This window comes from Mycobacterium sp. DL440, assembly GCF_011745145.1.
Classification (GTDB): domain Bacteria; phylum Actinomycetota; class Actinomycetes; order Mycobacteriales; family Mycobacteriaceae; genus Mycobacterium.
In genome coordinates, this window is the sequence record NZ_CP050191.1 from 396,468 (window position 1) to 454,138 (window position 57,671).

58 protein-coding genes (2 of these 58 cut by a window edge) are annotated in these 57,671 nt (G+C 64.4%); 41 read left to right on the top strand and 17 right to left on the bottom strand.

From position 1 onward, the window contains the following. On the bottom strand, nt 1-380 hold the start of the coding sequence (locus HBE63_RS01965) for a PLP-dependent aminotransferase family protein (RefSeq protein ID WP_166902813.1). It extends 1,063 nt beyond the left edge of the window; 380 of the gene's 1,443 nt are visible here — the first part of the coding sequence; it begins with the start codon at nt 378-380; its stop codon lies beyond the left edge, outside the window. Between the two features lie 29 nt (nt 381-409). Between HBE63_RS01965 and HBE63_RS01970 the strand changes: the two genes are divergently transcribed. Next, nucleotides 410-841, top strand: a complete 432-nt coding sequence (locus HBE63_RS01970; RefSeq protein WP_166902815.1) for a hypothetical protein — start codon at nt 410-412, stop codon at nt 839-841. Between the two features lie 118 nt (nt 842-959). Continuing rightward, complete coding sequence (locus tag HBE63_RS01975; protein WP_243858448.1) at nt 960-1,679, top strand: DUF3298 domain-containing protein; 720 nt, start codon at nt 960-962, stop codon at nt 1,677-1,679. On the opposite strand, the gene HBE63_RS01980 is transcribed toward HBE63_RS01975, so the two are convergent. Genes HBE63_RS01980 through HBE63_RS02035 form a run of 12 tightly spaced genes read right to left on the bottom strand, consistent with a single transcriptional unit; the run spans nt 1,669 to nt 14,497 of the window. Further along, on the bottom strand, nt 1,669-3,126 hold the full coding sequence (locus HBE63_RS01980) for a carotenoid oxygenase family protein (RefSeq protein ID WP_166902817.1): 1,458 nt from the start codon (nt 3,124-3,126) through the stop codon (nt 1,669-1,671). The genes HBE63_RS01975 and HBE63_RS01980 overlap by 11 nt on opposite strands. Nucleotides 3,127-3,146: 20 nt before the next feature. Then, nucleotides 3,147-3,821, bottom strand: a complete 675-nt coding sequence (locus tag HBE63_RS01985) for a hypothetical protein (RefSeq protein ID WP_166902819.1) — start codon at nt 3,819-3,821, stop codon at nt 3,147-3,149. Continuing rightward, a complete protein-coding gene (locus HBE63_RS01990) occupies nt 3,818-4,438 on the bottom strand; it encodes a DUF3329 domain-containing protein (protein ID WP_243858450.1) in 621 nt (206 codons plus the stop codon). Before HBE63_RS01990 ends, HBE63_RS01985 begins: the two co-directional genes overlap by 4 nt. A gap of 15 nt (nt 4,439-4,453) precedes the next feature. Next, the gene (locus HBE63_RS01995) at nt 4,454-5,743 is read right to left on the bottom strand and encodes an MlaD family protein (RefSeq protein ID WP_166902823.1); all 1,290 of its coding nucleotides are present in this window, start codon (nt 5,741-5,743) and stop codon (nt 4,454-4,456) included. Beyond that, nucleotides 5,740-6,861, bottom strand: coding sequence for an MlaD family protein (locus tag HBE63_RS02000; protein WP_166902825.1), 1,122 nt, complete (start codon nt 6,859-6,861; stop codon nt 5,740-5,742). The genes HBE63_RS01995 and HBE63_RS02000 overlap by 4 nt, the downstream gene beginning before the upstream one ends. Then, nucleotides 6,858-7,964 carry an MlaD family protein gene (locus HBE63_RS02005; protein WP_166902827.1) on the bottom strand — a complete coding sequence of 369 codons (1,107 nt, stop codon included), beginning with the start codon at nt 7,962-7,964 and terminating at the stop codon, nt 6,858-6,860. Before HBE63_RS02005 ends, HBE63_RS02000 begins: the two co-directional genes overlap by 4 nt. Continuing rightward, nucleotides 7,961-9,007, bottom strand: coding sequence for an MCE family protein (locus tag HBE63_RS02010; protein WP_166902829.1), 1,047 nt, complete (start codon nt 9,005-9,007; stop codon nt 7,961-7,963). The genes HBE63_RS02005 and HBE63_RS02010 overlap by 4 nt, the downstream gene beginning before the upstream one ends. An 8-nt stretch (nt 9,008-9,015) precedes the next feature. Then, nucleotides 9,016-10,074 (bottom strand): MCE family protein, encoded by a 1,059-nt coding sequence (locus tag HBE63_RS02015; RefSeq protein ID WP_166902831.1) that lies wholly within the window; start codon nt 10,072-10,074, stop codon nt 9,016-9,018. Next, nucleotides 10,071-11,393 (bottom strand): MlaD family protein, encoded by a 1,323-nt coding sequence (locus HBE63_RS02020; protein ID WP_166902833.1) that lies wholly within the window; start codon nt 11,391-11,393, stop codon nt 10,071-10,073. The genes HBE63_RS02015 and HBE63_RS02020 overlap by 4 nt, the downstream gene beginning before the upstream one ends. Next, nucleotides 11,393-12,247 carry an ABC transporter permease gene (locus HBE63_RS02025; protein WP_371814891.1) on the bottom strand — a complete coding sequence of 285 codons (855 nt, stop codon included), beginning with the start codon at nt 12,245-12,247 and terminating at the stop codon, nt 11,393-11,395. The genes HBE63_RS02020 and HBE63_RS02025 overlap by 1 nt, the downstream gene beginning before the upstream one ends. A 1-nt stretch (nt 12,248) precedes the next feature. Beyond that, nucleotides 12,249-13,118 carry an ABC transporter permease gene (locus HBE63_RS02030; protein ID WP_166909255.1) on the bottom strand — a complete coding sequence of 290 codons (870 nt, stop codon included), beginning with the start codon at nt 13,116-13,118 and terminating at the stop codon, nt 12,249-12,251. After that, complete coding sequence (locus tag HBE63_RS02035; protein ID WP_166902835.1) at nt 13,115-14,497, bottom strand: cytochrome P450; 1,383 nt, start codon at nt 14,495-14,497, stop codon at nt 13,115-13,117. The genes HBE63_RS02030 and HBE63_RS02035 overlap by 4 nt, the downstream gene beginning before the upstream one ends. Before the next feature lie 19 nt (nt 14,498-14,516). Here HBE63_RS02035 and HBE63_RS02040 point away from each other — a divergent pair, with 19 nt between their 5' ends. The 14 genes from HBE63_RS02040 (at nt 14,517) to HBE63_RS02105 (ending at nt 28,433) form a co-directional block, all read left to right on the top strand. Beyond that, on the top strand, nt 14,517-15,323 hold the full coding sequence (locus HBE63_RS02040; RefSeq protein WP_166902837.1) for an SDR family NAD(P)-dependent oxidoreductase: 807 nt from the start codon (nt 14,517-14,519) through the stop codon (nt 15,321-15,323). Continuing rightward, nucleotides 15,320-16,729 (top strand): SRPBCC family protein, encoded by a 1,410-nt coding sequence (locus tag HBE63_RS02045; protein WP_208301282.1) that lies wholly within the window; start codon nt 15,320-15,322, stop codon nt 16,727-16,729. The genes HBE63_RS02040 and HBE63_RS02045 overlap by 4 nt, the downstream gene beginning before the upstream one ends. Then, complete coding sequence (locus HBE63_RS02050; RefSeq protein ID WP_243858452.1) at nt 16,719-17,411, top strand: TetR/AcrR family transcriptional regulator; 693 nt, start codon at nt 16,719-16,721, stop codon at nt 17,409-17,411. Before HBE63_RS02045 ends, HBE63_RS02050 begins: the two co-directional genes overlap by 11 nt. Nucleotides 17,412-17,414: 3 nt before the next feature. Then, complete coding sequence (locus tag HBE63_RS02055) at nt 17,415-18,797, top strand: aldehyde dehydrogenase family protein (protein ID WP_166902839.1); 1,383 nt, start codon at nt 17,415-17,417, stop codon at nt 18,795-18,797. Nucleotides 18,798-18,839: 42 nt separating this feature from the next. After that, entirely contained in the window at nt 18,840-20,297 is a 1,458-nt protein-coding gene (locus HBE63_RS02060; protein WP_166902841.1) for a carotenoid oxygenase family protein, read from the top strand. Between the two features lie 155 nt (nt 20,298-20,452). Beyond that, on the top strand, nt 20,453-21,418 hold the full coding sequence (locus HBE63_RS02065) for a thiamine pyrophosphate-dependent dehydrogenase E1 component subunit alpha (RefSeq protein WP_166902843.1): 966 nt from the start codon (nt 20,453-20,455) through the stop codon (nt 21,416-21,418). 4 nt (nt 21,419-21,422) lie between these two features. Then, complete coding sequence (locus tag HBE63_RS02070; protein ID WP_166902845.1) at nt 21,423-22,472, top strand: alpha-ketoacid dehydrogenase subunit beta; 1,050 nt, start codon at nt 21,423-21,425, stop codon at nt 22,470-22,472. Between the two features lie 5 nt (nt 22,473-22,477). After that, complete coding sequence (locus HBE63_RS02075; RefSeq protein WP_166902847.1) at nt 22,478-23,998, top strand: AMP-binding protein; 1,521 nt, start codon at nt 22,478-22,480, stop codon at nt 23,996-23,998. Beyond that, nucleotides 23,998-25,065 (top strand): acyl-CoA dehydrogenase family protein, encoded by a 1,068-nt coding sequence (locus tag HBE63_RS31245; protein ID WP_243858454.1) that lies wholly within the window; start codon nt 23,998-24,000, stop codon nt 25,063-25,065. Before HBE63_RS02075 ends, HBE63_RS31245 begins: the two co-directional genes overlap by 1 nt. Next, complete coding sequence (locus HBE63_RS02085; protein ID WP_243858457.1) at nt 25,058-26,203, top strand: acyl-CoA dehydrogenase family protein; 1,146 nt, start codon at nt 25,058-25,060, stop codon at nt 26,201-26,203. The genes HBE63_RS31245 and HBE63_RS02085 overlap by 8 nt, the downstream gene beginning before the upstream one ends. Nucleotide 26,204: 1 nt before the next feature. Further along, a complete protein-coding gene (locus tag HBE63_RS02090; protein WP_166902851.1) occupies nt 26,205-26,561 on the top strand; it encodes a 2Fe-2S iron-sulfur cluster-binding protein in 357 nt (118 codons plus the stop codon). After that, nucleotides 26,554-26,985 carry a Zn-ribbon domain-containing OB-fold protein gene (locus HBE63_RS02095; protein WP_243858458.1) on the top strand — a complete coding sequence of 144 codons (432 nt, stop codon included), beginning with the start codon at nt 26,554-26,556 and terminating at the stop codon, nt 26,983-26,985. Before HBE63_RS02090 ends, HBE63_RS02095 begins: the two co-directional genes overlap by 8 nt. Beyond that, on the top strand, nt 26,982-28,127 hold the full coding sequence (locus tag HBE63_RS02100) for a thiolase family protein (protein WP_166902853.1): 1,146 nt from the start codon (nt 26,982-26,984) through the stop codon (nt 28,125-28,127). Before HBE63_RS02095 ends, HBE63_RS02100 begins: the two co-directional genes overlap by 4 nt. 69 nt (nt 28,128-28,196) lie before the next feature. Beyond that, entirely contained in the window at nt 28,197-28,433 is a 237-nt protein-coding gene (locus tag HBE63_RS02105) for a lipoyl domain-containing protein (RefSeq protein WP_166902854.1), read from the top strand. Here HBE63_RS02105 and HBE63_RS02110 read toward each other — a convergent pair. Further along, nucleotides 28,423-29,463 carry an LLM class F420-dependent oxidoreductase gene (locus HBE63_RS02110; RefSeq protein WP_166902856.1) on the bottom strand — a complete coding sequence of 347 codons (1,041 nt, stop codon included), beginning with the start codon at nt 29,461-29,463 and terminating at the stop codon, nt 28,423-28,425. The genes HBE63_RS02105 and HBE63_RS02110 overlap by 11 nt on opposite strands. Nucleotides 29,464-29,946: 483 nt before the next feature. Between HBE63_RS02110 and HBE63_RS02115 the strand changes: the two genes are divergently transcribed. The 13 genes from HBE63_RS02115 (at nt 29,947) to HBE63_RS02175 (ending at nt 44,863) form a co-directional block, all read left to right on the top strand. Next, a complete protein-coding gene (locus tag HBE63_RS02115; protein WP_166902858.1) occupies nt 29,947-30,789 on the top strand; it encodes an SDR family oxidoreductase in 843 nt (280 codons plus the stop codon). A gap of 492 nt (nt 30,790-31,281) precedes the next feature. Next, on the top strand, nt 31,282-32,148 hold the full coding sequence (locus HBE63_RS02120) for an NAD(P)-dependent oxidoreductase (RefSeq protein ID WP_166902860.1): 867 nt from the start codon (nt 31,282-31,284) through the stop codon (nt 32,146-32,148). 50 nt (nt 32,149-32,198) lie between these two features. Next, nucleotides 32,199-32,771 (top strand): hypothetical protein, encoded by a 573-nt coding sequence (locus HBE63_RS02125; RefSeq protein WP_166902862.1) that lies wholly within the window; start codon nt 32,199-32,201, stop codon nt 32,769-32,771. A gap of 31 nt (nt 32,772-32,802) precedes the next feature. Then, complete coding sequence (locus tag HBE63_RS02130) at nt 32,803-34,458, top strand: acyl-CoA synthetase (protein ID WP_166902865.1); 1,656 nt, start codon at nt 32,803-32,805, stop codon at nt 34,456-34,458. Between the two features lie 186 nt (nt 34,459-34,644). Beyond that, complete coding sequence (locus HBE63_RS02135) at nt 34,645-35,856, top strand: cytochrome P450 (RefSeq protein WP_166902867.1); 1,212 nt, start codon at nt 34,645-34,647, stop codon at nt 35,854-35,856. A gap of 20 nt (nt 35,857-35,876) precedes the next feature. After that, nucleotides 35,877-36,443 (top strand): hypothetical protein, encoded by a 567-nt coding sequence (locus tag HBE63_RS02140; protein WP_243858459.1) that lies wholly within the window; start codon nt 35,877-35,879, stop codon nt 36,441-36,443. A 244-nt stretch (nt 36,444-36,687) separates the two neighbouring features. Further along, entirely contained in the window at nt 36,688-37,929 is a 1,242-nt protein-coding gene (locus HBE63_RS02145; protein WP_371814895.1) for an MCE family protein, read from the top strand. After that, nucleotides 37,926-38,951: an MCE family protein gene (locus tag HBE63_RS02150; RefSeq protein WP_166902869.1), complete on the top strand. Its 1,026-nt coding sequence runs from the start codon at nt 37,926-37,928 to the stop codon at nt 38,949-38,951. The genes HBE63_RS02145 and HBE63_RS02150 overlap by 4 nt, the downstream gene beginning before the upstream one ends. Continuing rightward, a complete protein-coding gene (locus HBE63_RS02155; RefSeq protein WP_166902871.1) occupies nt 38,951-40,033 on the top strand; it encodes an MCE family protein in 1,083 nt (360 codons plus the stop codon). Before HBE63_RS02150 ends, HBE63_RS02155 begins: the two co-directional genes overlap by 1 nt. Nucleotides 40,034-40,044: 11 nt before the next feature. After that, on the top strand, nt 40,045-41,424 hold the full coding sequence (locus HBE63_RS02160; protein ID WP_166909269.1) for an MCE family protein: 1,380 nt from the start codon (nt 40,045-40,047) through the stop codon (nt 41,422-41,424). Between the two features lie 32 nt (nt 41,425-41,456). After that, nucleotides 41,457-42,713 (top strand): MCE family protein, encoded by a 1,257-nt coding sequence (locus HBE63_RS02165; RefSeq protein ID WP_243858460.1) that lies wholly within the window; start codon nt 41,457-41,459, stop codon nt 42,711-42,713. Beyond that, nucleotides 42,713-44,224, top strand: coding sequence for an MCE family protein (locus tag HBE63_RS02170; protein WP_166902875.1), 1,512 nt, complete (start codon nt 42,713-42,715; stop codon nt 44,222-44,224). The genes HBE63_RS02165 and HBE63_RS02170 overlap by 1 nt, the downstream gene beginning before the upstream one ends. 24 nt (nt 44,225-44,248) lie before the next feature. Further along, on the top strand, nt 44,249-44,863 hold the full coding sequence (locus HBE63_RS02175) for a TetR family transcriptional regulator (RefSeq protein WP_166902877.1): 615 nt from the start codon (nt 44,249-44,251) through the stop codon (nt 44,861-44,863). Between the two features lie 10 nt (nt 44,864-44,873). Here HBE63_RS02175 and HBE63_RS02180 read toward each other — a convergent pair whose 3' ends face one another. After that, nucleotides 44,874-46,010: a phosphotransferase gene (locus HBE63_RS02180; protein WP_371815074.1), complete on the bottom strand. Its 1,137-nt coding sequence runs from the start codon at nt 46,008-46,010 to the stop codon at nt 44,874-44,876. 247 nt (nt 46,011-46,257) lie between these two features. Here HBE63_RS02180 and HBE63_RS02185 point away from each other — a divergent pair, with 247 nt between their 5' ends. Genes HBE63_RS02185 through HBE63_RS02230 form a run of 10 tightly spaced genes read left to right on the top strand, consistent with a single transcriptional unit; the run spans nt 46,258 to nt 55,315 of the window. Beyond that, the gene (locus HBE63_RS02185; protein WP_166902881.1) at nt 46,258-47,478 is read left to right on the top strand and encodes a cytochrome P450; all 1,221 of its coding nucleotides are present in this window, start codon (nt 46,258-46,260) and stop codon (nt 47,476-47,478) included. Nucleotides 47,479-47,497: 19 nt separating this feature from the next. Further along, nucleotides 47,498-48,337 carry an SDR family oxidoreductase gene (locus tag HBE63_RS02190; RefSeq protein WP_166902883.1) on the top strand — a complete coding sequence of 280 codons (840 nt, stop codon included), beginning with the start codon at nt 47,498-47,500 and terminating at the stop codon, nt 48,335-48,337. Between the two features lie 11 nt (nt 48,338-48,348). After that, nucleotides 48,349-49,203, top strand: a complete 855-nt coding sequence (locus tag HBE63_RS02195; RefSeq protein ID WP_166902885.1) for a mycofactocin-coupled SDR family oxidoreductase — start codon at nt 48,349-48,351, stop codon at nt 49,201-49,203. Between the two features lie 2 nt (nt 49,204-49,205). Beyond that, entirely contained in the window at nt 49,206-50,327 is a 1,122-nt protein-coding gene (locus tag HBE63_RS02200) for a hypothetical protein (protein ID WP_166902887.1), read from the top strand. 24 nt (nt 50,328-50,351) lie between these two features. Then, a complete protein-coding gene (locus HBE63_RS02205) occupies nt 50,352-51,446 on the top strand; it encodes a phosphotransferase family protein (protein WP_166902889.1) in 1,095 nt (364 codons plus the stop codon). Between the two features lie 16 nt (nt 51,447-51,462). Further along, a complete protein-coding gene (locus HBE63_RS02210; RefSeq protein ID WP_166902891.1) occupies nt 51,463-52,227 on the top strand; it encodes an SDR family NAD(P)-dependent oxidoreductase in 765 nt (254 codons plus the stop codon). Between the two features lie 37 nt (nt 52,228-52,264). Further along, on the top strand, nt 52,265-53,743 hold the full coding sequence (locus HBE63_RS02215; RefSeq protein ID WP_371815076.1) for an aldehyde dehydrogenase: 1,479 nt from the start codon (nt 52,265-52,267) through the stop codon (nt 53,741-53,743). A 25-nt stretch (nt 53,744-53,768) separates the two neighbouring features. Next, a complete protein-coding gene (locus tag HBE63_RS02220; RefSeq protein ID WP_166902895.1) occupies nt 53,769-53,960 on the top strand; it encodes a ferredoxin in 192 nt (63 codons plus the stop codon). A 23-nt stretch (nt 53,961-53,983) separates the two neighbouring features. Continuing rightward, nucleotides 53,984-54,334 (top strand): hypothetical protein, encoded by a 351-nt coding sequence (locus tag HBE63_RS02225; protein ID WP_166902897.1) that lies wholly within the window; start codon nt 53,984-53,986, stop codon nt 54,332-54,334. Nucleotides 54,335-54,382: 48 nt separating this feature from the next. Next, entirely contained in the window at nt 54,383-55,315 is a 933-nt protein-coding gene (locus HBE63_RS02230; RefSeq protein WP_166902899.1) for an alpha/beta hydrolase fold domain-containing protein, read from the top strand. On the opposite strand, the gene HBE63_RS02235 is transcribed toward HBE63_RS02230, so the two are convergent. After that, nucleotides 55,266-55,769, bottom strand: a complete 504-nt coding sequence (locus tag HBE63_RS02235; protein ID WP_166902901.1) for a hypothetical protein — start codon at nt 55,767-55,769, stop codon at nt 55,266-55,268. The two genes, HBE63_RS02230 and HBE63_RS02235, sit on opposite strands and share 50 nt — an antisense overlap. A 225-nt stretch (nt 55,770-55,994) precedes the next feature. On the opposite strand from HBE63_RS02235, the gene HBE63_RS02240 reads away from it, so the two are divergent. Continuing rightward, complete coding sequence (locus HBE63_RS02240; RefSeq protein WP_166902903.1) at nt 55,995-56,141, top strand: hypothetical protein; 147 nt, start codon at nt 55,995-55,997, stop codon at nt 56,139-56,141. Nucleotides 56,142-56,149: 8 nt separating this feature from the next. Here HBE63_RS02240 and HBE63_RS02245 read toward each other — a convergent pair whose 3' ends face one another. Then, on the bottom strand, nt 56,150-57,001 hold the full coding sequence (locus tag HBE63_RS02245; RefSeq protein ID WP_166902905.1) for a dienelactone hydrolase family protein: 852 nt from the start codon (nt 56,999-57,001) through the stop codon (nt 56,150-56,152). A 142-nt stretch (nt 57,002-57,143) separates the two neighbouring features. On the opposite strand from HBE63_RS02245, the gene glmS reads away from it, so the two are divergent. Beyond that, nucleotides 57,144-57,671, top strand: the 5' end (the start) of a protein-coding gene (gene glmS / locus HBE63_RS02250) for a glutamine--fructose-6-phosphate transaminase (isomerizing) (RefSeq protein WP_166902907.1). The gene runs 1,350 nt beyond the window's last position; only the first 528 of its 1,878 coding nucleotides appear in the window; it begins with the start codon at nt 57,144-57,146; the stop codon falls past the right edge of the window.

Below are 57,671 nucleotides of genomic sequence, written 5' to 3' on the forward strand. Positions count from 1 at the left end.
GCGGCGTCCGGCAGGCCGCCGCCCAACGGCACGGATGGGTTGCGAGTCTGGCGTGTGCGTGGAGCTGCTTGTGGGGCAACTTGTTTGACCCTGGTCCCGGAGCCCCGCCGTCCGGTCAGGTAGCCGTCGGCCACCAGGTGTTCATAGGCGGCGACGACGACGCTGCGGGCCACACCGAGCTGTGCCGCCAGCACACGGGACGGCGGCAGGAGTGCGCCCGCCGTGAGCCGGCCCTGCTGTATCCCCACGCGGAGCTGATGTTGCAGCTGCATCGCGAGCCCGTCCCGGGACGTCCGGTCCAGGTCCAGCAGAAGGTCCGGAGGAAATCCGGCATCAGCAGAATTGGTCTGCTGAACATCTCTATAATTGGACCCTGACATATACCAATCATAGGAGCGATCGTGGTGGTATGTCTTCGATCAACAGCCTCTCCTCAGCCGTCGCCCGACCGGTGATCACGTCCTGGATGCCCGGGCCGGCCCCGGCCGGCGACGGACCGGTCGTCGTCAGCGTGACCGAATATGCCGCGCATTCTCTGCGGCACCTGCCAGGTGTCGCCTACAACGGGATGCGTATGCGGGAAGGCTGGTACGCCATGCCGGGTGCGGTCGGGCTGTGGTTGTGGAGCCTGCCCGCCGCCAGCCGTGGCGGGTCGATCTCGGTGTGGACGGATGCCGAAGCGTTGCAGCGGTTTATCGGGCTGCCGCATCACGTCGACATCATGCGCCGCTACGGCGACCGTGGAGACGTTCGGTCGACTACCTGGGAGGCCAATACCTTTGATCGGGCGAGCACCCTCGTGCGAGCCTGCGAGTGGATCGGGCCGGCGCGGCAATCGTGATGGGCCCGTCATAATTTGTCCGGGAAGGTGAACAATTCACCTCGATAGGTCAATTGTGACGTGGCATAATTCGCCGTAACGGGGAATGGGAGAATTACGTACGTGCAGGAGAGCTGAAATGCTGACCAGAATTCTGGGCATTGCCACGGTCGGCGCGGGCGTTGCAACACTGGGTACCGGGGTGGTTTCGGCCGCGGCGGAATCTCCGTGCGCGCCGTATGCGCCGAGTGGCGACACGATCTCCGGAAGAAGCCCAGATAAATTGGGCGACTGGGTAGTTCGTTACGAGCGGGTAGGTGGCGGAGATGCCGCGATCGCCGACGCGATCAATCAGGTGATCGACGCCGAGGCGCGTGGTCAGGTGGCTACCTACGAGCCAAGTGCGACGAAGACGAATCCCTGGACGATGAATATCGATGGGCATGTCATCAAACGGCCGGTGACAATATCTGCATTGTTCACCGGTGAATACAATACCGATCAGCCCAATATGCCATTCAGTGCCGTGGCGACCCGAGTTTTTGACTGTCGTAGCGGAATTCTGATCGATTGGGACAATCTTTTCACCGATAAAAAGGCGGGCCTCGCGCGGCTGTCGGAGCAGACGAAGCGGATCCTGCCCACCGTCTACGCGCCCCCGAAACATCCCGGCAGCTGGCAGTTCGGCAGCGAGGTCGCCCCGGTCGATGACAACTTTCGCTACTGGCTACCGACCGATCAGGGCATCGAGCTGCACTTCCCGGATTGGCAGTTCGGCCGCGGCCTCCCGGTGATCACCGTCGGCTGGGCCGAACTCCGGGACCTGATCGCCCCGCAGTTCCAGGCGATCACCGGGTAGCCGATGATCCGTGCGGCTGGGCGATCCGCGGGGTGTAGCAACCGTGGAAGCTCAGCGGCAGGTGATGGCGCAGCCGGCCGACGTAGACAGGCCCGGCTTCGATGTCCTTGGCGTCGAACACCTCCAGTTTGGCGGTGTTGTTGACTGCGTCCAGCACCGGCCCGATCAGCCAGCCGTCGTCCTCGTCAGTGGCGTCCGGGCGGGCCGCGAAGACCGCTTCGTGGGGAAGTTCTCCGTCGGGGAACTGGAACTGGGTTTCCTTGCCCGTTTCGTTGTCGATCTTGGCCAGCGCGTTCGGATAGAGGCTGCCGCCGGTTGCGGCTGACATGTAGAAGTAGCGGTTTGGCTTGGCCATCTTGAAGACGTTGATCATCGGGAATTCACCGTGCACACCGGAGAACTCGTCGATCGTGACGTTCCCTGATCCGGAGATCCGGACCCGGGTCGGCAGCCCGCCAAAGGGCATGGTCGAGGTTTCCATCAGGGTCTCGACTCCGGCCAGCTGTCCGTTGAGTTGTTCCCAGGTGGCGTGGTAGTTCAGCACGTCCACCACGACGTCGCCGTTCTCGTCGTCGTAGGCGTTGGCGAAATGCAGATGCAACATCGGGTCGGTGTGGAAGATCCGCACTTTGCCGCCATCGCGCGGCACCAACGCGATCGTGGTGCCCAGCGATGCGTCGTATTCGATGGCGTCGATGTAGTTGAGCAATCCAAACGCCGCACCGAAGAACTTCTTGAGCGGGAACACCAGCGGCGGGATCACGAAGACCAGGTAGCGATTGGTCAGGCCCATGTCGTGATTGAACATCGGCCCGGGCAGATTGACGTGACCGAGCTTGTTCATCTTGCCGCTCCGGTTCACCCGGTAGCAGATCAGTTTCGGGACGGGCGCCATCGCCATTCCGAAGTTGAACATCTCGCCCGTCTCCCAATCCCACTTGGGATGTGCCGAGAACGCACCCAACCATTTGAGCTCACCGCCGTAGTTGTACTCACCCTTGGTACGCAAGGTGTCGGGGTCGAGCTCGGTGGGCCGCCCGCCCTCCCACAGAGCAAGCAGCTTCCCGGCGTTCATCACGACGGCGGTGTTGGCGACATTGGTGGGAAATCGCAACGCATTGGCCAGCGGGCCGCCGTCGCGCATGGTGCCCAGTGCGCGAAACGGCGCGCCTTCGGAGACGATCGAACGCTGGTAGTGCTTGGTCTGGATGAATCTGTTGCGGAAGTGAACCTTGCCGTCGGACATCGAGTACATCGTGAGCATGCCGTCGCCGTCGAAGATGTGGCCGAGCGGGGTCCCGCCGGCCTCCATCTTCCCGGGGCCGTTGCGGTACACCGTCCCTCGGAGCTCGGCGGGTAACTCGCCGGTCACATCCTCGATCGTGTAGTCATACTCGTCGTAGAGCGGCGCGTAGGTCTGGATGGGATCGTTGTCGACGCTGGTCATGTCGGACTCCTTCGTGTTGGTCAGTGGGCCGTGCGGACCCGCAGGGTGCAGCCCAGGCCGGGCAGATGGGGGTCGAATTCCAGCGGCATGGGTCCGTCGGCGTGAAAGACCTTCTCGCAGGCCGCCTTACAACCCATCTGGCAGGAATTCTCCTGTGCGCTGTTCGTCCCGACCACGACATGCATTGCGCATTCGGGGATCTCGTAGACCAGCGTGCCACCCGGCTCCTCGCCGGTGCGATAGATGGGTCCCACCAGGAAGGTGGACAGGCCGACGCCCATGTCCATCACCGGTGCGTACCACGCCTTCGGCACGATCTTCACGGCACCGAAGACCGGCAGCAGAAAGCGCAGCCAATGCCGCAGCCTGGCCGCGACGGCGTCGGACACCAATTCCTCCACCGCTGTGAACGGCAGATCCCGCAGCAGCTCGGAGGTCACCCACTCGAGCTCGGCGACGAACTGACCGTATTGACTTTCCCAGGAGTGCCGCGGGCTCTCGAACAGTCCGCGCCGACGACGCTGGGCCACCAAGGCTTTCCATGCGGCCTCGACCGCATCGCGGTCGTCGGTGACGATCCGCAACATGGGTAGGAACACCGTCTCGGGCAGGTCGCCGACCCGTTTGAGCATCGAGTGAATCAGCAACTCGTCGCGCAGCATGGCGACCAGGCCGATCGGCGCAGCGGTGGTCACGGGAGATCCACCTTGGCGGCCTTCCATCCGCCGTCGACGTTCTGCATGGTCATGACCATGCGGCTGCGATCCACCCGAGGGTCCGGAACCTCGGTGTTGGTCACCGTTTGGTCCACGAACAGGAGCACCACCACTTCGTTGGTGTTGGCCGACTTGACCGCGGAGTCGACGACGACGCCGTGGCCGGTCGCCTTGTGGTCGATCAACAACTTGCGCAGCTCGCTGCTGGATTTGGCGTACATGCCGTGGAATTCGCCGGTGGAGCCGTCGAGTACAGCGGCGAAGTTCGCATCCAGGTTGTTCGTGTCCACCGACGTCAGCGTCACCGCATAGGAGTTGGCCGTGTTCAGGGCGGCCGCAGCGGCATTCGCGACCTGCCGGTCTTTGATGTAGTGCCAGCCGAAGTACCCGCCGATTCCGGCAAGCGTCGGCAACAGGACCGCGATCGCTCCGGCGAGCAGCCGGAGCCGCCATTTGGTCTGAGGAACAACAGGTTCCGATTCTTCGGGAGAGCGGCCTGGCGAGTCGTCCGCGTCGGCTTCTACCGGGTCCGCTGCGGCCTCCTCGAGGTCGGTGGCCTCGCTGTCGAGACGTTCAGCCAGTTTGGTGCTTGTCATGGTGCTCCTCATCTCTTACCACTGTCCACCGTGGCGTTGCGGCTGGGACTCCGGTGGCAGAACCGGTCCGCCATAGGGCAGTTGGATGGTGTGGTCGGTTATGGGCGTCGGGTCTGCACGACGCAGCGGATCCAGCCCCGGCGGGGGTACGGCGGTGTCGTCGCCGGGCGGCCGGGGTGCGTTGCGGGCGCCTCGGACCAGGAGGTTGGGGTCCTGGTTCTCGCAGTACGTGTACAGGTACGGCTCGGGATAGTTCGGGATGAACGGCACATCGCGTTGATGTGGGTAGTCGCACACCGGCCGGGGATAGATATCGGCGATCGCCCAGATGGCGCCGTCGTGCATCAGGGAACGGATTCCGTCGAGGAGTGGTTGGCGCTCGTCGTTGAACATCCGGTCGAGGGCGGGAACCCGCACCTGGGACAGTTGAGCCACCGTGGTCAGGTCGCCGAGCAACTGCACCATGGTGGGCGAGTTGTTGTCGATGACGGAATCCACGGTCTTCAGCAGATCCGGGGTCTTGTCGAGCAGAGTTCGTATGCCTGCGTCTTTCTGGCCGATTCCGCTGAGCGTCCCGTCCAGATTGTGTGACAGGGCGGTCAGTCCACCGGACGAGTCATCGAGAATCTTGAACATTGTGCGGCTGCTGCGCAGCAACGTCATGGTCTGCGGCAGCACCCCGTCAAGGGTGTTGAGCAACAGCGCCGAACCGTTGAACAGAGCGCGCAGTTTCTCCGGTCCCTGTTCGCTGACTCCGAGTTCGTCGATGACCGATCGGATCTGTTCGGGGTCGGCCTGTGCCAGCACACCGTCGACATTGGTCAGCAGGCGCCACAAGGGAACCGGAATCTCGGTCTGACTGCGGTCGATCACCGCACCGTCCGACAAAAACGGACCGTCGGTCTGCTGCGGAGCGAAGTCCAGGTACTGCTCCCCGGCGGGAGAAAGCCCGGACACCCGGACAGCGGTGTCGACCTGAGGAATACGAGCATTGTGGTCGATCATCGCCGTGGCGACCACCCCATTGGCGGACATGTCGACCGACTTCACCCGGCCGACGGGGATGCCCCGGACCGTGACGTCCTGGCCGGGCAGCAATCCACCGGACTCAGCCAGGTCCACCTTGACGGTGATCTGACGGTCGAACGGGTCGGCCCGCAACGCACCGAACGCCAGATACGCAACGCCAAGCACCACCAGGAGCAGCTGGCCGACGACCGACAACATCAGCCGGCGCGTGGTGGCGACCCGGACCACGCGAATCACCATGGTCGACAACGGGTTCAGTACGGATCGCAGGTTCATTGCGGCGGCCCCCAGATCTGGCCCCGGTCAGGGCCCCAGACCCGGTCGCCGAGCTGGGTCAGGACGAACCGGATCGAGCCGACCATGTTGTCCCAATTGGCCCACTTCGGCCCGGTGAATCCCGGGTCGGCGTAGTGGTTCATGTCCGGGATGTGGCCGATCGCGACCTGCTGAAGATCGACGTCGGCGCCGGCGGCGTTGCTGCCGAACAACTTCAGTGCCGCCGGCAGAAACCGCAGGAAGTTCGCCATGGTCACCCTGGGGTCGGTGGAGGCCTCGTTGAAGGCGGCCGACAGGGTATTCAGGTCGTGGATCCAGCTACGGGTGTCGGTTCCCTGGATGGCCGGGAACTTCTGCAGTTGCGCAGTCACCGTACCGATCTCGTTGACCAGGTCCACGATCGCGGCAGTGTTGTCCGCGATCGTCAGCAACGCCGGCGTGGCGGAGTCCAGTACCTCGTTGATGGTGTCGCGACGGGCATTGAGCTCGTCGGCCAGTCTGGCGGTCGCCGCCAGCATGGTTCGGATCTCATCGGAGCGGTCGGCCATGGTGGAGACCAGTGCCCGGGACTCGTGGATCAAGCTGGTGAGTCCCTCACCTTCCTTGCCGAGCGCCCCGCCGACACCGTTGAGCACCCGTGTCAGGTTCCGGATCACGCCGCCGTTCACGATCATCGACGTGGTGGCCAGCACTTGCTCGACGGTTGCGGCAGCGGTCGTGGATTGCTGTGGGATTCGGTCCCCGTCCGCGAGCAGCGCCCTGCCGGCCGAGCCCGATGCCGGCGGGGTGAGGGAGACGAACACGTCGCCGAGCGGTGTCGCCGAACGTAATTCGGCGGTGGTGCCCTTCGGCAACCGGATACCGTCCAGAATGCGCATCTGCACGACGGCGGTGTAGTCCTTCGCACTCATGCCGATCACCTCACCGACGTCGGCGCCGCCGACGCGCACCTTGGCCCGGTCGGGCAGATTGAGGGCGTTGGAGAACTCCGCATCGAGCTGGTAGGTCGGCCCACTGAGCCCGGGGGCCGGCAGCGGCAGTTCTTCTACTCCGGCGGAGCATCCCACCAGCGCGCTCGACATCAGGACCCCGAGCGCAACGTGCAGGACGGTCTTCATCGATCCCCCAACTTCGTCATCGCATCGAGCATGGTGGTCATCCCGAAGTCGGGGCCAAGATCGCGGATGGAACCGGTGCGGCAGCCCAATTGGCGCAATCCCAGGATGTTGCAGACTTCCTTGGTCATCGAGCTGTCGAAGAACACATTGTCGAAATGGGCGCCGACGCGCAGCATTCCGTTCTGCATGTCGATGGCGCCTGCGGCGTTGTCGATCGCCAGAGGTGCCACGTCGAAGACCTCGGAGAGTTCACGGCGGTAGTCCACGAGGGCTCGGCTGAGCTTGGCGCTACTGGTGATGCTGTTCTCGAGCTTGTCGCCGTTGTTCCCCAGGAGATCGTTGAGCTGGATGAGCAGGTCGTTGAGCTGTCGGCCGGTGTCACCGCGACCGAGGCCCTCGGCTGCCAGCACGTCGGTGAGTTGCCGGACGTAGGAACCGAATTCACGGACCTGGACCTCATTGCGGGCCGCGCCGTCGGTGAGCTTGCTCAGGTTGGTGACGATGGCTTCGAGGTTCTGCTTGGTGGCCGCGCCGCCGTCGGCCCCGGTGCGCAGCGCATCGGACAGTCCGGCCAGGGCGTTCTTGATCTCAGGTCCGCTGGTGGAGGTGATCGCCTGGGTGGCCGACATCAGGTCGGCCAGCGGTCCGTTGCCCTGGCCGTCGCCACCCATCGCGCCGCCGAGTTTGTCCACCATCTTCAGGACCCGATCGAATTCGACTGGGGTTCTGGTCGATTGCAGTCCCAGCACGGCGTTGTCTGCCAGCAGCGGTCCTCCAGAGTAGGCGGGGGTGAGTTCGACGTGGCGGTCGGTGAGGATGGAGGTTCCGACGGTGACCGCGGAGACGTTGGCGGGAATATCGGTGCCGGGCTCGACCTCGATGCCCACGTCGACGTGGTTGCCGCGGTTGTCGATCGAGGTCACCCGCCCGACCGGCATGCCGAGAACCGACACGTCGTTACCGACGTACAGGCCGATGGCGTTGTCGAACTGGGCGGTGAACTGCAGTGGCGCCGTCGGGGCCGGACGTAGCAGGTAGGCGCCCGTGACGGCCAGCGCCACTGCGACGATCAGTACCGTCACGAGTGCGGTCTTGCGTGTCATTCGCAGTCCTTGAAGTATTGGTAGCGCTCCGGCCACTTCCACTGCTCGGCGCGCCCGCTGATGGCGCACATCCAGGAATCCACCATCAGCCCACCGGGCAACATGAAGTCGAGGAACGGTCCCGATCCGGTGGCATTGGCGGCATTGCGCATCGCCGCCGGCATGATCTGGAACAGGTTGCGCAACAAGGCATCGTGGTCGCCGAGCATCGAGGTGACCTGTTGGAGGTCGGCCAGCATCTTGTCGATGTATCCGCTGTCGGCACCCATGACATCTTCGGCCGTGGTGATCAGGGTGGTGGCCGCCCGCAGCAGCCGCTCGACGCTCTGCCGCCGTCGGACGATCTCCCCGATGAGCTCGCCGCCCTGGGTGACGAGCGCTGCCAGATCGTCCTGCTGGCGGCCCAGGATCTCGGCCACACTCGCGGTGTTCCGCAGCAGATCGGAGATCTGATCGCGGCGCTCGGAGATGATCGCCGACAGGCTCTTGATGTTGGCGAGCGCATCGGGCAGGACCGCCGGCACTCCGGTGAGTTGCTGTGACAGCGTCTGCATCGACGTGGCGAACCGCTCGGCATCCACGTCCTCGAACGTCGTCGTCGAATCGGAGAGCAACTTCTGTAGGTCGTAGGGGACCGACGTTTTCGCCAGCGGGATTCGGTCGTCGGCCAGTGTGCCGCCACCCTTGGGGCGCAACTCGACGTAGCGTGAGCCCAGCACCGTGGTGAGTTTGATGGCGGCCTTGGTCTCGGTGCCCAGGCGAATGTTGTTGTTCAGCTTCATGGTCACGACGACTCGGTTGACGGCCAGCTTGGTGGCGCTGACCACGCCGACCGGGACCCCGGCGATGCTGACCTGGTCGCCGGATCGCAGGCTGGCCCCCTGCAGGAACTCGGCGGTGTAGGTCCGCTTGCCGAGGTGCATCGAGCTGAGGGTCGTGCTCGCGAGGATCACGACGGTCAGGGCCAGCAGCGCGACGGTGCCGATCACCGCCGTGTTGCGGTCCTCGAGGGTGCGGGGCCGCGCTCGGTTGGGTCGCCTCATCGTGCTCATCACCTGCACTTCGCCGTGTACTTGCGCTGCCCGCCGGGGGTGGCCGCGTTGACGATGGTCGGGATGATCGGCTTGAGGAAGTTGAACAGGGTGAAATTGAAGTCGCACGGCATCGCGTTCATGGCGGTGGAGTCCCCGGTGATGCGCGACAGTCCCTTGAGTACCGCGGGCAGGTTTGATCCGAGGGTTGCCCAGCCGTCGCGGTGGGCGACCATTGTCGAGAGCATTCCGGGCTCGCGGCTCAGTAGATCGTGCAGCTCGGGCTGCGTCGCGGTGGTGATCGCCGACAGCCGCGAAACCACCGTGGCGATCGAACCGGTCGAGTTCACCAGCTCGTCGCGGTGCGCGTTGAGTCCGGCGATCACCGAGCGCAGCTGGCCCAGGGTGGTTTGGAGTTGCGTGCCACGGGAGGCCAGATTCTCGGTGACGGCGTTGAGGCTGTCGATCACCCGGCCGAGGACTTGGTCCGGACCGGCCATCGATCGCGCCAGCTCCGAGGTCTGCGCCACCAGTACCACCACCGAGTCGGAATCCCCTTGTAGCGCATTGATCAACGCGTTGGAGAGGTTGCCGCGGTTCGTCGGATCGAGCAGCGTGAACATGGGCTCGAAACCGTTGAGGAGATTGGTGACGTCGAACGACGGCTCGGTGTGCTCGACGGGGATTGCGGCGCCGTCGGCAAGCCGCTCGGGACGGCCGAAGTCGGCCAGGGTCAGGCCGATGTACCGCTGGCCGATGATGTTCTGGTAGACCACCGAAGCCTTGGTGTTTCCGTACACCGGCTGATCGCGCTGCACCCGGAACCGGACCGTGGCCAGGGAGGCCTCACCCGAGCCGGGATCGTCGAGCGTCACCGAGTCGACCCGGCCGACCCGCACCCCTGCCACCCGCACGTCTGAGCCTTCCCGGAGCCCGGTGACATCGGTGAACTGTGCGGTGTAGGTGAAGGTGTCGCCGGCAACCTCCCGGCGCAGCGTCACCAGGATGGTCCAGGTCAGCGCCAGGCAGACCGCCATGAAGGCGGCGAGCCAGACCAACATGCGGGCGCGCGCGTTCATGGTGTTCCCGAGGGCTGTTCGGCGGGCAGTGGGGGAGGCCCGACGTCGATGGGCACCGGGTCGGCGGGAGCCGGGGCGGGGACGAATTCCTCTGGGGCAGGTGGTATTTGCAGCGCGTTGTGAAGTACCTCGTCGGCCGGATTGGCCGGGTCGGGCAGGATGATGCCGTCCGGCGGGACGTAGGCGCGAGGGTCGGGCAGGCCATGGGTGTCGACGATCGGAATGCTCTCGGGTGCGGTCTGGCAGCTCGGGCCGCGCAGCTCGCCGTAGACCGGGCAATCTGCTCGGTTGTACAGCCGCAGCGGCGCAAGCGCGACGACGAGCTTGAACGTGAACGTCACCTTCTGATTGGTGCGGGTCCACATTTCGTCGAAGAATCCGTTGACCACGTTGTTCAACCCGACGGCGACGGCCGGGAACTTCCCGGAGCGGTCGGCGAGCACCCCGATCACCGGGGTGAGGTTGGTGGTGATGCCCACCAGTTCGCCGGCGTGGTTGTCCATCGCGGTGCGCATGGTGCCGACGGTGTGGTTGGCGCCGGTCAGCAGATTCGCCAGCGCCGCATGCTGTTCGGCCACGGTGCGCATCGGCTTGACCGCGTTCTGCAATGAGTCCAGTAGATCGGGGGCGGTGTCCGAAAGGGCACTGAGCGCGGAGTTCCACGTCTGCAGGGTGGGCGGGCCGGAGTCGTCGGTGCGCAGCTCGTTCATCTCGGTCACGATTCGATTGAGACCCTGTGCCGCCGAGGTCAATTCGGGTCCCTTACCGGCGGTGGCATCGGCGATGGCGCGCAGCACCCCCAGGGTGTGGTCGGTGCTGGGTCGGCCCACCGCGGCGACCAGCTCGCGCACCTTGGCCAGCGTGGTCTGGAACAGCTGGGTCGGCAGTGCGGTGTCCTGGCCGATGACGTCACCAGTCCGGATCGGCCGGCCCCCGCTGTCGTTGTCCACCAGTTGCACGGTGGACACCGCGAAGGCATTGCCGGGGATGATGCGGGCGGTCACGGTGCTGGCGATGTGGGCAACGTAATCGGGGCGGAGGTCGATGTTGACGATGTTGTCTCCACCGCCCAGCGCGGGCGTGACGGATCGCACCGCGCCGACCAGAACGCCGCGGTACTTGACGTCCGACTTCGGCGGCAGCCCGTCGCCCACGCTGGGCAGATGCGCGATGATCTGAACCCGGCGATCGAGCGATCCGGTGGACTTGGCGAACATCAGGTATCCGGCGATCGCGCATATCACCAGGAACACCACGCAGGTGAGAACCAGGGCGCGTTCGGAGGGCCCGCGGCCGTCGAGTTCGAACGGGTTCGGCATCAGCCGCCCAGCCTTCCGCCGGCGTCGACGCCCCAAAATGCCATCGTGAGCATCATGTTGGTGACGACCATCAGCGTGATGGACAACCGCATGGCGCGTCCGGCCGCGATGCCGACGCCCTGTGGGCCGCCGGAGGCGTAAAACCCGTAGTAGCACTGCACCGTGGACATGATTGCCACGAACACCGCCACCTTGATCACCGCGAAGAACATGTCGCGGCCTGAGAGCATCAGGGCGAAGTAATGCAGGTAGGTCCCGGAGGCCTGGCCGCTGGCCAGATAGACCACGAGCTGACACACCACGAAGTTCAGCGCCAGGCACACGACGAACAGCGGAATGACCGCCATCGCCGACGCCAGCACCCGGGTGGTCACCAGATAGGGGATCGGGCGGATGGCCACGGATTCCAGTGCGTCGATCTCCTCGGAGATCCGCATCGAGCCCAGTTGCGCGGTGAAACGGCAGCCGGCCTGGATCGCGAATGCCAGCGCGGCCATCATGGGCGCCAGCTCGCGCACGGTGGCCAGCGCGGTCAACAGCCCGGTCGCCGGTCCCAGCCCGAGCAGGTTCAGCGCGTTGTACCCCTCGATCGCCACCACCGCCCCGGCGGCCGCACCGACCACGAGCACCACCCCCGCGGTGCCGCCGCCGACCACGATCGAACCGTTGCCCCAGGTGACATCCGAAGACAGCCGCAGGAATTCGCGAGGGTACTTCTTGATCACGATCGGGATGCCGGCCAGGGTACGGAAGAAGAACGCGACGATGTGGCCGTTGCGGGCCATCTGGTACTCCGTGGTGCGCGCCGCGGTCGTCAGCGGGCGCAGGCCGAGAGGAACGTGTGTGGCGGCCACGTCAGAAACTCGTCTTCGGGAAGAGCACCAGATACATCTGGCTGATCAGCGTGTTGGTCAGCAGCAATAATAGAATCGATTGGACGACAGCGGCATTCACCGAGTTCGCCACGCCTGCGGGCCCGCCTCTGGTGTCGAGTCCCTTGTAACAGGCGATGACGGCGACGATGATGCCGAACACCATGGCCTTGATCAATGTGAGGACCAGGTCGTCGACCGTGGCGAACGACGAGAACGTCGTGGTGTAGCTGCCCGGGGTGCCGCCCTGCAGCATGACCGTGAACGCGTATCCGGCGAGAAATCCGATGAAGCAGGTGAACCCGGTCAGCGCCACCGAGACGATCACCGCAGCGGCAAGGCGGGGTACCACCAGCCGTTGGATCACCGAGATTCCCATGACCTCCATCGCGTCCGTCTCGTCGCGGATGGTCCGTGCACCGAGGTCGGCGCTCATCGCCGAGCCGACGGCGGCGGCCATCAGGATCGCCGCGACCAGTGGCGCTCCCTGCTTGATCACCGCCAGGCCGTTGGCCGCACCGGCCAAGGCCGTCGCTCCGAGTTGTCCTGCCAGCAAGCTGAATTGGACGGCCAGGGTGACGCTGATGGGCACCGCGATGAACAAGGTCGGCACCACGGCGGTGCGGGCCATGAAGACCGCCTGTTCGACGAACTCCCAGAACGGGAAGCGGCCCCGCACCAGATCGCCGAACAGGTACTGGACGGTGCGGACCGCCAATATGCACTGGCCGCCGACGGTGCGCAGCGAGGCGATCGGGTGCCGATCCAGGTACCCCCACCACCACCGCAGGACCTGATCGGTCGCTGCGGTATCCGCGGTCTCTGCGTCCGACGGCGCGTGTGGCACGGTCAGTGAGCCCGGAAGATGACGTTGAGTCGCTTGAGTCCGCGCAGCATGAAGCTGGGCTCGTACTCGTAGTCGTTATCGGCGGCGAGCTCGATCGAGCTGAATCGACAGGCGATGTCCTCCAAAGCGATTCGCGCCTGCAGCCGGGCCAGCGCGGCCCCCAGACAGGAATGGATACCCTGGCCGAATGCCAGGTGCGTCCTGGCATTCGGGCGGTCCGGGTTGAACTCCTCGCTGTCGTCGTACTGCGCCTCGTCCCGGTTGGCCGAACCGAACACCAGCACCACCAGTGAACCGGCCGGAATCGTGTAGTCACCTAGGCGCGCTTCGGCCTTGGTGATGCGGAACATCGACTGCACCGGGGTGAGGAAGCGCAGCGCCTCCTCGACGAGCAACTCGGAACGGGCCGCCGGATCTTCCTGCAGCCAGCGCCACCACTTGGGATTCAGCGCGAGCTGGTGGAGCGTGCCCGTCATCAGCTTGCGCGAGGTCTCGTTTCCGGCGATCAGGATCTGCTGGATGATGCTCAGCGCGGCGCCGGTGGTCAGCGGTTCGTCGTCGTTGGCGTTGGACGCCTGCACGAGACCGGTGATCAGGTCGTCCTGTGGATTGGTGCGGCGATCGGAGAGTTCGGCGGCGAAGAAACGCTGGTACTCGAGCAGGCTGCGAGCTTGCTCCAGTGCACCGGCCTCGTCGATCTCGGCGCCGATGGTCAACGCGAATTGGTCGGACCAGCGCCGGAAATCGTCGATGCGGTCGTCGGGAACGTTGAGTGCTTGGGCGATGATCCGCAGCGGCAACGGCGCGGCGAACTGTTCGACGATCTCCACCGGTTCGTCGGTCGGCAGCGTTTCGAGTAGTTCGCCGACGACAGAGCGGATGCCCGGTTCGCGCTGAGCGACGAAGCGCGGGGTGAACGCGCGGGCGACCATCCGGCGGTAGTAGTGGTGGTCGGGCGGGTCGGCGGTCAGCAGCGTCGGGATCATGTCCCAGCCCTGTCCCTTGAGCTCTTCGACCTCCTCGGCCACCGAGGGCGGCGGCGGCATCTGCGGCAGGCCGAACGCGGACGAGAACACCTCGTGGTTGGTCAGGGCCGCAGAAACCAGCTCCCGGGAGGTCACGAACCACATTCCCCGCTCGGCGACGAAGTGCACGGGTGCCTCCCGGCGCAGCGCCTGGTGCCAGGGGTGCGGCTCCTGCATCGTCTGTGGATTCAGCGGGTCGAACGATGTGATCGGGCAGGTGGCGGGCGGGCTGGTGATGTCGGTCAAGGCCGTCTCCAGGGTTGATGGGCGGGCTGCCCGGGGTTTGAATATATCCACTTGACTAATTGGTGGACCAATATAATAGTGAGATGGGTCATAGGCAAGGCCGAATGTGAGCACCCGGAAGGCGAGGGAAACGGTGCCGACAGCAGTGGTGACAGGAGCCGGCAAAGGTATCGGCCGGGCCATCTCGGAACGCCTCGCGGCAGACGGGATGGACGTGGTGGTGGTCGACATAGACCAGGCTGCCGCTGAAAAAGTGGCCGCTGCGGTCGGGGGTCGAGCGGTCGCGTGCGACGTCACCGATGAGCGGTCGGTGTCAGCGCTGGCGGACGCGGTAGGCCAGATCGGCGACATCGATGTACTGGTCAACAACGCCGGGATCTGGCGCTCACGAACCCTTGCCGAGAGCACCGTCGACGAGGTCGACGCCGTGCTGCGGGTCAACGTGCTCGGCAGTTGGCTGGTCACCCGCGCATTGCTCGACACCTTCGGGCCCGGTGGCGGCGCGATCGTCAACCTGACATCGGTACTGGCCGAGCTCGGCGGTGCCGGGCGCGGGATCTATCCGGCATCGAAAGCCGCGCTGGTCGCGCTGACCAAACAGATGGCAACGGAGTATGCCCCTCAGGGGATCCGGGTCAATGCCGTCGGCCCCGGCCTGGTCCTGACCGACGGCACGGCGCGCGAGTTCGCCGACTCGGGGTTGCGTTCGGCCATCGGTGAGTCGATGCCGCTGGGACGCCTCGGCGAACCGGCCGACATCGCGGCGGCGGTGGCCTTCCTGGCCTCGGCCCAGGCCGGCTACATCACCGGCCAGGTGCTCTACGTCGACGGGGGATGGGGCATCAACGGCTCGGCCTTCATCGGCACCGCCGTGCAGGAATACCTGGCGGGCCTGGCTGAAACACCCCTGAAGGCAACCCTGACAGAGGAGGCAGTGTGACCCGGGCAACCGAGAGAGCGGACAACGAGGTGGGCAGGCCGGGGGAGGCGCGATCGTCGGGACCGACGGTGCAGAGCCTGCTTTCCCACGACACCCGGGAAGTACCCGCACCGCTGTTGGAGGAGTCCTACGAGTTTCTCGGGTCGGCCGATATCGACAAGGATCGCTACTTCACCGCGGAGTTCCACCGGCTCGAGGTGGACCGGATGTGGAACAAGGTGTGGCAGTTCGCCTGCCGTGAGGAGGACATCCCCGAACCCGGGGACTACTACGTCTACGACCTGGCCGACATGTCGCTGATCGTGGTTCGCACCGCTGTCGGTGCGATCCGGGCTTTCCACAATTCCTGCCTGCACCGCGGTACCCGGCTGTGTGACGATGCCGGCCGGGTCAACCAGTTGCGCTGTCCCTTCCATGGTTTCACCTGGAGCCTGGAGGGCAACCTCACCGATGTGCCGGGCCGGTGGGACTTCCCGCATGTCGACGACGCGTCCTTTGCCCTGCCGGAGGCCCAGACCGCGACCTGGGCGGGGTTCGTCTTCGTCAACCCCGACCCCGCAGCGCCCCCGCTGTCGGACTATCTGGGCGATCTGGAAAAGCATTTCGCGCCCTTCAACCTGCAGGACCGGTTCAAGGCGATCCACGTCGCCAAGGTCGTCGACTGCAACTGGAAGGTCGGCATGGAGGCTTTCCTGGAGTCCTACCACGTCATCGCCACGCACCCTCAACTGCTGGAATACCTCGGGGACGCCAACACCCAGTACGACATCTACACCCGGTCCGACGGCCTACCCGGGTTCAACCGGATGATCACGCCGCAGGCGACCAGCAGCCCGCACCTGGAACCGCTGGAGCCCCAGGACGTGCTCGACGCCATGTTCCGGGACTTCTTCCCCGAGGGCGTCGGGGCGTTCGAGGTTCCGGACGGCCAGTCGGCGCGTCCCATCGTGGCCGCGGCGATGCGTGACAACCTCGCGCAGACCACCGGCGCCGACCTTTCCGGCACCAGCGACTCGGAGATCGTCGATGCGATCCAGTACTTCGTGTTCCCGAACATGGTGCCCTGGGCGGGCGTCGGTGCCCCGCTGACCTACCGGTTCCGGCCATATGGCAACGATCCCGATCGGTGCATTTTCGACATCATGATGCTGATTCCGTTGCCTGCGGGTGTGCCCAAACCCAAGACGGCGCCGCCACATTGGCTCGGGGCCGACGAGGACTACAGCGCCGCGCCCGAGCTGGGTGGGCTGTGCGCGGTGTTCAATCAGGATCTGTCGAATCTGCCCCGGGTGCAGCGCGGTCTGCGGTCGATGACCAAACCCGGTGTGACGCTGGCAAATTACCAGGAAGTCCGGATACGTCAGTTTCACCAGGATCTGGATCGGTACCTCGCCAGTGACGACTGAACTGCCGTTGAGCACCCCGCCGGCCACCGCGCTGCGCAATGATGTTCCGATGAGCGAGGTCACCAGCACCCGATCGGGACCGGGCCGGCCGGCGGGCACCGACAGCGTGGACACCCGGCAGCGGGTGCTCGACGCCGCATGCCAATGTTTCGCGCAGTACGGCTACGGACCGGCGACCAACAACCTGATCGCGGAGATGGCCGGGGTCACCGCCGGTTCGCTGCACTACCACTTCGGATCCAAGAGCAATCTGTTCGAGGCGGTCTGCGATTACGTGTACGGCAAGATCGTCGCCCGCTCAGTGGATGCGCTGGCCGGCCCGCACTCGGTGCGCGGCTTGTTGCGGGCGGTGCTTGCCGAATCGATGCGGATCAACCATGAGTCACCAGAGCTGGCCGGTTTCGTGGCCACCGCCCCCATCGACGCCCGGCGTCATCCAGAGTTGTCCGAGGCGTTCGCCAAGCAGGCCGAGGCAATGGGCAACACGCTGGCGCAGGCGGTGACTGCCGGGCAGCGCGCGGGCCTCATCGCCGAGGGGCTGGATGCGGTCGCCGTCGCGGGCATGATCAGTGCCATTGTCGACGGCTTCGCCCACGCCGCGGCCAACACCGACGTCACCGCGATGGACTCGATGAACGAGCTGTTCGGACGGTTGCTCCTCGAATCCGACGGTGTGCCGTAGTCGATGCTCACCACGCCCAGACCCGACTGCGCGGCAACGGTTGTCCGGCTGCGCCAAACCTTCGACAGTGGGAGAACTCTCGACCTGGACTGGCGCCGCGCCCAACTGCGCGCACTCGCCACGATGCTGACGGACAACGGCGATGCCATCGTGGACGCGGTCGCGGCAGACCTGCGCCGCCCGGCGTTCGAGACCTGGCTCGCCGAGATCGTCGCTACGGTGAACGAGGCTCGCTACGCGGCCAGGCACCTGGGCCGGTGGACCAGACGCAGGCACCGGCTGCTGGAGTGGACACAGCTACCGGGCCGGGCCTGGATCCAATACGAGCCCTACGGCACGGTCTTGATCATCGGCCCGTGGAACGTCCCGTTCCAACTCAGTCTGACGCCGGCGATCGGGGCGATCGCGGCGGGAAACACCGTGGTGGTCAAGCCATCCGAACTTGCACCGGCTTCCTCGCGGCTGATGGCCGAGCTGATACCGCGCTACCTCGACGCCGAGGCGGTGGCCGTGGTCGAGGGCGACGGCGCGGTCACCCAGGAGCTGATCGCGCAGGGGCTGGACCGGGTGCTGTTCACCGGTGGCACCGCGACCGGCCACAAGATCATGGCGGCCGCGGCCGACCATCTGACCCCGGTCACCCTGGAGTTGGGCGGTAAGAGCCCGGTGATCGTGGCCGACGACGCCGATGTCAAGACCGCCGCACGCCGGATCGCCTGGATCAAGTTGATGAATTCCGGTCAGATATGCATCGCACCCGATTACGTCCTGGTGCATGCGGCCGTGCGGGATCGGTTCGTCGAGGAGATCCGGGCGGCCATCGCGAATTTCCGGACCGGGGTGCCGACCGGGTTGCCGATCGTCAACGAACGTCAGTTCGCCCGCCTGGCGGGCGCGTTGGCCGCCACCGAGGGTGAGGTCGTCGTCGGTGGGGGCACCGATGCCGAGCGGCTGGAGATCGAGCCAACGGTTGTCGTCGAACCCCATCCGGATGAGCCGCTGATGACCGACGAGATCTTCGGCCCCGTCCTGCCGGTGCTGACCGTCGAATCGGTCCAGCAGGCGATCGAGTTCGTCCGACGGCGACCCAAACCCCTTGCCGCATATCTGTTCACCGCCTGCAAAGCGACCCGGGAGCGGGTCGTCCGGGAGGTTCCGGCGGGCGGGATGATGATCAACCAACTACTGCTGCAGGTGGCGACGGCGAAGATGCCGTTCGGTGGGGTCGGACCGTCGGGGATGGGCGCCTACCACGGCAGGTTCGGGTTCGAGGAGTTCAGCCACCGTAAATCGGTGCTGGCCAAGCCAACTCGCCCGGATCTGACGGCGATGTTCTATCCGCCCTACACGGACAAGAGAATGCGGCTGCTGCGGCGGTTGGCGTGAGCCAGACGATTTCGTAAGACAGATCGTGACGATGGAGAATCCATGGATACCAGCCTTCTTCGGGACAGCCCTTTTCTGACCGGCCATCACCAGCCCAATCGCATGGAGGTTGACGCCCCGGATCTGGTGGTCCGCGGTGAGCTGCCGCAGGACCTGGCCGGAGTGTTCTACCGCAACGGTGCCGAGCCGCTGTACCCGCCGACCGACGAGGACTATCACTGGTTCGACGGTGACGGCATGGTCTACGCGTTCTTCCTCGAGAACGGCCGGGTGTCCATGCGCAACCGTTGGGTGCGCACCGACAAGTTCCTGCTGGAGCAGGGGGAGGGCCGCCGGTTGTTCGGCGTGCTGGGCAATCCGATGACCACGGATCCGAAGACCTTGGGCACCCGCTACAACACCGCCAACACCAACGTCATCATCCACGGTGGCAGGCTGCTGGCCCTGATGGAGGGCGCACCGCCGGTGGCCCTGGATCCCCGCACGCTCGACACCCTGGGCGAGGAGACCTATGGCGGCCTCATCACCACGACGTTCTCGGCGCACCCCAAGGTCGACCACGCCACCGGCGAGCTGATCAACATCGGCAATGCGGTGCACGGCCTGGGCGGGGACGCGGTGATCCGTTACGACGTCATCGATTTCGATGGCGTTCCGGTGGTCACGGAGCTGATTCCGGTACCGCACATGACGATGCTGCACACCTTCTTCGTCACCGAGAACTGGGTGGTGTTCCCCGTCATGCCGCTCGAGCTGAGCCTTCAGCGGGCCATGCGCGGCGGACCGATGACGGCCTGGGTGCCCGGCCGGCCGAGCAAGCTCGGACTGATGCCCCGGCGCGGGACCGCTGCCGACGTGCGCTGGATCGAGGTGGAGTCGCGGCACATGCTGCACGAGGCCAACGTGTGGGAGAACGAACAGGGCCACATCGTCGCTGATGTGGCTGCCGCGGAGGGCACTGCACTGTTTCCCGACGTTGACGGCAACCGCGCCAGCCACGCGGATACCCAGCAGAGCTTGCGGCGCTGGACGATCGACCCGCATGCGACGTCGGACACCCTCAACGAAGAGATCATCAACGACCGTGACATCCAGTTTCCGCGACCCGACGACCGCTTGATGGCACAGCCCAGCCGGTATGCGTTCGCCAACAGCAATCTGAAATCACGCGATGGCCGGGTCGACGGCATGGATTCGGCATTGCGCGTCGACACCGTGACCGGGGCCGAGGATCTCTATCACTTCGGTGCCGGGGCTGCCGCCGGCGAACTCATCTTCGCTCCCCGGGTCGGCAGCACCAACGAACTCGATGGTTACGCACTGACATTGGTGCATCGGGACGGCGCTAGGGAAAGCGAACTGGTGGTTTTCGACGCGGCTGACATCGCCGGCGGTCCGATTGCCAGTGCCGTCATTCCGTTCGGTGTGCCCAGTGGATTCCACTGCAGCTACTACAGCGTGGACAGCCCGCTGTACCGGCAGGCGTTCCTTCGACGTTGACTCTGCGGTGAGGGCGCGGGCTTCTCGTGCTTGTGCGCCCTGCACGCAGAGTCAGTGAGCGCGGGCCCACCCCGGGAGTCGAAAACCGCCGTTGACATGGCGAAGTGATCTCTGTTACTAATTAATTATCTGACCGACCAATAGATGGGAAGCTGATGACGCCAGGGACGGCCGAGCTGGTGCAGATCTTCACCACCGCCACGCGGATCAAGGTGTGCGACGAGAAATTCCGGTCTCTGATCCTGACCGGGCAGGTCAGCGCCCAGTATTACTCACCGCGCGGGCAGGAGATCGTGTCCTCGTCGATCGGCGCGCTGCTGCGTCCGGACGATTATCTGGTCACCACCTATCGCGGCCTGCACGACCAGCTCGCCAAGGGTGTGCCGATGCGGGAGTTGTGGGCCGAGTTCTTCGGCAAGGCCACCGGCACCTGCAAGGGCAAGGGCGGCCCGATGCACATCACCCACCCCGAGTCCGGACTGATGGTCACGACGGGAATCGTCGGCAGCGGCCTGCCGATCGCCAACGGCCTGGCTCTGGCCTCCCAACTGCAGGGCGGCGACCGGGTCACCGTCGTCAACTTCGGTGATGGCGCCACCAACATCGGGGCATTCCACGAGGCCTGCAACCTGGCGTCGCTGTGGAAGCTGCCGGTGGTGTTCTGTTGCCACAACAACCGATACGCCGAGCACACCTCTTTCGAGGGCGGCACCAGCGTGGACCGGGTGGCCGACCGGGCGGCGTCCTACAAGATGCCCGGTGTGCGGGTCGACGGCAACGACCCGGTGGAGATGTACGGCGCGGCACGCACCGCGATCGACCGGGCCCGGGCCGGCGAAGGCCCAACACTGCTGGAAGCCATGACCTTCCGGTTCTACGGCCATCAGATGTCGGATCAGAACGAGTACATGAAGCCCGGCGAGCTCGACGCCGGACGCGCCGCCGACCCGGTGCTTCGGTTGCGGGCCAAGCTGATCGAAGTTCGGGTGCTCACCGAGGACGAAATCACCACCATCGAGGCGCAGGCAAAGGCCGAAGTGCAGGATGCATTCGAGTTCGCCGAATCCAGCCCGGTTCCCGAGCTTTCCGAGCTCCTGACCGACGTCTACCAAGGGGTGTGAGGCCATGACCACTGAAACCGCAGAGACCGCCGAAACAGTGGAAGCGGTTCCGATGCTCGGCTTTCAGGCCCTCGGGAGCGCGCTCGACGACGCACTGTCCCGTGACCCGTCGGTGATCCTGTTGGGCGAGGACATCGCCGACCCCAGCGGCGGGGTGTTCAAGGTGTCCGCCGGGCTGTCCACGAAGTACGGCACCGAACGGGTGCGCGCGACGCCGATCAGCGAGCAGGCCATCGTCGGCGCCGCGGTGGGCGCCGCCATCGCCGGTATGAAGCCGGTCGCCGAGATCATGCTGATGGACTTCCTGGCCGTGTGCCTCGACCAGGTGTCCAACCACGCCGCCAAGCTGCGCTACATGTCCGGTGGGCAGACCACGGTGCCGTTGACGATCCGTTGTGCCGCCGGCGCCGGAATGCAGTTCGGGGCACAGCATTCCGAGATGCTGGAGGCCTGGCTCACCCACATTCCGGGCCTGAAGGTCGTGGTGCCGAGCAACCCCGCTGACGCCAAGGGGTTGCTCACCGCGGCGATCTTCGACCCCGACCCGGTGGTGGTGGTCGAGCAGAGCCTGCTGTATTTCGCTCCACCGCAGCCGGTTCCGGTCGGCCATCATGTGGTTCCGCTGGGCTCCGCGGCGACGGTGCGACCGGGCAGCGACGTCACGTTGATCAGCTACGGCAGGCAGGTGCACACCGCTCTGGCCGCCGCCGAGCAACTCGCGCAGGAGTCGATCGACGCCGAGGTGATCGACCTGCGATCCCTGGTGCCACTGGACGAGAGCAGGATCCTGGAATCCGTCGCCCGCACCAAACACGCCGTGGTGATCCACGAGGCGGTGCGGCGGGGCGGATTCGGTGCCGAGCTGGCCGCGCTGATCACCGAGAACCTGTTCGACGAGCTCGGTGCTCCCGTGCAGCGGGTGGCCGGCGCCGACACCCCGATACCCTTCGCGAAGGTCCTGGAGGACGCCTTCGTGCCGGGACAGGACGCCATCGTCGAGGCGGCCAAGCTTGCGGTATCCCGGTCGCGGGCCACCGCCGGGTCACGCGGCTAACCTCCGTGGTCCATGCGATCGGGCAGTACGCTCGTCAGGATCCAGGGGCGGTCGCGCTCACCGACGGCACCACCGCGTGGACGTGGCCGCAGCTCGATGAGCGCCTGAACCAGACCGTGAATTGGCTGCTGGCGCAGCAGTTCCCGCCGGGCGCTCGGGTGGCGGTGATGGGTGCCAACAGTGTGCACATCGTGCTGGCACACCTGGCCACCACCTACGCCGGGTTGTCGGCGGTGCCGGTGAACGACCACCTGACCGCAGATGAGGTCGGCTACATCCTGCGTGACGCCGCCGTACATACGGTGCTGTGCAGCGCAGACGTGGCCACCACCGTGCGCGCGGCGGACCCCGACGTACAAGTGGTGGCCTGGGGCGACCTCGAGGTCGTGACGGCGCAGTATTCCGACAGCGAGCCGCCCGCTGACATTGCGCCGGTCAAGCCGCTGTACTACACCTCGGGCACCACCGGCCACCCCAAGGGGGTCGAGCTACCGGATCAGATGTTTCCCGGCGGCGCTTCGATGGTCGAATACGTTCAGCGCGTGATTGACTCACCCATTCGCACGCCGGGCAGGCAAATGGTGATAGCTCCCATGCACCACACCGGGCCCATGGCAGGTGTGCGCGGGATCGTGGCGGGGCAACCACTGGTCATCCTGCCGAAGTTCGACGCCGAGCGGGTGCTCGCCACCATCGACCGCGAGCGCATCGAGGCCACCATGATGGTGCCGACACACTTCTCCCGCCTGCTACACCTGCCTGCCGACGTCCGAAACCGCTACGACGTCAGCAGTGTGAAGAGCATCGTGCACACCGGTGCGCCCTGTCCGATCGAGGTGAAGCGGGCCATGATCGACTGGTTCGGCCCGATTCTGGTCGAGGCGTACGGCTCCACCGAGGCCGGGACGGTGACCCTGATCAACTCGGTCGACTGGCTGGAACACCCAGGGTCGGTGGGGCGGGCCATGCCGGGGTACGAACTCAGCGTCCGCACCGAGCAGGGCGAGGTGCTGCCCAGTGGCGCAGCGGGATTGGTCTGTGTGCGATCCAGCGTAGGGCACCGTCCCAGTTATCACGGCGATCCGGAGAAGACCCGGCGCAGCTATGTGGCCGATGGGGTGTTCGCGCTCGGTGAGATCGGCTATCTCGACGACGACGGCTACCTGTACCTCACCGACCGCGCCTCGGACCTGGTCGTCAGCGGAGGCGTCAACGTGTACCCGGCCGAGTCGGAGGCGGTGCTGCGCCGGCATCCCGCCGTGGCCGACGTCGCTGTGATCGGCATCCCGCACGACGACCTCGGCGAACAGTTGTGTGCCCTGGTGGTGACCACCGATCCTGGTGCCGAACCCGCCGAACTGGTCGCATGGACGCGAGATCGCATGGCTCACTACAAGTGTCCGAATCTGGTCGAGATCGTCGACTTCGATCTGCGTTCGGTGATGGGGAAATTGAACAAGCGGCAACTGCGGGACCGCTATCTGGCCCGGCCCGCTGCCGGCACGACGTCGGCCGGGAGGCCCTGATGGACACTGTCGAACTGACCCGTGACGCCGAATCGCCGGCGTTCTCGTTCACCGAGGAACATGCTGCGCTGCGCGGCGTGCTCGGCGACCTCTTCGCCGACGCCGGCGAGACCGGTTGGCGCAGACTGCTGTCCGATGTCGGGGCCGACGAGATCGTCTTCGACACCGCGGACGCCACAGAGTCGACGGCGACGGCCGTCGACTTGGCGATTCTCGCCGAACAGGCCGGCGCAGCGCTCTTCGGCGGCCCGCTGTCGCCCAGCGTGGCCGCCGGCGTGCTGGCCGCGAGCGTCGGGGACCCGGCGCTGGTGGCCCCGCTGCGCGACGGGACGCGAACGATCGCCGCTGCCACGGACGCCCGGCTGACCACGAACCCGTCCGGTGGAATCGACGCGAGCGTGGCGCCGGTGTGGAATGCGCCCGGAGCCGACGCGGTGGTGGTCTCCGGAACTTTCGAGGGCGCGCCCGCGGTGGCTGTGCTGGACGGTGTCGCCGGGGCGATCGAAGAGCTGTCCGGCCTCGATCTGTCCCGGCCGTTGGGGAGACTGACGGTCAAGGGAGCCCAGCCGGCTGTTCTGCTCTGCGGCGAAGAGGCCGCCCCGGTGTGTATCGAGATGGCGCGGCGGGCCGGCCTGGTGACCTCTGCCGAATTGCTCGGAGTGGCTCAACACGCATTGGATGCGACCGTCGAATACGTCGAGAAGCGAGTGCAATTCGGCCGCACCATCGGTTCCTTCCAGGCGGTCAAGCATCGGTTGGTGGATCTCTTGGCGGCAGTGGAACTCACCCGCTCGGCCGTCTACGGTGCGGCCTGGCGGCTCAGCGGTGAGCCGCGGCTGAACACGGACATCGACCTGGCTGTGGCGGCGCTGCTGTCCCGGCAGACGGCACTCGCGGTCACCAAGGCCGCCGTCCAGCTGCACGGTGGCATCGCCATCACCTGGGAATACTGGGCACACCGCTACCTGCGGCGAGCCAATTCGGTTGTCGCGCTGACCGGTTCGCCCAGTGTGTACCGGCAGCTGCTGGCCGACCTGATCGATCGACGGGATGCTGACAGTGTCTGAGCAACTGCACGACGGTGAGCTGCGCGACGAGGTCGAACGCTGGGTGGTCGACAACTTTTCCGGCGCAGGCGAAACCTGGTACGCCGCACTCGGGGACCGCGGCTACACCGTGCCGCACTGGCCGCGAGAACACGGCGGTCTCGGCTACACCGAGCCGCAGGCCGCGGTGGTGCGGTCGGTGCTGGCCGACCACGGTGCCGGGCTGCCGGACCACTACTTCGTGCCGTTGATGCTGATCGGCCCGGCCATCATGGACTGGGGCACCCCGGAACAGCAGCGGAAGTACCTGCCCGGCATCGTGGCCGGTGCGGACATGTGGTGTCAGCTGTTCAGCGAACCCGGGGCGGGATCGGACCTGGCGAGCCTGGCCACGCGTGCGGTGCCCGAGGGCAATTCGTGGCGGATCAACGGACAGAAGGTGTGGAGTTCGTTCGCCACCGAATCCCGCTACGGGATGCTGCTGGCCCGCACTGACCCGGATCAGCCGAAGAACGCCGGTATCACTTGCTTCCTGGTCGATATGGCCTCGCCCGGCGTGACTGTGCGGCCGCTGCGCCAGCTCACCGGCGACGAGCACTTCTGCGAGGTGTTCCTCGAGGACCTGGAGTTGGGCGCCGAGACGGTGCTCGGCAAGGTCAACGACGGCTGGCGCGTCGCCATGACGACCCTGAACGCCGAACGATCCGGCCTTTCAGAAACCTCCAGCGCCAGTGGCATCCCGTTGGCGCCGGTGCTCGAGTTGGCGCGGCGCACCGGACGTTGGAACGATCCCGTGGTTCGAGATCGGCTGGTCGATCTGTTCGCGAAAGAACATGCGCTGGCGCTGACCAATCTGCGTTCGGTCGCTGAGTCCCGCACTCCCGGAGGCTCTCCGACAGGGTCGATCACCAAACTCGTGCTGTCTGAGTTATCCCAGGAGATCAGCGAACTCGGTTTCGAGCTGGGCGGAGCCGAAGCGGCCTACTGGGATGGCGCGATGCCCGCGGAGACGCACGATCTCCTCGACAGCCGCCGGTTCACCATCGCCGGCGGGACGTCCGAGGTGCAGCGCAACATCGTCGGCGAACGCGTGCTGGGCCTGGAACGCGAGATCGATCCGGGGCGGGGCAAGCCTTGGCGCGAACTGCGGCGCGGCTGACGTGCCGACCGTCACCGTCCGGCCGTCGGGGATCACCTTCGAGGCGGCCCAGGGGCAGACGGTGATGGCTGCCGCGGTGGCGGCGGGGCTTCGCTGGCCGACGGTGTGCGGCGGAAATGGCGATTGCCTGGTCTGCCACGTCGGCGTGCTCGAGGGAGCGCAGCACCTGGCGAAGCCGACGGTGACCGAGACGGAGGCGGTTCGCCACCTCACCGGGGATCGGGGTGGACGCGGCGAGCACGTGCGGTTGGCCTGCCAGGCCGGGGTGCTGGGAGACGTGGTTGTCGAGAAACGTGGAGTGCGCAAACGGCGCATCGCAACCGAACAGTCAGTAGAACAGGAGGAGTCGGGTGGCTGAGATCATCGATCCCGAGATCATGGAGATCCACGATGGCCGGCTCAGGCTGGTCGGCGGCCGCTGCGGTACCTGCGGAGAGATCGAGTTTCCGCGCAGGGAGTCATGCCGCGACTGCGGTGGCGTCGACATCGCTGCGATGACGCTGGCCGATCACGGGGTGCTCTGGACCTGGACTGTGCAGCGGTTCCCACCGCCGAGCCCGCCGTACTTCGGCGCCGCAGACGATTTCGAGCCGTTCGGGGTGGGGTATGTGGAACTTCCCGGAGAGGTCATCGTGGAGGCGCGGCTGACCGAATCGGATCCGAACCGGTTGCGGATCGGCCTCCCGATGGTGCTCACCAGCATCGACGTCAGCACCGAAACCGGGCAAACAGCCCAGACTTTCGCGTTTGCACCGGTTGCACAGGAAGGGGAGCGGTCATGAACTCCGTGGCGATCATCGGCGTCGGGTGCCGTCCGTTCGGGCGTTATCAGAACGCCTCGGTGCGCAGAGAGGCCGTGACGGCCGTGCGGCAGGCGCTGGCAGACGCATCGGTGACCTGGCCGCAGATCGAGTACGCCGTGGGCGGCAGCATGTCGGCCGGGTCGGCCGACACCCTGGTGTCCGATCTGGGGTTGACGGGTGTGCCATTCGTCAACGTGTTCAACGGCTGTGCCACGGGCAGCAGTTCGCTGATCTCGGCAGAGCACACCATCGAGGCCGGCGCGGCGGATCTCGCGCTGGTGGTCGGCTTTGACTCGCACCCTCGGGGAGCCTTCGCGATCGATCCCGCCGCCATGGGGCTCGGCGAGTGGTACGGCCCGTCGGGCCTGGCACTGACCTCTCAGTTCTTCGCCCTGAAGATCCAGCGTTATCTGCACGAGTTCGGTCTGCCGGAACGGCTGCTGGCCAAGGTGGCGGCCAAGGCATCCCGCAATGGTTCGCTCAACCCCAATGCCTGGCGGCGCAAGCCGCTGTCGGAGGCCGACGTGGAAGCGTCGATGATGCTGTCAGATCCATTGCGTCAGTACATGCTGTGCTCGCCGGGTGACGGCGCGACCGCGATCGTGTTGTGCAATGCGGACAAGGCCAGGAAGTTCAGCCCGCACCCGGTGTACGTCGCGTCGTCGGCAGTGCGGACGCGCCGTCCCGGCTCGTTCGAGGTGCTCAGTCCGTCGCTGTCGGTTCGCCGCGGGGACAGCCCGACCGTGGACGCCGCCACGGCGGCATTCGACATGGCCGGCATCGGGCCGGCCGACGTGGACCTGGCCCAGCTGCAGGACACCGATGCGGGCGCCGAGATCATCCACCTGGCCGAGACCGGGCTGTGCGCCGACGGTGAGCAGACCGAGCTGATCGACTCCGGCGCAACCGAACTCACCGGTCGGTTGCCGATCAACACGGACGGTGGATGTCTGGCCAATGGGGAACCGATCGGCGCATCGGGCCTTCGGCAGATTCATGAGAACGTGCTGCAACTGCGTGGCACCGCCGGCGACCGTCAGGTGGGCGGACAGCCCAAGGTGGCCCTGTCCCACGTCTACGGTGCGCCAGGGCTCAGTGGCTGCACGATTCTCACCAGATAGGCGCTGGCCCCCGTGCCCTGCCCCGGCGCTGTACATCCCCGCTGACACATCCCGAAAGGCCTGACCACGATGGAAATCAAGATGCCCAAACTCGATGTCACGATGACCGAGGGCGTGTTCATGGGCTGGCTCGTCCCCGATGGTGCGACCGTGGCGGAGGGTGAGGACCTCTACACCGTGGGGACCGACAAGGTGGAGACCGACATTCCCGCGCCGTGTACGGGCACCCTGCGCTGCGGCGACATCGTGTTCCAAGCGGCCTACCCCGTGGGCGCCACGCTCGGCTCGCTCGACCCTATCGGGTGAGCGAGACGAGCTCCTCGCAGAACTTCACGGTCTCGGCGGTGTCGGTGGCCAACGGATGCACGAGCATCGTGGTCACACCGGCCTCGGCATATGCGGCCAGGCGTTCCTTGACGAATCCCTTCGGCCCGACCAGCGACACGTTGCGCACCAGATCGTCGGGCACCGCCGCGATGGCCTCGGCCTTCTTGCCGGCCAGGAAGAGGTCCTGGATGTGATCGGCGACCTCACCGTAGCCGTACCGGGTGGCCAGCTTGTGATAAAAGTTCTGCCCGCGGGCGCCCATGCCGCCGATGTACAGCGCCAGTTGGGGTTTCGCCCAGGCGAGCCGGTCGTCGACGTCGTCACCGATGGCCAGGCTGGCGCTGACCATGACGTCCAGCGCCCCCAGCGCCGGGTCGCGCTTGGCGGTCCCGGCGCGAAGGGCGTCGCCCCACACGTCGTCGGCCTTCTCCGGGAGGTAGAACACCGGCTGCCAGCCCTCGGCGATCTCGGCCGTCAGCTCGACGTTTTTCGGTCCCAGCGCGGCGATCGTGATCGGAATGCGCTCACGCACAGGGTGATTGATCAGGTGCAGCGATTTGCCCAGGCCGGTGCCGCGGTCGGCGGGCAGGGGCAGCTGGTAGTACTTGCCGTCGTAGTCGAGGTTCTCGCGACGCCACACCTTGCGGCAGATCTCGACCACCTCGCGGGTGCGGCCCAGCGGCGCGTCGAACGGCACTCCGTGGAAGCCCTCCATCACCTGGGGGCCGGAGGTGCCGATGCCGAGGCGGAACCGCCCGTCGGACACGTAGTCCACCCCGGCCGCGCTCATTGCCATCAGGGCCGGCGTGCGGGTGTAGATGGGAACCACGCCGGTGCCGAGCTCCATGGTGGAGGTCTTGGCGGCCAGATAGCCCAGCTGGCTGATCGCGTCATAGGAGTACGCCTCGGCGACCAGGGCGATGTCGACGCCCACCTTCTCCAGTTCGACGACTTGGTCGGCTGCTTCTTTGAAGCCGCCGGCATAACTCAGGAAGATTCCCGTCCGCATGAAGGAGTTATATCACCATCAACCGGTTGGTTGGGAATGTGGGAGCCGTCGATTGAGTGCGCAGGCTGTTGAGGCGCAGCGAAGATTGACAATCGGGCAGGCTGTTTAACTACGCGCTGTAATTGGCACGCGAAAGCGAGTAAAGTGATCTAAGTCACATTCTGTGTCGGGCGTGGGGCGTTGTGTATGTATTCCGCCAGCTCCGGTAACCCTGACGGCCGAGACCGCGAGGCGGCGATCCGTCGTCATTCCGCCGGGCCGGGGTCCTTGGCGACCGTCCAAGCGCTGAAGGTCGACTTTACAATGAACGAGTATATTGTAACGGCGTTGGTTCGATGTGCCGCTCGACGGCAATGCGGTATGCCGCTCCGGCGCTTCAGCGTTCGGGCTATGGGCCAGGAGTGAAGCATGTTTCGACGGGTCGTGTCATCGCTGTGGCCACGGCGATCCAACCTTGATGAGCGCAACCGGAAGGCTTGAACAATGCCACAATTGGCGGTGGTGACCGGCGGGGCCGGCGGAATGGGACTGGCGACGGCGCGCATCCTGGGCAAGGATATGACCGTACTGATAAGCGACGTCAGTCATGATCGGCTGGAGTCTGCGCGACGTGAGCTCAGCGATGCGGGAATCGATTGCGCCGCTACGGTCTGCGATATCACGGACAGTAGATCGGTGCGCCAACTTGCTGAATACGCTCAGCGACTGGGAACGGTGACTTCCGTCGTGCATACTGCGGGATTGAGCCCGAGCATGGCGGCGGCAGAAGCTATCTTGCGGGTCAACGCGGTTGGCACCGTACTGGTCAACACCGCTTTTCATGGCATTGCCACCGAAGGTATGGCGCTGGTCAACGTGGCCTCTGTGGCCGGACACCAGCTTCCTGGCGTCGTTGCGCCAAAACGCATGTACCGGCGGGCATTGAGTGATGTCGAGCGGTTTTCCGCGGGCTTGGTGAAGATGTGCAACCTCGTCCCATTTGCGCTGCGCCCGCAGATCGCGTACATGCTGAGCAAGAACTTTGTCATCTGGTACAGCAAGGCCATGGCCGGGCGATTCGGAAGCAAGGGCGCCCGCGTCGTGTCCGTCTCGCCGGGATCATTCGAGACCCCGATGGGGCAGCTGGAAAAGGACGCCGGCGCCGGAGCCCTGGCTGAGCTCGGCGCGTTGAAACGATTCGGCCATCCATCAGAGATCGCCGCACTCCTTGCCTTCTGTGCGAGCAGCGGGCCCGGGTATCTCACCGGCACCGATATTCTGTGTGACGGCGGAGTTATGGCGGCGATGACCCCACTCAAGATGCTCCAACTCGCTCGATCGCAGTAAGGGCCGTCCGTCGGTCATTGGCTATCAGATCGGCGGTGCCGAAGTCGGATGTTCGATCTGGAACCGCGCACCGGTCCGCGGGTATTTGCTGAGAACGTGATGAGAGTCGCGGTGGCTCGGCATGCCGCGTGCACGAAACGACTCCGACGTCCGCTTTGGGATCAACTCCGGTCAGCGGTGGAGGTTGCCACGGAACCAGTTGTCATCCTGGACTTGGGTCCTAGGAAGGTATTGACTTTCCGGCGCGATCGGGCCTGTTTGCGCAAGCAGCTGAACGGTTTTCAGGGCGTGATCCGAACTGTTCCGAATCGCCGTGGCGAGTCGTTGGAGGGCGCGCGGCCGTCAATCGCGGGTTCTTCAGGTCGGACGGACAGGGGCCGCGTGCGGAGAACGACTTTACAAATCTGCCTCTAAGTGTCACGCTGGGTGGGTAGGCGATCCTGTCCTCTCGTGGAATCGCGCATTTGCCCACACTCCCAACCGAGGTGAACGATGTCGGTGCTCAGCTCATTCGAAGGCCGCACCATGGTGGTCTCCGGCGGCAGCCGGGGAATAGGTCTGGCGATCGGCCTTGGTGCCGCACGGCTGGGTGCGAACGTCGTTCTACTGGCCAAAACCAGTGACCCGCATCCACGTCTACCCGGAACCGTGCATACGGCGGCGCTGCAGGTTGAGGAGGCGGGCGGCCAGGCCCTCGCTGTGGTGGGCGATGTGCGCAGGGAGGACGATGTGCAACGCGCGGTCGATGCGGCAGTCGACAGGTTCGGCGGAATCGACATCTGCGTGAACAACGCGAGCGCCATAAGCACGGAACGCACAGAGGAACTGTCCGCCAAGAAGTTCGACCTCATGCAGCAGATCAATATCCGAGGGACATTCCTGCTGACGAAGGCGTGCCTGCCGCACCTGCAGCAGTCGCCGAATGCCCATGTCCTCACGATTGCTCCACCGCTGAACATGAATCCGTACTGGCTGGGTGTGCATCCGTCGTACACATTGTCCAAATACGGGATGACTCTGCTGTCGATGGGGTGGTCAGCCGAATATGCCGGGGCGGGAATCGCTTTCAACTGCCTCTGGCCCGAGACGTACATCGCGACAGCAGCAGTGGCTAACTCTGCCGACGGGCAGGCGATGCTGGCTTCCAGCCGCAGTCCTCAGATCATGGCTGATGCGGCGGTCATCGTGTTGTCACAGATGGCGACTGGCGAGACCGGCCGTTGCTACCTGGACAACGAAGTGCTCGCCGGGGCCGGGGTCAGCGATCTGTCGGTATATGGCGGCGGTTCCGCTCCAATCATGGACATCTTTGTCGACAACGCCGATTCCGAGGAAAAGGTGGCACCCGCATGGCAGTAGGAGCGTTGAGCACGCCGTCGCGCACGAGAGGTCGACGAACGAACGCCCAGATGGAGTCGGTTGTGGTCTCGCGTTATGAGCTGATCGTGCTGGGGACCTCCGCTACGGACGTCGTCTGTTCGGTAGGTGGCCGGATCGCCGACCGGGCCATGTCGGGATGGGACGTGACGGTGTTCCTACCGAATGTCAGTGATGACTGTCCCATTCGAATCCTCGGCGCCAAGGTCTTGCCGCTGGACAAACTTGCGACGGCGGCTTCTGCGCAAGGACCGACCGCGATCGCAATGGCCTACGAATTGGTGTCAACAGATCGTCGTGCGCAACGCTACCTAACCGGTCGCTTCGTCAAACCTCCAAAGGAGGTGACGCTTTGGGGTTCGCTTCCCTCGTCCGCTGCCAACGACTGGGTGACCGCGCGACACGTTGCCAGCATGTCCGGTCGCGCTTTCAAAGCCCACGCCATGGCGGCCGCTTCGACCACGACGGTCTCGCGGTCCGAGTCCGAGGTGCTGCATTCGCCGGCGAGTAGTTCACCTGGGGGCCGCCGCGCCTGCCTGCGCGCGATACCGGCCACCCTGATTCCGAACGAGCCGCCGGTGTCTCGTCCGCTTCGATCAACGTAAACCGACCGACCTCACAAACGAGCGTGGATACATGACGACGTCCTTTACCGTCAGCGCAGTGGTAGATGCCGTGGCATCAGCCATCCCAGACCGCGAATACCTGATCCAGGGTTCGCACCGATTCACCTACCGCGATACCGCGGAGCGATCGCGTCGACTGGCGGGCTATCTGCACTCGCGTGGGCTCGGCTGTCATACCGAACGCTGCGAATTGGCGAATCACCAAGTCGGTCAGGACCTGCTCGGCATCTATGCCTATAACGGAAACGAATACGTCGAAGCGATGTTGGCGGCTTTCCGTGCTCGGGTGGCACCGTTCAATGTCAATTACCGGTACGTCAGCGACGAGTTGCGCTACCTGCTGACTGACTCGGGAGCAACCGCGCTGGTATACCACTCGGCATTCGCACCCGCACTGGCAGGCTTGTTACCTGACCTGCCCCAGCTGAGGATACTGATCCAGATTGCTGACGACTCCGGTAACGAACTGCTCCCTGGTGCCGTCGACTACGAGACGATCGTCGCCGAAGCCTCCCCGGTTGCCGTGGTGGATACCGATGTGACGCCCGACGACCTCTACGTCCTTTACACCGGAGGTACGACCGGCCACCCCAAGGGGGTTCTGTGGCGTCAGCACGACATCTTCGTTTCGGCGTTCGGCGGCCGGAACTTCCTCACCGGGGAAATCGCACAATCGTGTGAACAACTCGCTGAAGCGGCCGCTGCGAACCCGGGCACCAAGATGCTGGTCCTCCCTCCGCTGATGCACGGCGCCGCGCAGTGGTCTGCGATGACGGCGTTCACGACCGGGCAGACGGTGGTATTCCCCACTTCGGTGCAGAGCATGGACGCAGACGAAGTCGTGCGACTCATCGAGGAGGAAATGGTCCTGTCGGTCACCGCGGTTGGTGATGCGATGGCGCGGCCCTTCCTGGATGCCGTCGGTAGATCCGATGCTGATCTGTCGAGCCTGGCTGTCTGGGCCAACGGTGGCGCCGCATTGACGCCTGCGGTCAAGCAGCGGCTACTCGCGCGCTGGCCGAGTCTGTTGGTGGTGGACGGAGTTGGATCGTCGGAAACTGGTCAGCAGATGAAACAGCTGACCACGGTAGATACCCAGGCTTCCAATACGTTTCAGCCGGGCCCGGACACCTGCGTGGTTGCTGAGGACCTCACCTCGTTACTCGAGCCCGGCCATGACTGCAACGGCTGGTTGGCGCAACGGGGTTGCGTGCCGCTCGGATACAAGGACGACGCGGTCAAATCCGCTGCCTCATTCCCGGTGATCGCCGGCGTCCGTTATTCGACCCCTGGTGATCGCGCGCGACTGCTCGCCGAAGGAACGATCGAACTACTTGGACGCGACTCGGTAACCATCAACTCCGGCGGAGAGAAGATCTTCGCCGAAGAAGTCGAAGCCGCGATAGCTTCGCACTCAGCTGTCCAAGACGTTGTTGTCGCGGGCCGACCTAGCTCGCAGTGGGGCCAGGCGGTCGTGGCCATCGTGTCAACGGTTGCAGGCAGCGCAGTGACAGCATCCGAGCTCATCGACCACGCTGGACGATCGATTGCCCGCTACAAGTTGCCGAAGGCGGTGGTCTTCTGTAATACGGTCGAGCGCAGCCCCTCAGGCAAGCCGGACTATCGATGGGCCCGCGAGCAGGCGCAGGCGGTCCCCGCCTCCTGAATGACGGCAGAGATTTTGTGCCGGGTGCCAGGATGTTTCCCCGGGGACAAGCGCCACTTTACAGAATGCGGCGAAACTGTCACGCTGTCTACTGGTCGCGTTGTCGGTCAAAAGTTGAGAAATGTCCGATCTGAGATTCGCGCCGGCGTGGGCTGGCCGCTACTCTCCAAGCCTCGAAGGTGTGTGATGGCACGACCGCCGCTGGTGTTCGATCCGTTCTCTGAGGATTACTTCAACGATCCGTATCCGACGTATGCGCGCATGCGCGACGAGGCCCCGGTTTACTACAGTGACCAGTACGACTTCTACGCGCTGAGTCGCCATGAAGACGTCGCGCGAGCATTCAAAGACTTCGAGACGTATTCCTCTGCTCGGGGAGTGACCCTGGAAGAAATCCAGTCCGGAACGCACTCCCACAACCAATCCATCATCTGGATGGATCCTCCCGAGCACCGCAGGATGCGCAGTTTGGTCAACAAGGTCTTCACGCCGCGGGCCATTCAGGCTCAAGAAGCGATCATCCGGCAGAAGATCACCGACTTCCTTTCGCGTGTGGATCCGCGGCGGTTCGACGTTGTCGCCGATTTCTCGGCGCTGTTCCCCGTCGAGGTCATTACGACAATGCTCGGTGTTCCTGAAGCCGACCGTCAGAATGTCCGCGTTTGGCTGGAGACATCATTGGAGCGTCCGCCGGGTCGGATGACCCAGAGTCGCGCCGGCAACGATGCCATGATGAAAACGGGCGCCCTGTACTACCGCATCATCCAGGAACGCCGCGTCGAACCCCGCGACGACATGATCAGCCGATTGTGTACGGTCGAAGTCGATCGCGAAGACGGCACCCGCACCGGTCTCGACGATGTCGAGATCGCAGGATTCTGCACACTTCTGGGCGGGGCAGGCGCTGAAACCGTCGCCAAGCTACTGGGCACCGCCATCGTGGTCTTTTCGCGTCATCGCGATCAATGGGACCAACTGCGCGCAGACCGGGACAAGATCCCCGCAGCGGTCGAGGAACTGCTGCGCTTCGAGGGGCCAATACAGTACGACTGCCGCTATGTGACGAAAAATGTTGAAATACACGGGAAGACGATCCCGGCGGGCAGCGCCGTCATGCTCCTCGGGGCAGCTGCAAACCGGGATGATCGCGCATTCGCCGAGGCCGAAACGTTCGACATCAACCGGGATCGCAGCCAGGCGCAGAATCTCGCCTTCGGCTACGGCATACACAGCTGCCTGGGTGCTGCGCTGGCACGTTTGGAAAGTGCCATTGCGCTTGACTATCTACTCGACTTGCTGCCCAGTTACGAAGTCGACTATGAAGGCCTCAGGAGAACCAACATGACCAGTGTCAACGGTTATGCTGCCGTACCCATCCGGGTGGCCGTCGACCACTAGTCGTCGTAACGGAATAGCCGATGGACGCTTTAGGGGCACGACCCCGGCACAGTCATTCTGCGGTCGGACGAGGCGGTGTTGCGCAACGGATTGCACGCCTTCTGGCTGCCAGTCTGCTGATCTTCCTTGTTCAACCGATCGCGCCATCACACGCTGATGGAAACGACTGGGGACTCAATGGCACTTTTCGGGCCCAATCGAATGGGGAATGGGCGCAGACCAACGACAGTTACCGCGACGAGCAGACCGTCATCGCGACCTGGACCGTCTCAACGACATGTACCACTCGTTTCGATTGCGTCGGTGACGTTGCCAGCAACCAAGGCTGGACGGCTCCGCTCTACACCAAGTCGGGCACCTTCTATGTCAAACACATAGTCCCACAATGGGAGCCGTGCCCAGATGGCAGTAGATCAGACGGTCTGCAAGTGTTCCACTTCTACCCGGCGCGTCCTGATGGCAATGGGGACATGACGTCGACGGAGTTGTTCATGGGTGAAGACACCACCACCGGTATCAGTGGCGCGTGTGGCATCAGCAAGCCGCTCGTGGTGAAAATCCCGTTCAAACTGGCCAAGGTCGGCTGAACCCAGCCGCTAGCGACAGTCGGCCGTCGATCGCCGTATCGGACAGAGTCTCACCCTTGTCCGATATGCAACCCTGCGTAGGTCTTCGTATCGCCCCGCCTGCGCAGACTTCCCTCTTTACAAAACTCCCGCAAAGTGTCACGGTGTGCGATAGGAAATTTCATCGGACATTCGATGCGATTTGTCCGAAGCGCTTGTTTGCTTCCGTCTCGTGCAGGCGCGCTGAACTGGCTATTGGAGGATCGTGGAGGCTAGCGTCTCACCCGCTCGGTCGGCGGCTTCCGAAGCAAAGGCTCGTTCCTACCTTCGGCCGGCGCTGGGCGCCGCAACGGTAGCTATCGGTGTCGGCGTCGTTGCCGTCGCGGCGTTGATGTTCCAGGGAAAATTCGAGACCACTGCTGCCTTGACTGTTGTTTCTCAGCGTGCCGGGCTCGTGATGAATCCCGATGCCAAAGTGCAACTCCTCGGCGTCGATGTGGGTCGGGTCGAATCCATCGACGTGCGGCCCGACGGCCAGGCTGTTCTCAAACTGGCCATGCACCCCGACGTCCTGAAGCAAATACCCACCAACGTCGGCGTCGACATCTCCTCGACGACCGTGTTCGGCGCGAAGTACGTCCAACTGGTCCCGCCGCCGAACCCGTCTTCGCAGTCGCTTTCACCCGGAGCAGTCCTCGCCGGCGACCACGTGACCATCGAAGTCAACACGGTGTTCGAGCGGTTGAACCGGGTGCTGGCCAAAGTCGACCCACCCAAACTCAACGAGACTCTCGGCGCCTTGGCGGCCACCTTCGACGGCCGCGGTGAGCGGGCCGGACAGACTTTGTCGGACCTGAACCGCTTCCTCGGGGCGCTCGAGCCCAGCCTCGATGACCTCGACCGAGACCTGCGCGAGGCACCAGGGGTGCTCACGTCATACGCCGACGCGGCTGAGAACCTCGTTACCACCGCCGACAATGCCACCCACCTCGGCGATACGATCGTCGACCGCCAGCAGGACCTTGACGCCTTGCTGCTGAGCACGATCGGGCTGGCCTCGGCCGGTGACGAATTCCTCAGTGCCAACGGGGAACCCCTGGCCAATCTGCAACGACTCCTGGTCCCCACCACGACGCTCACCAACGAATACAACCCAGCGTTGACGTGCGCGCTCCAAGGCCTGGCCCACATTCAGCAGTCATCGCCGCCGCTGGAACTTCCCGGTGTCGTCGATTCTGTCGGCCTCACGCTGGCACGCGAGCGGTACCGCTATCCGGATGACTTACCAAAGGTTGCCGCCAGCGGAGGCCCACACTGCGCCGACATGCTCATGCCCGCGGTGCCTGCGAACACCACCCCGCCGTATCTGGTGGTAAACGACGGGGCGGACCCCACTCGGTACGGCAATCAGGGCATCCTGCTGAACTCCGACGGGCTCAAACAAATGTTGTTCGGCCCTATCGCTGGGCCTCCCCGCAACAGTGCTCAAATCGGGCAGCCAGGATGAGTCCGACCGTTCGCACCCTGTTAAAGTTCGGGTCGTTCGCGCTGGTGATGGCGATACTCACGACACTTCTGTTCATGACTTTCGCGGAATACCGTTCGGGACCCACCACCGGCTACTCGGCAATATTTGCCGATGCGTCCCGGCTGAAGTCCGGTGATTCCGTGCGCGCCGCGGGCGTGCGGATAGGCACGGTGCGTTCGGTAACGCTACGAGCCGACGATCGCGTGCTGGTGACCTTTGATACCGACCGCAACATCGCATTGACCTCAGGCGCGACCGCGGCCATCAGATACCTCAACCTCGTTGGTGATCGGTACCTGGAACTCGTCGACAGGCCGGACTCCACCAGAATCCTGCCCGCTGGTGCGCAATTGCCTGTGGATCGCACCATGCCTGCGCTGGACCTGGATCTGCTACTCGGGGGCCTCAAACCTGTGATCGCTGGTCTCAACCCTCAGGACGTCAACGCCCTGACCACCTCGCTGCTGCAGGTATTTCAAGGACAAGGCGACACTCTTCAGTCCTTGATGTCACGGGGATCCTCCTTCGCCAACACTTTGGCCGACAACAGTCAGGTCATCCAGCAAGTCATCGACAACCTCAACACGATGGCAGGCACACTCGCCCAGGATGGCGATCACTTCTCCCGGACGCTCGACCGGCTTGAGGTCCTGGTCACCGACCTGGCGCAGCACCGCGATACCATCGGCTCGGCTGTCGACGCACTGAGCAGTGGGACAACCACACTGGCGGATCTACTGACCAATACCCGGGCGCCGCTGGCCGGAACCGTCGAGCAACTCGAGACGGTGTCGAGCCATGTGGTGGGAGACATGCCGACACTCGATGTTGCGTTGCAACGCGCCCCCGACAACTATCGCAAGCTGGTTCGGCTCGGTTCGTACGGCGCCTGGCTGAATTACTACATCTGCGGAATCTCATTGCGGGTCACCGATCTTCAAGGACGCACCGCTGTCTTCCCGTGGGTGAAGCAGGATGTGGGAAGGTGCGCCGACAGCTGATGCTCAAGTATCGAGGGTCTCAACTGGCACGCGCCGGATTCATCGGTGTGGTGGTGCTGCTGCTTGTCGTCGCGGTCGGTCTGCAGCCGGAGCGGATCACGGCATGGGCGAGATCGATGAATTACCAGGCGATCTTCGCCGACGCCGCCGGTCTTGCGGCCGGCAATGCTGTGACACGGTCCGGAATCAAGGTAGGCGAAGTGGACGCGATTTCCCTGGAAAAGGGGAAAGCCCTGGTCACCTTCTCCGTCGCCGCCCAGTTCCCGCTCGGATCGCAGACGACGGCACACATCCGCACCGGAACTTTGTTGGGAGAACGTGTCTTGACGGTTCAGTCTTCGGGAAGCGTGCGGATGCGCCGAGGCGATGTCATCCCACTCACGAGAACCTCGTCGCCGTACTCGCTGACCGATGCGGTCGGCGATCTCACTCAGAACACGGCGGCGACCAACACGGACACGCTCAACCAGTCGCTGCAGACGTTGGCCTCCACTCTCGACCAGATCGCCCCTCAACTCGGCCCCACCTTCGACGGGTTCGCCCGCCTGTCCGAGTCGATCAATGCGCGCGACGAGAACTTGGACGATCTACTCAAGAGCGCCGCCGGCGTGACCGACGTACTGGCCCAACGCAGCGACCTGATCAACACCATGCTCCTGAACGCCAACGACCTGATCGGCGTCCTCAACGACCGCCGAGAAGTGATCGTCGCGTTGCTCGCTGGAACCGCGAATCTCGCACAACAGATCAAGGGCCTGGTCAATGACAACCGTGCCAAACTCGCGCCGACCCTGGACAAACTGAACGCCGTGGCCGAAATGTTGGAGAAAAACCGGGACAACATCAGCAAGGCGCTACCGGGCCTGGCGAAGTACCAGCTCACCCAGGGGGAGGCGGTATCGGGAGGGTTCCACTACGACGCGTTTGTCGCAAACCTGCTGCCCTCTCAGATGCTTCAACCTTTCCTCGACTACGCTTTCGGGTTCCGGCGAGGCGTCGATGCCGGCCAGCCACCGGACAACGCCGGCCCTAGAGCCGAACTTCCACTGCCCTACAACGGGATTCCTGGGGGATCTCGGTGACGCGCCGTCAAATGCGGATCCTCGCCGCGACGCTGTTGGCTGCGGTGCTCGTCGGGTCGGCGGTCGTCGTGGTCACCCGCGCTGCAGTCCGCCACACCATGATTGCGGCGGTGTTCGCCAGCGCCACGGGTATCTACCCTGGCGACGATGTCCGGGTAGCCGGAGTCAAGGTCGGCACCATCAAGTCGATCACCCCCTCGGGAGACCACGCCAACTTCACTCTCGACATCGACCGGGGCGTTCCGATTCCAGCCGACGTCAAGGCGGTCGTCGTCGCCTCGAATCTCATCTCGGCGCGCTACGTTCAGCTCACACCCGGCTACGAAGACAGCGGACCCACACTGGCCGATGGATCGACGATTCCGCTCGAACGCACCGCGGTACCTGTCGAGTGGGACGAGGTCAAAGCCCAGTTGACTCGACTGGCAAGCGATCTCGGCCCGCATGGCGGTGTCGACGGAACCTCGATGGGGCGGTTCATCGAGAGCACCGCTAACGCAATGGAGGGCAACGGCGACAAACTTCGCCAAACCTTGGCGCAATTGTCGACCCTGGGCCGCGTGCTTGGTGCCGGTAGCAGCAATATCGTCGATACGGTCAAGAACCTCCAGATCTTTGTCACTGCACTGCGTGACTCCAATGCGCAGATAGTGCAGTTCGAGGATCGGTTCGCGACGTTGACCAGCGTGGTGAACAACAGTCGAACTGACCTCGACAATGCCTTGGCCTACTTGTCGGAGGCACTCGGCGAGGTGAGGCAATTCGTCGCAGATACCCGCGACAAAACTTCCGAGCAGATCCAGCGACTGTCCCGGATCACCCAAACGCTGTCGGACCAGAGAATTGACGTGGCCAACATCCTGCATGTTGCGCCCAACGCATTCTCTAACGCGTACAAGATCTTTCATCCTGACAACGGCGCCAACGTCGGCGCGTTCGTGATGAACAACTTCTCGAATCCCGTCGGATTGCTGTGCAGCAGCATCGGTGCCGTCGAAAATGCAACAGCGCCCGAAACGGCCAAGCTCTGCGCTCAGTACCTCGGACCTGCACTGCGGCTGCTCAACTTCAACCACCTGCCATTCTCGGTAGCGCCGTACCTGATGAAATCACCGAGTCCAGACCGGATCATCTATTCCGAACCCGGTCTGGCGCCGGGAGGCGGAGGCGTCGGTGAACCCGAGCCGGAAGCCGCTCCGGCGGTGTCGGCCTACACAGGCGTCGGGGATGTTCCGCCGCCGGCAGGCTGGGAGCAGTTAGTGGCGCCGCCAGGGATATTGGCCCCCAACGGATTGCCCGCCAACCCGTCACCCGCGTTGTTGCCTGCTGGTCCGCCGGCGGCCGAGCCGGGAAGTTCCGAGGACACTGTGAACGGCGTACCTTCCCCATGAAATCGAGCAGAATCATCCGCGCCGTCATGGCGATGAGCACTGCCGTACTCGCAGTTAGCGGCTGCGCCTATCACGGTCTGAATTCGCTACCCTTGCCCGGGGCGGTCGGGCGCGATAGTAGCGCCGTTAGCTACCGCGTTGAGATTGCGAACATCGCCACCCTGGAGCCGAACTCGCCGGTGATGGTCTCCAATGTGGTCGTGGGCAGCGTGTCCGCAGTGAGGTTCGTGAACTGGCACGCCGAGGTCGATGTCGCGGTACAGCCCACTACGGTGGTGCCCGCCAACGCTGTGGCGACCATCGGCCAGACCAGCCTGCTGGGTTCCATGCATCTGGCCCTGGACCCACCGTTGGGGCAGCCTGCATCCGGCCGGCTGACTCCCGGCGCCACTATCGCACTTGCTCGTTCATCGACTTATCCCACCACCGAGCAAACGTTGTCGTCGCTGGCCGCAGTGGTCAACGGCGGCGGGCTCGGCCAGATCGGGGACATCATTCATAACGCCAACCTGATGGTTCACGGACGAGAAGGCGATCTTCGCGAACTGCTCGACAGGATGAACAGCCTTGTGGGCGTACTAGATTCACAACGAGACAGCATCGTCGGCGCGATCACGGCACTGAATCGACTCGCCGGCGCCTTTGCGAATCACCGCGACGTACTCGACCGAACCCTCCAGAAACTTCCTGCGGCACTCGATGTGCTGGTTCGTGAACAGCCCAAGTTCATCACAGCTTTGGACAAGTTGCGATCTTTCAGCGACTCCGCAGTGCGCGTCGTCAATGCCACCCAAGACGACTTGATCACAAACCTGCGCAATCTCGAACCAACCCTACGCGCCCTCGCCGACGTCGGCCCCTACCTCGACACCGCGTTGGCCTACGCGACGGTCTATCCATTCGGGCAAAACCTCATCGACCGAGGCTTGCACGGGGACTACATGAACCTTTTCGCCGTACTCGACCTCACAGTGCCCCGCCTCAAGCGCACCCTGTTTCTCGGAACTCGGTGGGGCGATCCGAACGCCCAGCTGGAACCCGCACCGGGAGAGCCCTACTACCGCAGATACTCCTACGACCCACTCAACGCCCCACTGTCGGCACAAGTGTCTGCACCGGATGCACAGGCACCGATGCCCACAGTCACCGACCCGGTGGTGCCGTTCTCGCCGCCACGGTTCGGCGCACCGGAGCAACCTCCGGCACCGCAAACCCCACAGCAAGTTTTTGCCGGCCCGTACGGCCCGCCGCCGAACCACGAGTCACCACCGGAAGAAGGTCACGGCTGATGCTCACTCGCCTGGTCCGCGCCCAACTCGTCATCTTCGCCATCGCCGGCATCGTCGGGTTGACCGTGATGACGGTCAATTACCTGCAGGCACCCACCCTCCTGGGACTGGGACGCATCACAGTCACAGTGGAGTTGCCGCGATCTGGCGGCCTGTACCGGTTCAGCAATGTCACCTATCGCGGTGTGCAGGTCGGAAAGGTGACCGACGTATCCGTCCACGACGGCAAGCGGGTGGAAGCCACGTTGTCGTTGCAGGGCACAGCACGGGTCCCCGTGGACACGACCGCAGCGGTCAGGAGCATGTCGGCGGTGGGGGAGCAGTACATCGATCTGCAACCACACGACGAATCCGGTCCTTACCTCACCGACGGATCGACCATTCCGGTTGAGCACACGACGGTTCCCCAGCAGGTCGGGCCAATGCTCGACCAACTCGGTGCACTCGTCGACAGCATTCCCGGAGACAGGCTCGGCGATATGCTCAACGAGTCGTTCAAGGCGTTCAACGGTGCGGGCTACGACTTCGGGTCGCTACTGGATTCCGCTGCCACACTCACCCATGACCTCAGCGGTATCGGTGAACAGTCCAGGACGCTGGTCGCCGACAGCCGGCCGCTACTCGACAGTCAAGCGCGGGCGTCCGATTCACTGCGAAGCCTTGCGCACAGCATCGCGGGAATCACCGATCAGGTCCGGGTAAGGGATACCCAGGTGCGAACGATCCTCGCCCAAGGGCCCGCGACAGCCGACGAGGTTTCCCGGCTGCTCACCCAGATCAAACCCACCATGCCGGTGCTACTGGCCAATCTGATCACCGTCGGCCAGGTGGCGGTGACGTATCACCCGTCGTTGGAACAACTGCTCGTTCTACTGCCGCCTGCGATCTCGACCACCCAGGCTTCCAGTGCCAAGAACAACCCCACGGGTCTGCCTTTGGGGGACTTCGAACTTTCGGTCAATGACCCACCTGCGTGCAATGTCGGCTTCCTGCCCCCGTCGCAGTGGCGCTCGCCCAATGATCTGAGCGACATCGACACACCCGACGGCCTGTACTGCAAGCTTCCGCAGGATTCTCCGATCAGCGTTCGTGGTGCACGCAACTATCCCTGTATGGGACAACCGGGCAAGCGTGCACCTACCGTCCAGATGTGTGAGAGCGATCAACCCTTCATGCCGCTGGCGATGCGCCCGCATGCGCTGGGCCCTGGCCCGATCGATCCGAACCTGCTCGCGCAGGGAGTCGCGCCCGACAGTCGCGCCGAGACCGACCAGAACACGTTCGGTCCGTTGGAGGGCACACCGCTCCCACCACCGGCTGGAGCATCTCCTGGTGTTGCGCCATCGGGTTTTTCACCGGCAGCAGCCCAAAAACCTTCGGTGGCCATTGCTCGGTACGACCAGACCGGAACGTATCTGGGGCCGGACGGGCGCCTCTACCGGCAGACCGATCTGAGCGGCACAACAACCGCGTCGCGCTCTTGGACCGACTTGGTGATGGCACGGGCGTGATCCCGGCGTGGCAGCATCAGCTTCGTGACACCACGCAACCGACGCTGGGGTGATGCTGTAGCCCTGCTCGACGACGACGACGCCCGGGACCGCCTTCTGGATGCTGCAGCTCGATGCATCGTCCGGCGCGGGGACACTCAGATCCGCATGGCCGAGGTGGCCGAGGAGGCCGGAGTGGTGCGCTCCACCGTGTACCGCTATTACGCCACTCGGGATGACCTGCTTCTCGGACTGCTGCTCAGACGCATCGACAGTGCGTATGCCCGATGGGTGAAAGCGCTACATCGCCCGCTGAACGCGGCTGGCAGCATCCGGGAGTTGGTGCTCAAGCCGGTGGTCTCCGTCGACCACGGTGATCCGCTCAATCAAGCGCTCTATGCCAGCGAGAGCGCAGCACTCATACCCGTGCTCGAATTGGGAGCCGAAGCTTTGGTTGACGTGATGGCCGAACACATCGGGCCGTTGTTCACTGAGTGGAAGGCCGAGGGCCAGATCTATCGGGACCTGAACCTGCGAGACACCTTGCAGTGGATGTCGGCGACGACGTCATTCCTACTCACCACCAGCTGGCGGCAGCGCCCGGTCAGCGCCAAACGACGATTCATCGACCGGTATCTGGTCCGGGCGCTGGTTTGCTGACCCTTCTCGGCTACATCGAGCGCTGCAGTGCGGCAACAGTTTCCAAGTCGTCGAGGGCCTCCACGCCTCGGCGCAACCCCTCCAGCGCAATGTCTTCGACCTGCATGCCACCCATGCCGGCGGTGATCAGGGGAGCAACGTATCCATAGAGTGCTCCCTGGCGGTATCTCAACCAGAGATCCTCACCGTCGAGCTCTGGTCCACCGAACGCGACCAGTGCCTTCCGATAGGTGGCCAGCAACTCTCGCTGGGTGGCGCGGCGATCCTCCGGCGTCATGCTGGTTATCAGCGTGTAGGCCAGTTCGCGCGACGGGTGTCCCCGGCGCACAGCCTGCCAGTCCAACAATCCCGCACGCCCATTGCGGAAGTACACGTTGCCCGGATGGGCATCGCCGTGCATGACTGTGTGCGGCGGTCTGTCGATCAGCGCAGCTACGGCACGGTAGTTGTCAGCGATGAATCGTCCATTGTCGACTGGAATTGTTGTGCGCTCGGCCAGCCGCTTGATTGAGGATTTCATCAATGACCCGGTCAGCAACGAGGTGGAGTCACCGGACGGCGTATAGACCCAGTCCACCAGTCGGCGCGCCTTGCCGCTGAAGGCGCCCCAGAACGCAGCATGCACTGAGGCAAGCAGTTCGATGACAAGTCCGGCCTGGTCAGGGCTCAAAGGGTGCAACGTGTCGGGGAAGTCGCACTCGCCGGTCGGCAGATCCTCGAGCACCACTAGATAGCGCCCCGTCCAGGGCTCGAACGCGGCGCCATACACCTTAGGTACGCCTGAGATCTGCGGAGCCAAGTCCTGATAGAACCGCACCTCGGTATGGCCCAGGCGTCCCAACTCGCCCATCAGCCGTGTCGCCACCGTGGCGGCCGGCATCTTGACGAACACCGAGTCGGGTACGCCTTCTCCCACCAATTTCAGGCGCGCCCTCGATGAGGTGCCGTCATCCCCGCCGGCCACGGTGACCGACTCGACGCGGCTGCCCATCACGGTGGACAAGACCCGTGCATCGAGGCCGGCGGCCTCACGCGGAAGCGTGCTCAGTCGACCTACGGCAGCATCAGTCGCGACGCGTTGTACGCCGTGCCCCAGATGGCCGACAAGCTTGAGCGCATCGCGGGCCTGTTCCAGCATGCTGTTCACCATCGTATTTATCTGCCTTTTCGACTGGAGGGCGCGTCGGGAACTTCGTGAAACTTGAGCCGGTGTGAACACCGTTGCATGAAGCCTGTTTTCGGGGCATGGAAACCGACCGGACGGTGTATCGCAACTGCCTTTGTATCGGACAGTGGCGAGAGTATGTCTTATTGAGGCGACAGGGTCGATACTTTACATTTTCGTGGCGAAGTGTCACGCTGTGGCGGACGTTCGACAGGGGAAGGTGTGACGAATGAGTGTGGACGCGCCCGTTTCGGTCCGTCCGGATGTGGACCTCGCCGACGGGACCTTCTATGCCGGCGATTCACGGTCTGCATACGCGTGGATGAGACGGCATCAGCCGGTGTTCCGGGACCGTAACGGTCTGGTCGGTATCGCGACCTACCGCGCGCTCATCGAAGCCGAACGCCGGCCGGAGCTGTTCTCCAGCGCAGGTGGGATCCGCCCGGATTACGTGCCGCCGGTGCCGATGATGATCGACATGGACGATCCCGGTCATCTGAGGCGCCGCAAGTTGGTCAATGCCGGGTTTTCCCGCAAACGAGTCCAGGGGCTCGCGCAGAGTATTGAAGCGCTCTGCGATGCGTTGATCGACGCGGTGTGTGAGCGGGGCGAGTGTGACTTCGTGTGGGACATCGCGGCCCCGCTGCCCATGGCGGTCATCGGCGATCTTCTCGGTGTCCGTCCTGCCGACCGTGCGACGTTCTTGAAGTGGTCAGACGACATGGTCACCAGCCTGAGCTCCAAGATCTCCGAGGTGGATCTGGAGGTGACCGCCAACGCGTACCTCGCCTTCACCGCCTTCACTCAGGAGCTGATCACGGCGCGGCGCGCAGAGCCGACCGATGATCTGATCAGTGTGATGACTCACGCTGTCATCGACGGTGAACGCCTGACCGACGCGGAGATCATCCAGGACGCCCTGCTCATCCTGGTGGGCGGGGACGAGACCACCAGACACACCCTCACCGGCGGCACTGCGCAACTGTTGCGGGCTCCCGATCAGTTCGCTGCGCTGCGAACAGAACCGGAGCGCTTGATGGCGACCGCGGTGGAGGAGATGCTGCGATGGACATCTCCGGTAAAGAACATGTGCCGCCAGCTCACTGACGACGTCGAGTATTACGGCACCTCGCTCGCCGCGGGTGAGAAGGTCATGCTGCTGTTCGAATCGGCCAACTTCGACGAGGAGCAGTTCGACGACCCTGAGCGATTCGACATCACCCGAAATCCCAACAGCCATCTGGCTTTCGGATTCGGTACCCATTTCTGTATGGGCAACCAACTCGCCCGCCTGGAGATTTCGACGATGATGCGCAAGGTGCTGGAGCGCCTGCCTGACCTTCGGCTCGTCACAGACGATGAGTTGCCTTTGCGCGCGGCGAACTTCGTCAGCGGGCTGGAGCGGATGCCGGTGCGCTTCACTCCGACCAAACCGCTCGCGAACCGCTGACACGGACAGGAGTTCTCAGATGGAGTTGTTGTTGACCGACCGCACCTACGTGGTGACCGGCGGTGGCAGCGGCATCGGCAAGGGCGTGGCCGAAGCGGTTGCCGCGGCAGGCGGCAATGTCGTGCTCCTCGGGCGAGGTGCGGAACGCCTGACCCAGGCCGCACCCCAGGTGGCCGCACGATCACCGCGCGGTGAGGTGGCCGTGCGTACTCATGTCGCCGACGTCACCGACGAGGACCAGGTCGCCGAGGCCATCGCCGCGGCGACCGCCTGGACAGGTCAGCTTGCGGGGGTTGTGCACAGTGCCGGTGGCTCGGAGACCCTGGGCCCGCTGACCCAGATCGACTCGCAGGCGTGGCGCAACACGGTGGATCTGAACGTCAACGGAACCATGTACATGCTCAAGCATGCTGCCCGCGAGATGGTTCGTGACGGAGGTGGGTCGTTCGTGGGAATCTCGTCGATCGCCGCATCGAATACCCACCGCTGGTTCGGCGCGTACGGAGTCAGCAAGACGGCGCTCGACCACCTTCTGCAACTGGGCGCTGACGAGTTCGGTGCATCATCGGTGCGCGTCAACGGGATCCGGCCGGGGCTGACCCGGACCGAATTGCTCGGTCCGATCTTCGAGATGCCGGCGATTGCCGACGACTATCGAGACAACACCCCGCTACCGAGGTTCGGGGAGGTCGAGGACGTGGCGAATTTGGCGGTGTTCCTGCTCAGTGACGCCGCGAGCTGGATCACCGGGCAACTGATCAACGTCGACGGCGGCTTCATGCTGCGTCGCGGCCCCAACTTCTCATCACTGATCGGTCAAATGTACGGAGAAGACGCCCTGCGCGGCGTCGTGAGCTAGGAGATAACCAAATGAATCGACTGTCCGGCAAGGTCGCCGTCATCACCGGAGCAGCTCGTGGGCAGGGCCGCAGTCACGCGGTCCATCTGGCCGATGAAGGTGCCGACATTATCGCCTTGGATATCTGCGCTGATATCGCCTCGAACGAGTACCCGTTGGCCACACCGGCCGACCTGGAGGAGACCAAGGAGCTGATCGAGAAGTCGGGCCGCCGGGCGATCACCGCACAGATCGATGTGCGGGACCGCGCTGCGCTGAAGTCCGCACTCGACAATGCTGTCGCCGAACTCGGCGGTCTGGATGTCGTCGTCGCAAACGCGGCGATCTGTCCGTTGGGCAATCACATTCCGGCCCAGGGCTTCATCGATGCGTTCGATGTGGACTTCGTGGGGGTGGTCAACACCGTGCATGTCGGCCTACCGCACCTCAGATCGGGCGGCTCAGTGGTCGTCACCGGATCGATTGCGGGACTCTTGCCTGCCACCGGGATGAACGGTGGCAACCTGCAGGGCCCTGGCGGTGCGGGATACGGTCTGGCCAAGAAGATGGTGAGGGAGTACACCAAGTCGTTGGCGCTGGCACTGGGACCGCAGAGCATTCGGGTCAACGCCGTCCATCCGACCAACGTCGACACCGACATGCTGCACAACGAGCCGATGTACAAGACGTTCCGCCCGGACCTGGAGAAGCCCACGCGGGCCGACGCCGAACTGAGCTTTCCCTTCCTGCAGGCCATGCCCGTCCCGTACGTGGATCCGGCCGACATCTCGCACGCTGTGGTCTACCTTGCATCAGATGAATCTCGTTACGTCACAGGGCAACAGCTGTTCGTAGACGCTGGCGCCGGCCTCAAAATGGGGCTCTAATCATGGGTTACTCTGCCGCGGACGAATCGTTCACTCATCAGCTTCCCACCACGTTCGACCAGGTGCACAGCAGCGATCCGACGTGGTCCGACCGGTGCTATTTCTTCGCGGCCTCACCGGACGGCACCCTGCTGTTGGCCAGCGGCTACGGGAACAATCCCAATACCGGCACAGGTCTGGGCTACGTCAAGGTCAGCCTGGCCGACGGCAGGCATTGGGACCTGCTCTCGGGCCGGCCCGTGACCGGCGACGACCGGGCCGAAATCGGTGCGGGCCCGATGCGCTGGACATGCGTCGAGCCGCTCAAGAAGTGGCGACTCGATGTGGAACCCAACGCATCCGGGATCGAGTGGGAGCTGTACTACGAGCCCACGGCACCGATGTGGGAGCTGCTCCCCATGAAAGTGAACGACCCGAGCGGTCAACTCATCGTCGACATGTATCACATGAAGGAGCCCGGTCGCTGGACCGGATGGGTCAAGATCGACGGCGAGAAGATCAGCGTCGACGGCTTTCACGGCGGTCGGGACCGCACCTTCGGTGTCCGAGTCTCCGACAAGATCGACTTTTGGCTATGGCTTGATGCCGGGTTCGACGACCATGCAATCGAGGCCTGGATCATCGAATCATCCGACGGCACCGTCAACTACGTGGACGGTGGAATCACCTACAACGACGGCCGACTGTCGAAGAGATTCGTCAAGATCGAACACGACATCGAATTCGACGGTGACCGTAAACGTCCGGCCGGCGCAGCGCTCGTCTTCACCGACGAAGATGGCGCCACCTACCGCGTCGATGCACAGTCAAAGCATCAGGAGGTCGACGCCTACTACGGACTGCCGATGTCACACTGTCAATACGAGGACCTGGGCGGCGGAGCCTACTTCATCCACTTCCAATGGGACAGCAACGATCCCGACCAGCTGACCGAAACCGAGGGCAAGTCGATGGCACTCGATCAGCTCATGCAGTTCAGCTACGACGGGCACCAGGGGCAGGGCATCTTCGAACTGCTTCTCGGCGGGAACGGTTACCGCCGTTACCCCAACTGGACGGCCATGGACATGTCCGCGTTCACCCAGGACAAGACGCCGGCTGATCGACTCAGTGCCGACAGTTGAACCGCGAGACCAAGGAGATCGATGATGACTCTCGACGCTGCTGCTGAGCAACGGTTGGCCGCCTGGCTGCGAAGCCAACTGCCCGAGGCCGACGAGGTTTCGTTGGAGGGGCTGGACCGGGTGAACTTCGGTCATTCCGCCGAGATGATGGTCCTCACGGTGGTGGCCCGAACGGGCAGGGCCGAGAATCGCCAGGATGTGGTGATGCGCTTGCGGCCCACACCGCCCGCGCTCCTGGAGCCCTACGATCTGCCTCGGCAGTTCACCATCCTGCGCGCGCTGCACGGAACCTCGGTCCCCGTGCCCAAGGCCCTCTGGCTGGAGCCCAGCGGTGAGGTCCTCGGTCGCCCATTCCTGGTGATGGAGCGGGTCGGCGGTGAGGTCTTCGAAATGGATTCTCCCGCAGATCTTTCGGATGAAACTGTCGTCAGGATGTGTCAGAGTCTGGTTGAAAAGCTGGCGGCGATTCACTCCGTCGACCTGGAGCGGACTGGCCTGGGTTCACTTGATGACGGTGCGGATCACCTCGATCGCGAACTTGCCCGCTGGGCCGGAGAACTCGACAGGGTCAAGCGTGACCGGCTGCCCGCACTGGAACGCCTTCTGGAGGCTCTGCGCGGTGCCAAGCCGAAGCCGAGCGAACGGGTCACGCTCGTGCACGGCGACGCCAAGCCCGGAAATTTCGCATTCACCGCGGGGGAGGTGAGTGCGGTTTTCGATTGGGAGATGACGACTGTCGGGGATCCTCTTACCGACATTGGATGGCTGGAACTGTTGTGGATGCAACCCGTTGGCATCACCAGTCATTCGGCAGCCTTGCCCATCGATGAACTTCTTGCGCATTACGAAAAGGTGAGCGGTATTCCGGTTTCCAACCGGAGCTGGTATCGCGCGTTCAACGCCTTCAAAATGGCCGTCATCTGTCTGATCGGGGCCATGCTGGTCGAGGACGGGCACAGCAACGACCAGAAACTGGTCATCGCGGCATACGGCACGTCGCTACTGACCACAGTCGGGCTCACCGAGCTCGGCGTCGACGAGAAGCTCGATGATGGTCCGGTCCTACCGCGGCAGGAGCGCATCGACGAAGTGCTCGCGCAGCCTGCGCCTGCGCACTGACCCGGAGGCACGCCACATGGATATCGCACAGGGCGTCGCCGTCGTCACCGGTGGCGCCTCCGGCCTCGGATTGGCCACTGTCGAAGCACTTTTGACTGCAGGCGCAATGGGAGCGGTGATCCTGGATCTACCGACTTCAGCCGGGCCCGAGGTGGCCGAGCGACTGGGGCAGCGGGTTCGGTTCGCGCCGGTCGATGTCACCGACACCGGTGCGGTCGAAGCCGCGCTCGACCTTGCTGAGACGCTCGGCCCGGTACGCATCGCCGTCAATTGTGCGGGGACTGGAAACGCGATCCGCATTCTGGGCAAGCGCGGAATTTTCCCCGTCGATCAGTTCGACAAAGTGGTGCAGGTGAACCTGATCGGCACCTTCAACGTGCTGCGTTTGACCGCAGCGCGGATGGCCGCCACCGATCCGGTCGACGGTGAGCGCGGGGTGATCGTGAACACGGCGTCGGTGGCGGCCTTCGACGGCCAGATCGGCCAGGCGGCGTATGCGGCGTCCAAGGGAGCAGTGGCGGCGATGACCCTTCCCATCGCCCGAGATCTCGCCGGCAGTCTGATCAGGGTCATGGCGATCGCACCGGGAACCTTCGACACCCCCATGCTGGGAGCCGCGCCCGAGAAACTGAAGGCATCGCTGGGAGCTCAGGTCCCGCATCCGAGTCGGCTCGGCGACCCGCAGGAGTTCGCAGCGCTGGTTCGGCACATCGTCGAGAACCCGATGCTCAACGGTGAGGTCATCCGGATCGACGGCGCAATCAGGATGGCGCCCAGATAGTCCGGCATACAGATCAGGAGGCACGTCAATGCGCGTGATCAACGACTACTACATCGACGGCCGTTGGGTTCCGTCGACATCGGACGCCCAGCTGGACGTCATTTCACCGAGCACCGAGGAACCGGTGGCCCAAGTGCCCGACGGCAACGCCGAGGACATAGACAACGCAGTCTCGGCGGCCAGACGAGCATTCGACCACGGCGGGTGGCCACAGCTGAGTTTCGCCGAACGGTCACGGGTGATCCTCGCCCTGCACGATGAGCTGACGTCGAGAGCCGACGAACTCGCGAGGACAATCGGTACCGAAAACGGCACACCGGCAATGCTGCTGCGCCCCGTACAGGTCGACAACGGCTTGCACGTCTTGAAGTATTACGCCGACTTTGCGGCCGGATTCGAGCCCGAACGCCTGGTCGACGGCGTGTACGGGCCCGCGATCGTGCGACAGGAACCGGTCGGGGTCGTCGCCGCGATCGTTCCGTGGAACGTGCCCTTCTACCTGGCCACGCTCAAATTGGGACCGGCGCTGGCCGCAGGTTGCACGGTCGTGCTGAAGGCCGCCCCCGAAACCCCGCTCAACGCCTATCTTCTGGCTGAGGCCGCTCACGCCGTCGGCCTGCCACCCGGTGTCCTCAACGTCGTGGCCGCCGGACCAGAGGCGAGTGAGCGCCTGGTAACCCATCCAGACGTCGACAAGGTCGCGTTCACCGGCAGTACAGCCGTCGGGCAGCGTATTGCGGCGCTGGCAGGCGGCCAGCTGAAGCGGCTTACGCTGGAACTCGGTGGAAAGTCGGCAGCGATCGTGCTCGATGACGCCGACCTGGCGTCAACCATGCCGACACTGATCGGCGTGACCATGACGATGAGTGGCCAATTCTGCACCGCGCAATCACGAATCCTGGTACCAGACAGTCGATATGATGAAGCCGTCGACACCTTCTCCCAGATCGCGCAGAGTCTTCCGATCGGACCGACGTTCGAAGAAGGAATGTTCCTCGGGCCGCTGATCAGCCGCAGGCAACGCGACCGAGTGCTGGACTACATCGCGATCGGTCAGAAGGAAGGCGCGACGGTCGTCACCGGAGGTGGACGGCCCGAACACCTCGAGCGTGGATGGTTCGTGCAGCCAACCGTCTTCCGAGATGTCAAGAATTCCATGAGGATTGCCCAGGAAGAGATCTTCGGACCAGTAGTGACGTTCATCGCGTACTCCGACGAGGACGAGGCGGTGGCGCTTGCCAACGACTCGGATTTCGGACTGCATGGCACGGTATGGAGCGCTGATGTGAATCGGGGCGTCGACATCGGACGCCGTATCCGCACCGGTACGTACTCGGTCAATGCCATGGTGCTGGACCCCGCAGCCCCGTTCGGAGGCGTGAAGCGATCCGGGCTCGGGCGCGAGATGGGAGCCGAAGGGCTCGCGGCCTATCTGGAGCCCAAGACCATCACGGTTCCCGCCGGCGCCTCGCCGCGCTTGGCGGTACGTGACAAGCCGGCGGATGAAGCGACCTGAATGCTCGGCGATACAAGGAGGTCCCATGAGGGTTGACGTCGACTACGGACTGTGTGAGGCCAACGGGGTGTGTATGGGTATCAACCCCGAGGTGTTCGAACTCGATGACGACGACCATCTGACGGTTTTGAAACCACAGGTGGCGCCGGAAGCCGAGGCTTCTGTCGTCGATGCGGTGCGCCAATGTCCACGCCAGGCACTCACGATCACCGAATGACGAAGAACCACGAGGAGCGAAAGATGACACCCTCTTCCTCACAGAAGATCCAAGCCGCCATGGGTGCGGTGATGTTGGCTGTAGGTGCGACGGCGGTTTTGGCACCTGCTCGATTCGGCTCCTCGGCGATGCCCGGTCAGGATTACCAGACCCGGATGTGGGCGCTGCGTGAGACTGCGCTGGGGGCGATCCTGTTCGGAACCAGGAATTCTCAGCGGCGCCGCCCTGTGCTGGCAGCCACCACGGCGCTGGCAGTGGCTGAACTTGCGGTGTCGTTACGCGAGCCCACCCTGGCCAAAGCCAACCGATGGTCTGCGGTGGCCAGCAGTGCAGTGTTCGGCGTAGCCGGCGCTCTCGCGGCACGTAACACGTAGGGACGGAATACGTTGTCGGGTCAGACTTCCCGGACCACAGCGGTGTCCATGCGAGGACCGATCAGTGGCGCGATTCTGTTCAGGCTCACCAAGGTCCTCAGCCACGTTCTGGCACCCGGTTACGAAACGATGCCAGGTCTTCGAAAGGCGATCGCCAAGAACCGCGCGCGGGGGCCGGCTCAACCACCGGCCCGCGTTTCGAAGAGGTACGACGTCCGCAGGCAACCGCGCCCGGACGGCGACGTTTTCCGCCTGAGCCGGCGTGGGGCGAAGCGGGCCGATCTGCACCTCCTCTACCTGCACGGTGGTGCGTTTGTTCTCAGCATCCAGAAAATCCAATGGCGGGTTCCATTAGGCCTTCTCGATCGTCTGGAGGCATGTGATGCGACCGTACCGCTGTGGCCGCTCGCCCCGGAGCACACCTGGCGCGATTCGATGCCTTACGTCACTTCGCTGTACCTTGAGATGGTCAGCGAATATGGGGCGGAGAACATCGTGATCACCGGTGACTCCGCGGGTGGCGGAGTCGCGATGCTTCTTGCCCAGCATTTGCGAGACCATGGCGAACCTCAGCCGGCTTCGATGATTCTGTTTTCCCCGGTTCTCGATCTCAGTGTGAGCGGGCCCGATCAAACCGAGTTGGAACACCGTGATCCCTCTATCAGCGCGGGGATGATTCGCAACGCCGCCAAACTTTGGGCGCCAGACCTTGATCCACAGGATCCGCGGGTCAGCGCCCTCTTCGCCGACCAACGCGGGCTACCACCGGCACTGGTGTTCTCGGGGGATCGAGAGGTGCTCGACTCTGACGCGCGCCGACTTGCTACGCGCAATCCGACCGTCGATCACCGCAGCTATGCCGAGATGGCACATGTTTTCCCCATCGGCGGGACGCGGGAAGGCACCCACGCCTTCGTGGAATCGGTGAAATTCATCCAAGCTCATCTGCCCGGGACAGACATGGGCAACCGCCCGCGGTGAACTCGCTGGTACAGGCAGCCACGGTGTTCGATGTGTCGGGGTTCCCGATCGCGATCGCAGCGGCTCCCTTGCCGCCGAACGCCTCCGGGCCGTACTTCGTCAAAAAGATCGGTGGGTGCTTGGTGGTCCCGGGGGTGTTGGCGTCGTTGCGGTAGCGGTCCACGGCCTTCTGCACCTCGGCCGCATTGTGGTATCGCGTCACGTCTGTGGCGGTCAAGCCGTAGTTCTCCGGGTGGGCCTGCACCTTATCGACGCTGACATGGTTTGCGTCGGCCACTGATTTGACCTGGGCCAGATCCTGCTGCTGGATCTTCAGATTCGCCGCGCTCTGCTTCTGCGTGAGAGTTTGGGGAATCCCGTCTCCGGCCTTGTCGCCGATCACCGGTGGCACGCAATCGGGCTCGGTGTTCCCGGTGTTGTCCAGCCACGGCCAAGCGCTTCGGCAGCGACGCATCCATATCTGCCTGCGGTCCGGTCCGTGAAGTATCGACGGCAACTGAGTCGATTGGTGCACGAGGCGCGGAGTGCGTTCCTGACCTGACTTTTGCAGCGAAGATTGACAGAGTTTCGCGACACGCCCGAGTTTTGTCAAAGTAGGCAGGCGTGTCTTGTCAATCTTCGCTGCATCTCGACAGCAGGCTACTGTTCGAGACCGATCAACAGACAGGGGAGAGCCAAAATGGAACCAGAGCACCAATTGACATTCGGGCAGAAGGCCAAGCTGTATTCGCAGGCCGCAGGTGCGTTCGCCCGTAATCCCAAGGCGTTGGTCGCACTGGTGAAGTACAAGCTCTCCGAGCGCAAGTCAGCCAAAGAAGCGGGCTGACGCGCAGGTCACGGCTTGAGCAGCGCGACCACCTTGTCCTCCAGTGCGACCGGATCGGCGTTCGGGTCGGCCGTTTCGGTGTGGGGCAGTGTGGCGTCGGGATCGGCGAAATCGCGGTAGGTCTTGTCGCCGGCCAGCGTGGCCAGCAGATACCCGGTGAGTAGGGCCCGCACGATTTTCTGGGTGTCCTTGTCGGCGCCGGGCAGTCCGATGAAACGGGCCAGGCGGCGTCCCTCGACCAGGCCCCCGGCCTGCGCCTTGCTGACCGTCCGGAGCGTCGCGCCGTCCCAGACCCGGGCCAGCTCCACGGCGTTCGAGCGCAGCGTCATCGGGTCGCCGGGGGCGCTCAGCACCAGGCCGGGCACCCGCAACGCCGACGCCGGTTGTTCGGTCGGCGGCTTCGTCACCGTCGGGAACAGTGACACCACGGCCTTCGGAGGCTGCGCTGAACCTCCCATTCCCGCGGCGGCGAACACCGCTGCCGACCCGCCGAAGCCGTGCCCGACCACGCCGCGCTTGCCGGGGTGCACGCTGATCTTGCCCGTACCCAGCCGCACCCCGGTGATGATTTCGAGGGCCGCGCCCAGGTCGAAGGCGAAATTGAGCACCGAGGGAGCGATGCTCTTCTCGGTGTTGGGGGCCGCTGCCACGATGCCCCACGACGCCAGGTGCTCCAGCGTGTGCGCATAGTTGCCCGCCTGCGCCATCCAGTCGTGGCCGAACACCACGCCAGGCAGATTCAGGCCGGATTCCGGCGTGTACACCACTCCCGGCATGCCGGCGAACGCCAGGTCACCGCGCAGGACTCGATGCGGTCCGCGGCGGGTCAACCCTGCGAAGAGCTTCTTTGTGCTGGCCACGCGTTGACCGTAGCGCAGGGCCGCCGCGGCGCGTGAGCGCCAATTGAGCCTGAGGCGCGCCCGGGTGCGATCACGGTGATATGCGTCAACCGTCGTCGCGCAGAATCGGGTCAGCACTCCGGCTGCACTATCCTGGGACCCTATGTGTGGAATCGTCGGCTACGTCGGGACGCGCCCGGCCCGCGGCATCGTGGTCGACGCGCTGCGGCGGATGGAATACCGGGGCTACGACTCCGCGGGGATCGCGCTGATCGACGGCAACGGCGGGTTGACGGTACGTCGCCGCGCCGGTCGGCTGGCCAACCTGGAAGCCACCCTCGCCGAGACCGACGAGGGTGTGCTGACCGGGACGACGGGCCTCGGCCACACCCGCTGGGCCACCCACGGCCGTCCCACTGACCGCAATGCCCACCCGCACCGTGACGCGGCAGCCAAGATCGCCGTCGTTCACAACGGCATCATCGAAAACTTCGCCGGCCTGCGTGCCGAGCTGGAAGCCGACGGGGTCGAGTTCGCCAGCGACACCGACTCCGAGGTGGCCGTGCACCTGGTGGCCCGCCAGTACGCCCACGGCGACACCGCCGGCGACTTTCCGGCGTCCGTGCTGGCCGTGCTGCAGCGACTGGAAGGCCACTTCACCCTGGTGTTCGCGAACGCCGACGATCCGGGC

Coding starts and splice junctions, on each gene's coding strand:
- HBE63_RS02170 (WP_166902875.1), top strand. CDS start 42,713: ATGCTCACTCGCCTGGTCCGCGCCCAACTCGTCATCTTCGCCATCGCC.
- HBE63_RS02185 (WP_166902881.1), top strand. CDS start 46,258: ATGAGTGTGGACGCGCCCGTTTCGGTCCGTCCGGATGTGGACCTCGCC.
- HBE63_RS02020 (WP_166902833.1), bottom strand. CDS start 11,393: ATGCCGAACCCGTTCGAACTCGACGGCCGCGGGCCCTCCGAACGCGCC.
- HBE63_RS02200 (WP_166902887.1), top strand. CDS start 49,206: ATGGGTTACTCTGCCGCGGACGAATCGTTCACTCATCAGCTTCCCACC.
- HBE63_RS02210 (WP_166902891.1), top strand. CDS start 51,463: ATGGATATCGCACAGGGCGTCGCCGTCGTCACCGGTGGCGCCTCCGGC.
- HBE63_RS02225 (WP_166902897.1), top strand. CDS start 53,984: ATGACACCCTCTTCCTCACAGAAGATCCAAGCCGCCATGGGTGCGGTG.
- HBE63_RS02240 (WP_166902903.1), top strand. CDS start 55,995: ATGGAACCAGAGCACCAATTGACATTCGGGCAGAAGGCCAAGCTGTAT.
- HBE63_RS02220 (WP_166902895.1), top strand. CDS start 53,769: ATGAGGGTTGACGTCGACTACGGACTGTGTGAGGCCAACGGGGTGTGT.
- HBE63_RS02140 (WP_243858459.1), top strand. CDS start 35,877: ATGGACGCTTTAGGGGCACGACCCCGGCACAGTCATTCTGCGGTCGGA.
- HBE63_RS02135 (WP_166902867.1), top strand. CDS start 34,645: ATGGCACGACCGCCGCTGGTGTTCGATCCGTTCTCTGAGGATTACTTC.
- HBE63_RS02160 (WP_166909269.1), top strand. CDS start 40,045: ATGCGGATCCTCGCCGCGACGCTGTTGGCTGCGGTGCTCGTCGGGTCG.
- HBE63_RS02110 (WP_166902856.1), bottom strand. CDS start 29,463: ATGCGGACGGGAATCTTCCTGAGTTATGCCGGCGGCTTCAAAGAAGCA.
- HBE63_RS01995 (WP_166902823.1), bottom strand. CDS start 5,743: ATGAACCTGCGATCCGTACTGAACCCGTTGTCGACCATGGTGATTCGC.
- HBE63_RS02235 (WP_166902901.1), bottom strand. CDS start 55,769: ATGCGTCGCTGCCGAAGCGCTTGGCCGTGGCTGGACAACACCGGGAAC.
- HBE63_RS02230 (WP_166902899.1), top strand. CDS start 54,383: ATGCGAGGACCGATCAGTGGCGCGATTCTGTTCAGGCTCACCAAGGTC.
- HBE63_RS02015 (WP_166902831.1), bottom strand. CDS start 10,074: ATGAACGCGCGCGCCCGCATGTTGGTCTGGCTCGCCGCCTTCATGGCG.
- HBE63_RS02005 (WP_166902827.1), bottom strand. CDS start 7,964: ATGACACGCAAGACCGCACTCGTGACGGTACTGATCGTCGCAGTGGCG.
- HBE63_RS31245 (WP_243858454.1), top strand. CDS start 23,998: ATGGACACTGTCGAACTGACCCGTGACGCCGAATCGCCGGCGTTCTCG.
- HBE63_RS01975 (WP_243858448.1), top strand. CDS start 960: ATGCTGACCAGAATTCTGGGCATTGCCACGGTCGGCGCGGGCGTTGCA.
- HBE63_RS02195 (WP_166902885.1), top strand. CDS start 48,349: ATGAATCGACTGTCCGGCAAGGTCGCCGTCATCACCGGAGCAGCTCGT.
- HBE63_RS02190 (WP_166902883.1), top strand. CDS start 47,498: ATGGAGTTGTTGTTGACCGACCGCACCTACGTGGTGACCGGCGGTGGC.
- HBE63_RS01980 (WP_166902817.1), bottom strand. CDS start 3,126: ATGACCAGCGTCGACAACGATCCCATCCAGACCTACGCGCCGCTCTAC.
- HBE63_RS02100 (WP_166902853.1), top strand. CDS start 26,982: ATGAACTCCGTGGCGATCATCGGCGTCGGGTGCCGTCCGTTCGGGCGT.
- HBE63_RS02055 (WP_166902839.1), top strand. CDS start 17,415: ATGCTCACCACGCCCAGACCCGACTGCGCGGCAACGGTTGTCCGGCTG.
- HBE63_RS02120 (WP_166902860.1), top strand. CDS start 31,282: ATGTCGGTGCTCAGCTCATTCGAAGGCCGCACCATGGTGGTCTCCGGC.
- HBE63_RS02010 (WP_166902829.1), bottom strand. CDS start 9,007: ATGAGGCGACCCAACCGAGCGCGGCCCCGCACCCTCGAGGACCGCAAC.
- HBE63_RS02155 (WP_166902871.1), top strand. CDS start 38,951: ATGCTCAAGTATCGAGGGTCTCAACTGGCACGCGCCGGATTCATCGGT.
- HBE63_RS01990 (WP_243858450.1), bottom strand. CDS start 4,438: ATGACAAGCACCAAACTGGCTGAACGTCTCGACAGCGAGGCCACCGAC.
- HBE63_RS02065 (WP_166902843.1), top strand. CDS start 20,453: ATGACGCCAGGGACGGCCGAGCTGGTGCAGATCTTCACCACCGCCACG.
- HBE63_RS02130 (WP_166902865.1), top strand. CDS start 32,803: ATGACGACGTCCTTTACCGTCAGCGCAGTGGTAGATGCCGTGGCATCA.
- HBE63_RS02150 (WP_166902869.1), top strand. CDS start 37,926: ATGAGTCCGACCGTTCGCACCCTGTTAAAGTTCGGGTCGTTCGCGCTG.
- HBE63_RS02060 (WP_166902841.1), top strand. CDS start 18,840: ATGGATACCAGCCTTCTTCGGGACAGCCCTTTTCTGACCGGCCATCAC.
- HBE63_RS02165 (WP_243858460.1), top strand. CDS start 41,457: ATGAGCACTGCCGTACTCGCAGTTAGCGGCTGCGCCTATCACGGTCTG.
- HBE63_RS02070 (WP_166902845.1), top strand. CDS start 21,423: ATGACCACTGAAACCGCAGAGACCGCCGAAACAGTGGAAGCGGTTCCG.
- HBE63_RS02105 (WP_166902854.1), top strand. CDS start 28,197: ATGGAAATCAAGATGCCCAAACTCGATGTCACGATGACCGAGGGCGTG.
- HBE63_RS02000 (WP_166902825.1), bottom strand. CDS start 6,861: ATGAAGACCGTCCTGCACGTTGCGCTCGGGGTCCTGATGTCGAGCGCG.
- HBE63_RS02125 (WP_166902862.1), top strand. CDS start 32,199: ATGGAGTCGGTTGTGGTCTCGCGTTATGAGCTGATCGTGCTGGGGACC.
- HBE63_RS01970 (WP_166902815.1), top strand. CDS start 410: ATGTCTTCGATCAACAGCCTCTCCTCAGCCGTCGCCCGACCGGTGATC.
- HBE63_RS02205 (WP_166902889.1), top strand. CDS start 50,352: ATGACTCTCGACGCTGCTGCTGAGCAACGGTTGGCCGCCTGGCTGCGA.
- HBE63_RS02115 (WP_166902858.1), top strand. CDS start 29,947: ATGCCACAATTGGCGGTGGTGACCGGCGGGGCCGGCGGAATGGGACTG.